This is a genomic window from Streptomyces sp. JLBG701, from assembly GCF_058544905.1.
The window spans coordinates 8,895,288-8,952,958 of the sequence record NZ_CM178588.1 but is presented as its reverse complement, the minus strand read 5'-3'; the positions used below and the strand labels follow the sequence as shown (position 1 = coordinate 8,952,958).

At 70.0% G+C, this 57,671-nt stretch carries 45 protein-coding genes and 1 pseudogene (2 of these 46 cut by a window edge); 26 read left to right on the top strand and 20 right to left on the bottom strand.

Going from position 1 to position 57,671, the window contains the following annotated elements:
- From AC5DRG_RS41110 to AC5DRG_RS41095, 4 genes are all read right to left on the bottom strand, one after another.
- Positions 1-955: the 5' portion of a radical SAM protein gene (locus tag AC5DRG_RS41110; RefSeq protein WP_491804945.1), read on the bottom strand. The gene continues 398 nt to the left of window position 1, outside the view; only the first 955 of its 1,353 coding nucleotides appear in the window; the start codon lies at positions 953-955; its stop codon lies off the left edge, out of view.
- A gap of 58 nt (positions 956-1,013) precedes the next feature.
- Entirely contained in the window at positions 1,014-1,688 is a 675-nt protein-coding gene (locus AC5DRG_RS41105) for a pyridoxamine 5'-phosphate oxidase family protein (protein WP_491804944.1), read from the bottom strand.
- Between the two features lie 105 nt (positions 1,689-1,793).
- Positions 1,794-2,840: a LacI family DNA-binding transcriptional regulator gene (locus tag AC5DRG_RS41100; protein WP_491804943.1), complete on the bottom strand. Its 1,047-nt coding sequence runs from the start codon at positions 2,838-2,840 to the stop codon at positions 1,794-1,796.
- Positions 2,841-2,926: 86 nt separating this feature from the next.
- Positions 2,927-3,943 (bottom strand): hydroxyacid dehydrogenase, encoded by a 1,017-nt coding sequence (locus AC5DRG_RS41095; protein ID WP_491804942.1) that lies wholly within the window; start codon positions 3,941-3,943, stop codon positions 2,927-2,929.
- A gap of 130 nt (positions 3,944-4,073) precedes the next feature.
- On the opposite strand from AC5DRG_RS41095, the gene AC5DRG_RS41090 reads away from it, so the two are divergent.
- Both AC5DRG_RS41090 and AC5DRG_RS41085 read left to right on the top strand, forming a co-directional pair.
- Complete coding sequence (locus AC5DRG_RS41090; RefSeq protein WP_491813291.1) at positions 4,074-5,318, top strand: D-arabinono-1,4-lactone oxidase; 1,245 nt, start codon at positions 4,074-4,076, stop codon at positions 5,316-5,318.
- Positions 5,319-5,459: 141 nt separating this feature from the next.
- Positions 5,460-6,722 (top strand): ROK family transcriptional regulator, encoded by a 1,263-nt coding sequence (locus AC5DRG_RS41085; protein WP_491804941.1) that lies wholly within the window; start codon positions 5,460-5,462, stop codon positions 6,720-6,722.
- 34 nt (positions 6,723-6,756) lie between these two features.
- On the opposite strand, the gene AC5DRG_RS41080 is transcribed toward AC5DRG_RS41085, so the two are convergent.
- Positions 6,757-8,373 (bottom strand): IS200/IS605 family accessory protein TnpB-related protein, encoded by a 1,617-nt coding sequence (locus AC5DRG_RS41080; RefSeq protein ID WP_491813290.1) that lies wholly within the window; start codon positions 8,371-8,373, stop codon positions 6,757-6,759.
- A 403-nt stretch (positions 8,374-8,776) separates the two neighbouring features.
- Here AC5DRG_RS41080 and AC5DRG_RS41075 point away from each other — a divergent pair, with 403 nt between their 5' ends.
- From AC5DRG_RS41075 to AC5DRG_RS41045, 7 genes are all read left to right on the top strand, one after another.
- Complete coding sequence (locus AC5DRG_RS41075; protein ID WP_491804940.1) at positions 8,777-10,039, top strand: ABC transporter substrate-binding protein; 1,263 nt, start codon at positions 8,777-8,779, stop codon at positions 10,037-10,039.
- Positions 10,040-10,059: 20 nt separating this feature from the next.
- On the top strand, positions 10,060-11,025 hold the full coding sequence (locus tag AC5DRG_RS41070; RefSeq protein WP_491804939.1) for a carbohydrate ABC transporter permease: 966 nt from the start codon (positions 10,060-10,062) through the stop codon (positions 11,023-11,025).
- On the top strand, positions 11,022-11,900 hold the full coding sequence (locus AC5DRG_RS41065; protein ID WP_491804938.1) for a carbohydrate ABC transporter permease: 879 nt from the start codon (positions 11,022-11,024) through the stop codon (positions 11,898-11,900). Before AC5DRG_RS41070 ends, AC5DRG_RS41065 begins: the two co-directional genes overlap by 4 nt.
- Before the next feature lie 27 nt (positions 11,901-11,927).
- Positions 11,928-14,789 carry a glycoside hydrolase family 2 TIM barrel-domain containing protein gene (locus tag AC5DRG_RS41060; RefSeq protein WP_491804937.1) on the top strand — a complete coding sequence of 954 codons (2,862 nt, stop codon included), beginning with the start codon at positions 11,928-11,930 and terminating at the stop codon, positions 14,787-14,789.
- A 140-nt stretch (positions 14,790-14,929) separates the two neighbouring features.
- Entirely contained in the window at positions 14,930-15,943 is a 1,014-nt protein-coding gene (locus AC5DRG_RS41055; RefSeq protein ID WP_491804936.1) for an ABC transporter ATP-binding protein, read from the top strand.
- Between the two features lies 1 nt (position 15,944).
- Positions 15,945-16,748, top strand: a complete 804-nt coding sequence (locus AC5DRG_RS41050) for an ABC-2 family transporter protein (RefSeq protein ID WP_491804935.1) — start codon at positions 15,945-15,947, stop codon at positions 16,746-16,748.
- Between the two features lies 1 nt (position 16,749).
- Positions 16,750-17,556, top strand: a complete 807-nt coding sequence (locus tag AC5DRG_RS41045) for an ABC transporter permease (RefSeq protein WP_491804934.1) — start codon at positions 16,750-16,752, stop codon at positions 17,554-17,556.
- Positions 17,557-17,570: 14 nt separating this feature from the next.
- Here the strand turns inward: AC5DRG_RS41045 and AC5DRG_RS41040 are convergent, their stop codons facing one another.
- Positions 17,571-18,872: an MFS transporter gene (locus tag AC5DRG_RS41040; RefSeq protein WP_491804933.1), complete on the bottom strand. Its 1,302-nt coding sequence runs from the start codon at positions 18,870-18,872 to the stop codon at positions 17,571-17,573.
- Positions 18,873-18,985: 113 nt separating this feature from the next.
- On the opposite strand from AC5DRG_RS41040, the gene AC5DRG_RS41035 reads away from it, so the two are divergent.
- A complete protein-coding gene (locus AC5DRG_RS41035) occupies positions 18,986-20,065 on the top strand; it encodes a glycoside hydrolase family 10 protein (protein WP_491804932.1) in 1,080 nt (359 codons plus the stop codon).
- Here the strand turns inward: AC5DRG_RS41035 and AC5DRG_RS41030 are convergent.
- From AC5DRG_RS41030 to AC5DRG_RS41010, 5 genes are all read right to left on the bottom strand, one after another.
- The gene (locus AC5DRG_RS41030; protein WP_491804931.1) at positions 20,026-20,997 is read right to left on the bottom strand and encodes an AraC-like ligand-binding domain-containing protein; all 972 of its coding nucleotides are present in this window, start codon (positions 20,995-20,997) and stop codon (positions 20,026-20,028) included. The genes AC5DRG_RS41035 and AC5DRG_RS41030 overlap by 40 nt on opposite strands.
- A gap of 211 nt (positions 20,998-21,208) precedes the next feature.
- Positions 21,209-22,516: an MFS transporter gene (locus AC5DRG_RS41025; RefSeq protein ID WP_491804930.1), complete on the bottom strand. Its 1,308-nt coding sequence runs from the start codon at positions 22,514-22,516 to the stop codon at positions 21,209-21,211.
- Complete coding sequence (locus tag AC5DRG_RS41020; RefSeq protein WP_491804929.1) at positions 22,513-23,106, bottom strand: ArsR/SmtB family transcription factor; 594 nt, start codon at positions 23,104-23,106, stop codon at positions 22,513-22,515. The genes AC5DRG_RS41025 and AC5DRG_RS41020 overlap by 4 nt, the downstream gene beginning before the upstream one ends.
- A 70-nt stretch (positions 23,107-23,176) precedes the next feature.
- Positions 23,177-23,689: a hypothetical protein gene (locus tag AC5DRG_RS41015; protein WP_491804928.1), complete on the bottom strand. Its 513-nt coding sequence runs from the start codon at positions 23,687-23,689 to the stop codon at positions 23,177-23,179.
- On the bottom strand, positions 23,689-25,401 hold the full coding sequence (locus AC5DRG_RS41010; protein ID WP_491804927.1) for a PHP domain-containing protein: 1,713 nt from the start codon (positions 25,399-25,401) through the stop codon (positions 23,689-23,691). The genes AC5DRG_RS41015 and AC5DRG_RS41010 overlap by 1 nt, the downstream gene beginning before the upstream one ends.
- 251 nt (positions 25,402-25,652) lie before the next feature.
- On the opposite strand from AC5DRG_RS41010, the gene AC5DRG_RS41005 reads away from it, so the two are divergent.
- The 3 genes from AC5DRG_RS41005 to AC5DRG_RS40995 all read left to right on the top strand — a co-directional run bounded on the left by AC5DRG_RS41005 (position 25,653) and on the right by AC5DRG_RS40995 (position 28,675).
- Entirely contained in the window at positions 25,653-26,249 is a 597-nt protein-coding gene (locus AC5DRG_RS41005; RefSeq protein ID WP_491804926.1) for a TetR/AcrR family transcriptional regulator, read from the top strand.
- A gap of 311 nt (positions 26,250-26,560) precedes the next feature.
- Complete coding sequence (locus tag AC5DRG_RS41000) at positions 26,561-27,886, top strand: prenyltransferase/squalene oxidase repeat-containing protein (protein WP_491804925.1); 1,326 nt, start codon at positions 26,561-26,563, stop codon at positions 27,884-27,886.
- A gap of 57 nt (positions 27,887-27,943) precedes the next feature.
- Complete coding sequence (locus AC5DRG_RS40995; protein ID WP_491804924.1) at positions 27,944-28,675, top strand: hypothetical protein; 732 nt, start codon at positions 27,944-27,946, stop codon at positions 28,673-28,675.
- On the opposite strand, the gene AC5DRG_RS40990 is transcribed toward AC5DRG_RS40995, so the two are convergent.
- Positions 28,662-29,087, bottom strand: coding sequence for an NUDIX hydrolase (locus AC5DRG_RS40990; RefSeq protein ID WP_491804923.1), 426 nt, complete (start codon positions 29,085-29,087; stop codon positions 28,662-28,664). The genes AC5DRG_RS40995 and AC5DRG_RS40990 overlap by 14 nt on opposite strands.
- Here AC5DRG_RS40990 and AC5DRG_RS40985 point away from each other — a divergent pair.
- Positions 29,002-30,389, top strand: a pseudogene (locus AC5DRG_RS40985) (VWA domain-containing protein). The gene AC5DRG_RS40990 and the pseudogene AC5DRG_RS40985 overlap by 86 nt on opposite strands.
- 19 nt (positions 30,390-30,408) lie before the next feature.
- Here AC5DRG_RS40985 and AC5DRG_RS40980 read toward each other — a convergent pair.
- Positions 30,409-30,531, bottom strand: a complete 123-nt coding sequence (locus tag AC5DRG_RS40980; protein WP_491804922.1) for a hypothetical protein — start codon at positions 30,529-30,531, stop codon at positions 30,409-30,411.
- A gap of 152 nt (positions 30,532-30,683) precedes the next feature.
- Here AC5DRG_RS40980 and AC5DRG_RS40975 point away from each other — a divergent pair, with 152 nt between their 5' ends.
- The 3 genes from AC5DRG_RS40975 to AC5DRG_RS40965 all read left to right on the top strand — a co-directional run bounded on the left by AC5DRG_RS40975 (position 30,684) and on the right by AC5DRG_RS40965 (position 35,408).
- Positions 30,684-30,881: a DUF6381 family protein gene (locus AC5DRG_RS40975; protein WP_491804921.1), complete on the top strand. Its 198-nt coding sequence runs from the start codon at positions 30,684-30,686 to the stop codon at positions 30,879-30,881.
- Positions 30,882-30,934: 53 nt separating this feature from the next.
- Positions 30,935-33,745: a response regulator gene (locus tag AC5DRG_RS40970; protein ID WP_491804920.1), complete on the top strand. Its 2,811-nt coding sequence runs from the start codon at positions 30,935-30,937 to the stop codon at positions 33,743-33,745.
- 97 nt (positions 33,746-33,842) lie between these two features.
- Positions 33,843-35,408: a diguanylate cyclase domain-containing protein gene (locus tag AC5DRG_RS40965; RefSeq protein ID WP_491804919.1), complete on the top strand. Its 1,566-nt coding sequence runs from the start codon at positions 33,843-33,845 to the stop codon at positions 35,406-35,408.
- Between the two features lie 279 nt (positions 35,409-35,687).
- Here the strand turns inward: AC5DRG_RS40965 and AC5DRG_RS40960 are convergent, their stop codons facing one another.
- Positions 35,688-36,056, bottom strand: a complete 369-nt coding sequence (locus AC5DRG_RS40960; protein WP_491804918.1) for a VOC family protein — start codon at positions 36,054-36,056, stop codon at positions 35,688-35,690.
- 79 nt (positions 36,057-36,135) lie between these two features.
- Between AC5DRG_RS40960 and AC5DRG_RS40955 the strand changes: the two genes are divergently transcribed.
- The 3 genes from AC5DRG_RS40955 to AC5DRG_RS40945 all read left to right on the top strand — a co-directional run bounded on the left by AC5DRG_RS40955 (position 36,136) and on the right by AC5DRG_RS40945 (position 39,116).
- Positions 36,136-37,527, top strand: coding sequence for a hypothetical protein (locus tag AC5DRG_RS40955; protein ID WP_491804917.1), 1,392 nt, complete (start codon positions 36,136-36,138; stop codon positions 37,525-37,527).
- 69 nt (positions 37,528-37,596) lie between these two features.
- Entirely contained in the window at positions 37,597-37,926 is a 330-nt protein-coding gene (locus tag AC5DRG_RS40950; RefSeq protein ID WP_491804916.1) for a PadR family transcriptional regulator, read from the top strand.
- Positions 37,926-39,116, top strand: a complete 1,191-nt coding sequence (locus AC5DRG_RS40945) for a hypothetical protein (RefSeq protein WP_491804915.1) — start codon at positions 37,926-37,928, stop codon at positions 39,114-39,116. Before AC5DRG_RS40950 ends, AC5DRG_RS40945 begins: the two co-directional genes overlap by 1 nt.
- On the opposite strand, the gene AC5DRG_RS40940 is transcribed toward AC5DRG_RS40945, so the two are convergent.
- Both AC5DRG_RS40940 and AC5DRG_RS40935 read right to left on the bottom strand, forming a co-directional pair.
- Positions 39,100-40,800 carry a DUF2264 domain-containing protein gene (locus tag AC5DRG_RS40940; protein WP_491804914.1) on the bottom strand — a complete coding sequence of 567 codons (1,701 nt, stop codon included), beginning with the start codon at positions 40,798-40,800 and terminating at the stop codon, positions 39,100-39,102. The genes AC5DRG_RS40945 and AC5DRG_RS40940 overlap by 17 nt on opposite strands.
- 75 nt (positions 40,801-40,875) lie before the next feature.
- Entirely contained in the window at positions 40,876-41,916 is a 1,041-nt protein-coding gene (locus AC5DRG_RS40935) for a rhamnogalacturonan acetylesterase (RefSeq protein ID WP_491804913.1), read from the bottom strand.
- 193 nt (positions 41,917-42,109) lie between these two features.
- Here AC5DRG_RS40935 and AC5DRG_RS40930 point away from each other — a divergent pair, with 193 nt between their 5' ends.
- Positions 42,110-43,807, top strand: coding sequence for a rhamnogalacturonan lyase B N-terminal domain-containing protein (locus AC5DRG_RS40930; protein WP_491804912.1), 1,698 nt, complete (start codon positions 42,110-42,112; stop codon positions 43,805-43,807).
- A gap of 12 nt (positions 43,808-43,819) precedes the next feature.
- Here AC5DRG_RS40930 and AC5DRG_RS40925 read toward each other — a convergent pair whose 3' ends face one another.
- Complete coding sequence (locus tag AC5DRG_RS40925; protein WP_491804911.1) at positions 43,820-45,232, bottom strand: family 43 glycosylhydrolase; 1,413 nt, start codon at positions 45,230-45,232, stop codon at positions 43,820-43,822.
- Between the two features lie 207 nt (positions 45,233-45,439).
- Between AC5DRG_RS40925 and AC5DRG_RS40920 the strand changes: the two genes are divergently transcribed.
- The 5 genes from AC5DRG_RS40920 to AC5DRG_RS40900 all read left to right on the top strand — a co-directional run bounded on the left by AC5DRG_RS40920 (position 45,440) and on the right by AC5DRG_RS40900 (position 51,883).
- The gene (locus AC5DRG_RS40920; protein ID WP_491804910.1) at positions 45,440-47,578 is read left to right on the top strand and encodes an autotransporter; all 2,139 of its coding nucleotides are present in this window, start codon (positions 45,440-45,442) and stop codon (positions 47,576-47,578) included.
- A 102-nt stretch (positions 47,579-47,680) separates the two neighbouring features.
- Positions 47,681-48,610, top strand: coding sequence for a homocysteine S-methyltransferase (gene mmuM, locus AC5DRG_RS40915; RefSeq protein ID WP_491804909.1), 930 nt, complete (start codon positions 47,681-47,683; stop codon positions 48,608-48,610).
- Between the two features lie 182 nt (positions 48,611-48,792).
- Positions 48,793-49,089, top strand: a complete 297-nt coding sequence (locus AC5DRG_RS40910) for a hypothetical protein (RefSeq protein WP_491804908.1) — start codon at positions 48,793-48,795, stop codon at positions 49,087-49,089.
- Positions 49,086-50,651 carry an amidase gene (locus AC5DRG_RS40905; protein ID WP_491804907.1) on the top strand — a complete coding sequence of 522 codons (1,566 nt, stop codon included), beginning with the start codon at positions 49,086-49,088 and terminating at the stop codon, positions 50,649-50,651. Before AC5DRG_RS40910 ends, AC5DRG_RS40905 begins: the two co-directional genes overlap by 4 nt.
- A 173-nt stretch (positions 50,652-50,824) precedes the next feature.
- Positions 50,825-51,883, top strand: a complete 1,059-nt coding sequence (locus tag AC5DRG_RS40900) for a LacI family DNA-binding transcriptional regulator (RefSeq protein ID WP_491804906.1) — start codon at positions 50,825-50,827, stop codon at positions 51,881-51,883.
- 13 nt (positions 51,884-51,896) lie between these two features.
- On the opposite strand, the gene AC5DRG_RS40895 is transcribed toward AC5DRG_RS40900, so the two are convergent.
- The 3 genes from AC5DRG_RS40895 to AC5DRG_RS40885 all read right to left on the bottom strand — a co-directional run.
- On the bottom strand, positions 51,897-53,480 hold the full coding sequence (locus AC5DRG_RS40895) for a carboxylesterase/lipase family protein (RefSeq protein ID WP_491804905.1): 1,584 nt from the start codon (positions 53,478-53,480) through the stop codon (positions 51,897-51,899).
- Positions 53,481-53,582: 102 nt separating this feature from the next.
- Entirely contained in the window at positions 53,583-54,851 is a 1,269-nt protein-coding gene (locus tag AC5DRG_RS40890; RefSeq protein ID WP_491804904.1) for an alginate lyase family protein, read from the bottom strand.
- A 44-nt stretch (positions 54,852-54,895) separates the two neighbouring features.
- On the bottom strand, positions 54,896-57,671 hold the 3' portion of the coding sequence (locus tag AC5DRG_RS40885; RefSeq protein ID WP_491804903.1) for an alginate lyase family protein. The gene runs 551 nt beyond the window's last position; only the last 2,776 of its 3,327 coding nucleotides appear in the window; its start codon lies off the right edge, out of view; it ends in the stop codon at positions 54,896-54,898.

The window sequence follows — 57,671 nt, the reverse complement described above, 5'->3', positions numbered from 1 at the left end:
AGACGTCCGCGGAGTCGAGGATGCGCTTGTGCCACTCGTCGCGGCCGACGTAGCGCTCCTTGCCCGGGCAGTACATCTTGAAGAGGTACTCGTCCCACACCTCGTAGTTGGGGTGGTAGATCTGCACCCCGTAGTCCTTGAACCGCTGCACGTCGTCGCGCGGCAGCGCCTGGGCGACGACCTTGCCGATCCACCGGCCCGGGAAGTGCTCCTCGACGGCCTTGGCGTAGAGACCGTAGAAGTCGGCCTCGTCACGGCCCTGCAGCTTCGAGGTGATCGCGCCGCCGGTGAGCGTGTAGGCGGTGGACGCCTTCGCGGTGTCGTACCGGTTGATGATGTCGAGCGCTTCGAGAACCTCGTCGACGTCCTTGACGCCCGTATACGGTCGGCCGGCCGCCTTGTGCTGGCGCCAGTTGTGGTTGATGTCGCAGTACTGGCACTCCTCCTTGGCGCCGAAGTACTGGCAGACCCGGAAGACGGTGAGATAGATCAGGTAGCCCCACTGGATGGTGGGCGCGACCTCCATCACGGACTTCCCGTTGGAGAGCTTGTGCCGGTAGTACTCCGGCATCGGCGGCACACCGACGTCGGAGATCCGCTTCCCGTCGAGGTACAGCCCGAGCATGCCGTCCTCGTCGGCGGCCACGCGGTACGGCGACGCCGGGTTCACGCGCACGGAGACCACGGTCCGCCGCAGGTCGTACGGCCCACCGGTGAGGATGATCTCCTCCGGCGGGCGCCTGAGCGCGGCCTCGCCCAGCTCGGGCAGGGTGCCGTGGTCGAAGGAGAAGATGAAGTACGACTTCGGCTTGACCTCGCCGCCCTCGTTGTCGCTCAGGGCCGAGGGGTCGAAGGCCATCCCGCCCCGGAGCAGGTCCTCCTTGAAGACGGCCTCCCGCGGCACATGCGGAAAGCGCTCCATCAGATCCTCGACCAGCGCGGTGCGGCTGCCCATCCGTAATCTCCTCCCGGCTCAGGCGTTCGACTCCTCACGGTATGCCCCCGCCCGCGCGCTAGGTGTGCCGGGTCCCCTCGCGCCGCGAAATATGCGCCGGTACGTTGATCTCCGGCGCCAGCGCCGGGTCGGCCACGGGCGCGCCCCAGACCGAGGTCAGCGGCAGGGTCCCGGCCCAGATACCCAGCTCGGCGTCCGGCCCGTCACCGTCGTCGGGAGCACCCGTGCGGATCTTGACGGACGCCTCTTCGAGGGAGAGGGCGAGCAGAGTCGTGGCGGCGAGTTCCTTGCGGTTCGGCTGTCGGGCGTACGACCACTGCCCCGGCGTCACTTGTTCGGTGAGCCGGCGCAGGCCCTCCAGCTTCTCCGCCGGGTCGGTGATCCTGCGGGCCTCGCCGTGGATCACCGCGCTGCGGTAGTTCACGCCGTGCTCGAAGACGGAGCGGGCGAGGACGAGACCGTCGACGTGGGTGACGGTGACGCAGACGGGGGTGCCGCCGGCCAGGCTGCGGCTGGCGACCGAGCCGTGCAGGTAGAGGTGGCGCTCGTCACGCCCGTAGACGGTGGGCACGACCAACGGCCGCCCCTCGACCACCACCCCCAGGTGACAGACGAAACCGGCGTCGAGAATCGCCTCCAGGTCGGCACGGTCCAGGCTGCCCTGGTCGCGCAGACGGCGGTGACGGGTGAGGTCGGTCGTGGGGAGGCGTGCGGGCAGCGGGTCAGGGGCCATGCGCGCACGCTATCGATATCGCGACATCATGGCTACAAAATCGACCATCAGCGCACTTTCCCACCCCTAGGTCAACGAAATCCGCAGCCGCCCGGCTGATCTCGCTCAGCCGCCGCCGGCCCGCCGCGTCGACTCCCGCAGCACCACATGCGTGCCCAGCACCAGGTGCTGGCTGTCGGGCAGCTCGTCGCGGTGCAGGGCGAGGCGGACCGCGGCGCGGCCCAGTTCCTCCTGGGGGACGTTGACCGTGGTGAGCGTCGGGTGGACGTCGAGGGCGACGGGGATGTCGTCGTAGCCGGCGACCGCGATGTCGTCGGGGATGCGGCGGCCGGCCTCGCGCAGGGCCTGGATCGCGCCCGCCGCGATCATGTCGGTGGCCGCGAAGATCGCCGTGAACTCCCTTCCCGAGTCGAGGAGGTCACGGGTCGCCCGGTAGCCGTAGGGGCGGGAGAAGGCGCCGTCGAGGACCAGCTGGGGGTCGGGGGCCAGGCCGAGCAGGTCGTGGGCCCGGGTGAAGCCGCTGATGCGCTGGCTGCTGGTGGACATGCCGGGGATGCGGCCGAGGTAGGCGATGCGGCGGTGCCCGCCGGAGAGCAGGTGCGTGGTCATGGCGAAGGCGCCGCCCTCGTTGTCGTAGTCGACGACCGTGGCGGGGACCCCGGGGCCGAGCGGCGGCCTGCCGACGAGGACGAGCCGGGAGCCGGCCCGGTCCAGGGCGTGGGCGAAGTGGGTCATGCGGTCCTGGTAGGCCTTGTCCTCCCAGGCCCCGCCGACCACGATCACGGCGTCGGCGCGCTGCTCGCGCATGGTCTCGACGACGGCGAGGATGCGCTGGGGGTCGCCGTGGGTGGTGCAGAGCATGCACAGCCGGCCCTCGACCGAGGCCTGCTCCTCCACGCCGCGCGCTATGTGGGCGTAGAAGGGGCCTGTGACGTCGTCGACGACGAAGGCGACGGTCTTGTTGGTGGCGCCGCCGAGTGCGCGGGCGTGGGCGTTGACGACGTAGTCCAGCTCGCGCATGGCCTTGAGGACGCGGGCGCGGGTGGTGGCGGCGACCGGGTAGGTGCCGCCCAGCACCCGGGAGACGGTCGAGGCGGAGACCCCGGCCCGCGCGGCCACGTCCCGCACGGTCGAGGTGTCCCCGCCAGGCATGGGCTGTGCCTTCTTCCCCACCGCTCGGCTCCCCTTCCAGGATTCGTGCAGGTCACCTTACGAGACGGGCCTGGGCACAGGCGTGGTCACGCCGCCCGCTCCAGTGCCGTGTGGTCGATCGCGTACGCCAACTTCCCGCCGGACAGCAGCCGTTCGGCCTCCTCTACGACCGTGCGGCCGAGCCGGGCCACCTCGTTGCCCTGCGAGCCCGCGAGGTGCGGGGTGATGAACGCGTTGGGCAGGTCGAACAGGGGTGAGTCGGCGGGCAGCGGCTCGGGTTCGGTGACGTCGAGGATCGCGTTCAGCCGCCCGGTGCGCAGTTCCTCGACGAGCGCGTCGTGGTCGAGCAGCGCACCGCGCGCGGTGTTGATCAGCACCGATCCGCTGCGCATCAGGGCGAGTTCGCGGCGGCCGATCAGATGCCGGGTCTCCGGGGTCTGCGGGGCGTGCACGGTGACGACGTCGGAGGTGCGCAGCAGGTCGTCCAACGGCAGGAGTTCTACGTCGAGTTCGGCGGCCTGTGCCTGGTCGACGTACGGGTCCGCGAGGCTCACGCGCAGGTCGTGCGGGCGCAGCAGTTCGATGAGGCGGCGGCCGATGCGGGAGGCGCCGACGACGCCGACGCGGCGGCCGTAGTTGCCGATGCCGGGGACGATGTCGCCGTAGGGGAAGGCGCGGCGGGCGCGGAAGAGGTCGCGGAAGGCGAAGAGGTCCTTTCCGGCGAGCAGGATCATCGCGAGGGTGTACTCGGCGACGGGCAGCGCGTTGGCGGCGGCCGCCGAGGAGACGACGATGCCGCGCTGCCAGACCTCGGGCGTGGTGAAGCCCTTGACCGAGCCGGCCGCGTGGAGGACCGCCCGGAGCTTGGGTGCCGCGTCGAGGACGGCCGCGTCCAGGCGGGGGCAGCCCCAGCCGGTGACGAGGATCTCGGTCCGGGCGAGGGTGTCCTTGATAAGCGGGTCCGTGAAGTCCCGCGCGTTCTGTATCACGAGAGTGGGATCGATTTCTAAGGACGCGCGCAGCCGCGACAGCACATCGGGCGGGAAGATGTGCGGCATGTTCTCGGCGGTCATGGCGAACAGCGCCTGGGGACGCTCGGGCAAGGAAGTGGCCTTCCGGCTCGGTGACGCTCTGATAGCAACCGGTCTCTACGGTAGGCGGCGGCGAATGAGAGGGTCAATGGAAACGCACTCTTCCCGGCCGGACGACCGGGACGACGGAGGGACGGCAGGGATGACGGACGCGGTCACCAACTGGGCCGGCAACATCACGTACACGGCCAAGGAGTTGCACCGGCCGCGGTCACTGGACGCGCTCGGGTCCCTCGTGGCCGACAGCACGAACGTACGTGTGCTGGGCAGCGGGCACTCCTTCAACGAGATCGCCGAGCCGGGCGCCGACGGCGTACTGCTGTCGATCGCCGCGCTGGAGCCGGTGATCGACGTGGACACCATCGCCCGGACGGTACGGGTGTCGGGCGGCGTCCGTTACGCGGAGCTGGCCCGCGTGGTCCACACGCACGGGCTGGCGCTGCCCAACATGGCCTCCCTGCCGCACATTTCGGTGGCCGGCTCGGTGGCGACCGGCACGCATGGCTCGGGGGTCGGCAACGGCTCGCTCGCCGCGCCGGTACGCGAGGTGGAGCTGGTCACGGCGGACGGCTCCTCGGTGTCGATCGGGCGGGGTGACGCGCGTTTCGACGGTGCCGTGACCTCACTCGGCGCGCTCGGTGTCGTCACCGCGCTCACCCTGGACCTGGAGCCGGACTTCGCGGTCGAGCAGCACGTCTTCACCGAACTCCCGCTCACGGGGCTTGACTTCGAGACGGTGGCGGCGTCGGCGTACAGCGTGAGTCTGTTCACCGACTGGCGGGAGCCGGGCTTTCGGCAGGTGTGGCTCAAGCGGCGCACCGATCAGCCGCTGCCCGACTTCCCGTGGGCGGCGCCCGCGACCGAGGCGATGCACCCGGTGCCGGGCATGCCGGCGGTCAACTGCACGGAGCAGTTCGGCGTTCCGGGGCCGTGGCACGAGCGACTGCCGCATTTCAAGGCGGAGTTCACGCCGAGCAGCGGGGCCGAACTCCAGTCGGAGTACCTGCTGCCAAGGCAGCATGCCCTGGACGCGCTGCACGCGCTGGACGCGATCCGTACGACGATCGCGCCCGTGCTCCAGACCTGCGAGGTGCGGACGGTGGCCGCCGACGCGCAGTGGCTGAGTCCGTCCTACGGGCGGGACACCGTGGCGCTGCATTTCACCTGGGTCGAGGACACGGAGCTGGTGGTGCCGGTGGTGCGGCGGGTCGAGGAGGCGCTGGACGCGTTCGATCCCCGGCCGCACTGGGGGAAGGTCTTCACGGCAGGGGCGGGGGTGCTGCGCGGCCGTTATCCGCGGCTGGGAGACTTCTCCGCACTGGCGCGGTCGCTCGACCCGGAGGGCAAATTCGCCAATGCCTTCGTGCGTGACATCCTGGTCGGCTGATCTCCGACTGATCTCCGCGGGACTTTATAAAGCCCCTTTCCTAACCCCTTGTCGAATGTCCCCCGCAGCCCATAGCCTTGCGCCGCGCCGGTGCCGTCGTGGAGACCCCGGCATGGCTTGAGGCGATGGGGGGTCGAACGGATGGTGGCATCTCCGGTGAAGCGCACATCGCGCGACATCCGCACCGCGAACCGCTACGAGGTGCTGCGCCAGATCATCGCCCAGTCGCCCACGTCCCGGCAGGAGTTGGCCGCCGCCACCGGGCTCAGCCTGGCCACGGTCGCCACGCTCGTCGGTGAACTGCTCGACCTCCGCATGATCACGGAGGTCGGCTTCGAGGACTCCGCGGGTGGCCGCCCGCGGGGTCTCGTCGCCGTCAACGTCTCGGGGGGCGCGCTGATCGGCGTCGACATCGCGGAGACGTACGTCCATGTCGAGCTGTTCGACCTCGCGCTGAACATGCTGGGCCGCGCCGAGGAGAACATGCGCCCAGGCGAGAGCCTCCCGGAGCAGGTGGTCGGCCATGTCGCCGCCGCCGTCGGCTCGGTGGTCGCGCAGGCCGGCATCGAGGGCGCCCGGGTGCTCGGCGTCGGCGTGAGCGTGCCGGGCCAGGTGGACCGGGCGACCGGCGTCTCGGAGTACGCGCCCAACTGGGACTGGCACGAGGTGCCGTTGCTCGACCTGCTCACCGAACACATCGCGTATCCCCTGTACTTGGACAACCCGCTGCGCGCGAGCGCGGTCGCCGAGCTGTGGTTCGGGGCCGCGCGCGGGCGCGGGGACGCTGTGGTGGTCAACCTCGGGACCGGGGTGGGCGCCGGGCTCGTCCTGGGCGGCGGGCTGCACCGGGGCGTCAGCAACAGCGCCGGCGAGTGGGGCCACACCACGATCGTCCTGGACGGAAGGCTGTGCCGCTGCGGCAAGCACGGCTGCGTGGAGGCGTACGTCGGCGCGTCCGGAATCATGCTGACCCTGCGGGAGTTGAGCGCCGACAGCGTGCTGCTCCACCCGGAGGACCAGACGGCCACGATCGCCGCGCTGGCCCGGGGACTGCGGGCACACGACCCGGTCGCCCTCAAGGTGCTCCGCGACACGGTCCGCTATCTCGGCGCCGGCATCGCCGACCTGGTCAACCTGTTCAACCCCGAAGTGGTCGTGCTCAGCAGCTGGGTCGCGGCCGCCCTCGGCGAACCCCTGGTCGCCGAAGTGCGCGAGGCCGTCGCCCGGCACGCGCTGCCGCGCCCGATGGCCGCCACCGAGATCGTCCTCTCCCCGATCCCCACCGACCCGGTGTGCCTGGGCGCGGCGACGTTCGCGCTCGAAGGGGCGCTCCAGTCAGTCGGCCAGAGGACTGCCGTAAAACGCACCACCCCCGCAAGGAGTCGTACCGCACCACCTTCATGACGACGGAAGGGATGCACGTGCCTCACCACCGTTCCTAAAGAGTGAGCATGAGTTGTTCATGCTCAGCCGCGTGCCCCGAACGGTCTTGGGCACACTGGTCCCCCGCGTTCGCTCCGCGTCCGGCGCCGACGGATCGTGTCCGTGGTCCGGGGATGCGGGGGCGGGTTCCCTCACGCCCAAGGACTTCCGGTCGGGCCTGGACGGTCCGATGCCCCTGCACATCACTCCGGTGTGCAGGGGGCGGTGCCGTCCGTCGCCGGATCGGGTGCCCCTGGGCGCGCCTGCCGATCGCCACGGCTGCCGCGTCGTGGCGAGTGGTTTTCCTGTTTGTGGAGTTGAGCGGTTTCTGCCAGTGCTGGGCGCCCCAGCGGCTGGTGTAGGCCGGGTCCACGGCGACGATCGCGATACCAGTCTGGTCAGCCATCGAGGTCAGCCGCGCGCGGAGCTTGCCGGTGGGCATGCCCGAGATCAGCTGCCGGAAGCGCTTTTTGCGGCCGTGCTTCTCCCGGGTCTTCTCCGCACCGAAGTCCAGGTCCTCGACGGCAATCGCCTTCACGCCGCAGGTCCTGGCCCAATGCAGCAGCCGGGACAGGGCGTGCCTCACCTGGGCGTCCCGGTGTTCGGCGGTGCCGGACAGGTCGTAGAAGAAGCGGCGCGGCTGACCGGTCGGGTTGCCGTGCACATCCAGACGCCAGGCGGCGAGGTGATCAGCGTTGGTGTCCACGCCGATCACACCCCCGGCCAGGGCCACATCCAGCAGGATCGTCGGCGTCGTCGGGTACTGCCAGGACGCGGTGAGATACCAGCGGCCACGCGCCACATCCAGGCGGATGCCGTACGCGACGGCCCGGTTGGCTTCCACCCGGTCGGCCCACTCCGGCCCCCGGTGCGGGAACGCGACGCGGCAGGCGAGCACATACCGGCCGTGCTTCGCGTTCGCCAAGTCGGCCAGCGGGGCGGGCAGCTTGATGCTCACCTCGCCCTCCGGGCTGACCCGGATCGTCTCGTTGCCGTACCGCTTCCCGGACTCGCCGTCCGCCCGGAGGAAGCGGCGTTCAGCCTCCCAACGTTGTCGCCACTCGGCCTCGGTGAGCTGCGCGGCATCCAGGTGGTGGCGGGTGCGGGCCAGGCGCTTGCCACCTCGCGTCACGCGTACGACCCCGGCGTCACGGTCCGCTTGTTCGGCGGCCAGCCGGTCTTCGAGGACGCGCAGGCGGCGGGCCTTGGCGTGCCATTCCCGACGGGAAGAGTAGCCGCCCGGCGCCTTCTTCGAGCCCTTCTCGCCCACGGGCAGAGACAGCCGGTGCGCGATGGTCTGGATGCCCGCTTCCAGGCTCTGGATGTGGGCGGACTGGCTGCGGCGGGCGAGCGCCCACTGATCGTGTGTGGCCTTGGTGATGCTGCCCGCCCACCGCGACGACGACACCGCCGTCAGCTCCCTCTTACGTGCCGCCCAGGTGTCCGCGGAGTGTTCCAGGCCGTCCCTGCAACGGGTCCTGAGGTCCTTCGAGGCGAGCGCGCCGAGATGCGCACCCACCAGCTCCAGGACCTTCTCATCCTCCGGCGTCAGGTGCTTGAGCCGGGTACGGACCGCCACACCACTCGGGCCGACCGCGACGAACGGCCTGGCCAGTGACCTCAGCCCGCCCACCCCGTCACCCCCTGCCTGCACCCACCCCGAAGATCCCGTCACCGCACCTAACGAAGCCCACCCTCAAAGGTCACGCGTTCGAGGAAAGAAAATCCATTCCCTTCTCGCGAAGGGCCGACCCCACGGTCGACGCGTGCGGCAGGACCAAGACCACCGGCGCTCGCCCCTGCCCACCAAAACACGTTTGAACACACTTCAACGGCAGCAGCTTCAACCACCCTGCACCACCCGGTCGTTCGTCATTCCGAACCGGACACAACGCTTCGAACAGACTTCGTCCAACCCCTTGCCGAAGCCTTAGCCGAAGGTTAACGTCCCGCACCGCAACACCATTTCGAGCCATCGGCCGTCGTGCCGTGGAGCCGCAAGTCGCAAGCCGCACTCGACAGACAAGGACGTCAACATGTCGGCAATGAGCAGCAGCAACTGGGACCGTCGATCCGTACTGCGAGCCGCCGCGGGCCTCGCCGCGCTGGGGCCGCTGGCCGCGTGCGGGGGTAACACGGGGCGTAGCGGCGGGGGTTCGGGCACCGCCCTGATGCAGTACTTCCACGCGTACGGCGAGGCCGGCACCGAGCAGGCCATCAAGAAGTACGCCGCCGCGTACGACAAGGCCAACGTGACCACTCAGTGGATCACCGGCTCCAACTTCGAGAGCAAGCTGTTCTCGGCGCTGCTCACCGACAACGCTCCGGACGTCTTCGAGTTCCACCCGCAGATCCAGCTCGTGGAGAGCGGCCAGGTGGCCGACCTGAGCGACCTCATCAACCCGGTCAAGGACGACTTCAACCAGGCCGACATCGCCTCGCACACCATCGACGGGAAGATATGGGGCGTCCGCATGATCGACGACCCGCAGTTCTTCTACTACCGCAAGTCGATGCTGGAGGACGCGGGCGTCGAGCCGCCCACCACGCTGGACGAGCTGGTCGAGGCCGCCGCGAAGCTCACCACGGACAAGGTCAAGGGCGTCTTCCTCGGCAACACCGTCACCCCGGTCATGAGCCCGCTGATCTGGTCGACCGGCGCCGACACCCTGACCGACAAGAACGCGATCGCCTACCACACGGACGCGGTCGCCGAGGGCCTGAGCAAGCTCCGCACGATGTTCAAGGACGGCCACCTGCTCCTCGACGCCCCCGCCGACTGGTGGGACCCGTCCGCCTTCACCCAGGGCCTGGTCGCCATCCAATGGTGCGGCATGTGGGCGATGCCGGTGATCGAGAAGGCGCTCGGCGACGATGTCGGCATCATCCCCTTCCCGAGCTCCGGGGACGGCGGCAAGGCCGCGGTGACCAACGGCGGCTGGTCGATGTTCGTGAACGCCAAGTCGAAGCACCTCGACGAGGCGAAGGAGTACGTGAAGTGGCTCTGGATCGACCAGAAGGAGTACCAGGAGGACTGGGCGCTCAGCTACGGCTTCCACATCCCGCCGCGCACCTCGCTCGCCGAGTCCGCCACCAAGCTCAAGTCGGGTCTGGCCGCCGAGGGCGTCAAGCTCTTCAACGAGTTCGGTCACTTCGACAACCCGGCCTGGACGCAGGCCATGATCGTCGCCCTTGAGGGCGTCATCGCCGACTCCGTCCGCAAGGGCGGAGACCCGGAGGCCGCGCTCGACAAGGCCGACAAGACCGTCAACCGCGAGCTCAAGAAGCTGTTCGGATAGGCCGGCGGAAAGAACACGACATGTCGACCACCACCACGAGCGGTGTCGCCAAGACCCCCGCCGCCGCCGAGACCCCCAAGGTCAAGCGGCGGCGCGGGGTGCGTGGCCGCACCCTCAACTTCTGGCTCTTCACCGGCCCGTTCCTGATCGGGCTCGCCGTCTTCGTCTACATCCCGATCGGCTGGAGCGCTTACCTCTCGTTCTTCGAGGCCCGCTACACGGTCACCCCGGACAAGTTCATCGGCTTCGACAACTACTCGTACATGCTGACGAACGAGAAGTTCACCGACTCGCTCGTCACCTTCACCGTCTTCGCCGCGTTCATCGTGCCGGTCACCTGGGCGTTCTCGCTGGGCCTGGCGCTGCTGGTGAACCGGCTGCGGTTCATGCGGGCGTTCTTCCGGTCGGTGTTCTTCCTGCCGACCGCGGTCAGCTTCGTCGCCGCCTCGCTGATCTGGAAGATGTCCATCTTCAGCGGTGTCCGCTTCGGTCTGGCGAACACCGTGATCGGCTGGTTCGGCGTCGAGAACATCGCCTGGCTCGCCAACCCAGACCCGCCCTGGTACTGGCTGGTCATCGTCACCGTACGCCTGTGGCTGCAGGCCGGTTTCTACATGATCCTGTTCCTGGCGGCGCTGCAGAACATCCCGCCGGAGCTGTACGAGGCCGCCGCGATCGACGGCGCGAAGCCGGGCTGGCAGACCTTCCGGTTCATCACGCTCCCGCAGCTGCGTGCCACGTCGACCGCGGTGATCCTGCTGCTCCTCGTTGCCGCCTACCAGGCCTTCGACGAGTTCTTCAACCTGCTGGCCAAGACGACGTGGGGCCGTCCCCCGCTGGTCGAGCTGTACTACACGGCGCTCGGCGAGAGCCAGGACTACGGCGCGGGCAGCGCCGGAGCCATGATCCTGACCCTGCTGATCTGTGTCGTGACGCTCGTCCAGGGCAGGTTCATGGGCTTCGGAAGGGGGGAGGAGTCCAAGTGACCACCACCGCACCAGAAACGCACCGCACCCGCATCGTGAAGAAGCGGCGCGGCGGCGTCATGAGCAGCGCCGGCCTCTATATCGCCACCAGCGTCTGCGCCCTGCTGTTCCTGATCCCCTTCTATCTGATCGTCCGCAACGCCCTGTCCACGGACGCCGAGATCACCGGCGAGAACTGGAAGTGGTTCCCCACCGACATCCAGTGGGGCAACTTCACCGAGCTGTTCGACGACCCGACCGTGCCGTTCGCGCAGTCCCTGTGGAACTCGGCGGTCGTCGGCGTCCTGCACACCCTCGGCACCCTGCTGGTCTGCTCGCTGGCCGGGTACGGCCTGGCCCGCATCCCGTACCGGCACGCCAACAAGATCTTCTACTTCGTCCTGGTCACCCTGATGGTCCCGACCGCCGTGACGTTCGTACCGAGCTTCGTGCTCGTCTCGTCCCTCGGCTGGGTGTCCAGTCTTCAGGGACTCGTGGTTCCGGGGCTCTTCAGTGGTTTCACCTGCTTCCTGTTCCGGCAGTACTTCTTGGGGTTCCCGAAGGAGCTGGAGGAGGCGGCGCGTGTGGACGGGCTCAGCTACTGGGGCGCGTACTGGCGCATCGTCGTACCCAACTCGGCGAACTTCTTCGCCGCGATCGCCACGATCACCTTCATCAGCGGCTGGAACGCCTTCCTGTGGCCCCTGGTCATCGGCCAGGACCAGGAGGCGTGGACAGTCCAGGTCGCGCTCTCCTCGTACATGACCAACCAGACCGTGAACTTCCATCTGATCTTCATGGCCACCGCCATTTCCATCCTGCCCCTGGTGTTCGTGTTCCTGTTCCTCCAGCGCTGGCTGGTGCAGGGCGTCGCGCAGACCGGCATCAAGGGCTGAAGCCTTCTTCCCACGACCTGGAGACCGATGTCTTTCCGCACCACCTCCCCCACCGACTACGTCGAGGACGTCTCCCCCGGGAGCGGGGCCCTGCCACCCCGCTCCTGGTACGCGTCCTCGGACGCCAAGTCCACGTCTCTCAACGGCAGTTGGCGCTTCCGGCTGTCGGCGACAGCCGATGCCGAGGACGACTCCTTCGCCGAGGAGGGCTATGACGCCGGGGACTGGGCCGAGGTCGCGGTCCCCGGGCACTGGGTCCTCCAAGGACACGGTTCACCCATCTACACCAACCACCTCTACCCCTTCCCAGTGGACCCGCCGCGTGTCCCGACGGAGAACCCGACCGGCGACCACCTGCGCGTCTTCGACCTGCCGTCCGACTGGCCGTCGGACGGCGGGGTGGTCCTACGTTTCGACGGCGTCGAGTCCTGCGCCCGCGTCTGGCTGAACGGCACGGACATCGGCGAGTTCAAGGGCTCGCGCCTGCCGCACGAGTTCGCGGTCGGCCATCTCCTCAAGCCGAGCGGCAACGTCCTGGCCGTCCGTGTCCACCAGTGGTCGGCGGGCTCGTATCTGGAGGACCAGGACCAGTGGTGGCTGCCCGGCATCTTCCGTGACGTGACACTGCTGCACCGCCCGGCGGGCAGCGCCCTCGACTTCTTCGTGCATGCCTCCTACGACCATGTCGAGGGCGTCGGCACCCTGCGCGTCGACTCCGATGTCGACGGGCGGGTGTCCGTGCCCGCGCTGGACATCGATGTCGCCACCGGGGACACGGTGACGGTCCCAGTGCGGCCGTGGACCGCCGAGACCCCGCATCTGTACGACGGTGTGCTGGTCACCGAGGGCGAGCGCGTCCCCCTGCGCATCGGCTTCCGTACGGTCGTCCTCGAAGACGGTCTCATCAAGGTCAACGGGAAGCCGATCCTCTTCAAGGGCGTCAACCGGCACGAGTGGCACCCGGAGAAGGGCCGCGCCCTCGACCTGGAGACCATGCGGCAGGACGTGCTGCTGATGAAGCGGCACAACCTCAACGCCGTCCGCACCTCCCACTACCCGCCGCACCCGGCCTTCCTGGACCTGTGCGACGAGTACGGCCTGTGGGTGATCGACGAGTGCGACCTGGAGACGCACGGTTTCACCGAGCAGGCCTGGCGCGACAACCCCGTCGACGACGACCGCTGGACCCCGGCCCTCCTGGACCGCGCTGCCCGTATGGTCGAGCGCGACAAGAACCACCCGTCGGTCGTCATCTGGTCGCTGGGCAACGAGGCCGGCACCGGACGCGGTCTGACCGCCATGGCCGAGTGGATCCACGGCCGGGACGGATCCCGGCTCGTGCACTACGAGGGCGACATCGACTGCCGCGACACGGACATGTACTCGCGGATGTACGCCTTCCACGGCGAGGTCGAGCAGATCGGCCAGGGCCTGGACGGCGGCACCCACAAACGACGCCAACTCCCCTTCATCCTCTGCGAGTACGGGCACGCCATGGGCAACGGCCCCGGCGGGCTCGCCGACTACCAGCGGATCTTCGAGTCGTACGAGCGGCTCCAGGGCGGCTTCATCTGGGAGTGGATCGACCACGGCATCAAGGACGAGCGGTTCGGCTTCGCGTACGGCGGCGACTTCGGCGAGGAACTGCACGACGGGAACTTCGTCTGCGACGGCCTGATCTTCCCGGACCGGACACCCTCCCCCGGGCTCGTCGAGTACAAGAAGGTCATCGAGCCGGTCCGGATCGAGGGCGACGGTTCGGAGGGGACCGTACGGGTGACCAACGCGTACGACTTCGCCGACCTGTCCGCGCTCGCCTTCGAATGGTCGTACCAGGTGGACGGCGAGACGGTCGAGGCCGGCGCGCTGTCCGTGCCCGCCCTCGCCCCCGGCGAATCGGCCGAGGTCAAGCTGCCGCAGCCGCCCGCGGACGGCCGGGGCGGTGAGACGCAGTGGACGGTGCGTGCGCAGCTGGCCGAGGAGACCGCGTGGGGGGCGAAGGACCACGAGGTGGCCTGGGCCCAACTCCCGGTCAGCGAACGGGTGGTGTCCTCGGTCGCGGCGAGCGACGCCCCGTCCGCGAGCGAGAAGCTCATCCATCTCGGGCCTGCCTCCTTCGACGCCCGCACGGGCGCACTGAAGACCATCGGCGGCCTGGACGTGACCGGCCTCCGCCTGGACGTGTGGCGGGCGGTCACCGACAACGACGACGGCGCGGAGTGGCAGACGGACACCCGCTACGGCCAGCTGTGGCGCAAGCTCGGCCTGCACCGCATGCAACACCGCCTGGATGCCGTCGAGTTGGGTGACGATTCGCTGACGGTACGGACCCGGGTGGCGCCCGCCGCCTGGGAGGTGGGCCTCACCACGGTGTACCGGTGGACCTCCGACGGCACACGGTTGAAGCTGACCGTGTCGGTGGGGCCTGAGGGCGACTGGACCTTGCCGCTGCCGAGGCTCGGCGTGCGGCTCGGGCTGGCTCGGGCGGACGCGGTGAAGTGGTTCGGCGGCGGACCCGGCGAGGGATACCCGGACACCAAGTCGGCTTCCAAGCTGGGCCTTTGGCACTCCACCGTGGACGAGCTGCAGACGCCGTACGTCCGCCCGCAGGAGAACGGCGCCCGCCCCGACGTCCGCTGGGCGGAGCTCGGCGGACTGCGGATCGAGGGCGACCCGGAGTTCTCGTTCAGCGCGCGCCGCTGGACGAACGAGCAGCTGGACGCGGCCGAGCACCGCACCGACCTCACGCCCGGTGACACGGTCTGGGTCAACCTCGACCACGGCCAGCACGGCATCGGCTCGCAGTCCTGCGGCCCGGGCCCGCTGCCGCAGTACTTCCTGCGGGCCGAGGCGACGGAGTTCTCGTTCGTGTTCTCGGTGATCGATTAGTCCAATTCGCTGGTCAATTAATCCATGGACCGATTGATCGACATTCTGCGAGAGTGGTGAGGTGCCCGCGGCCGGTCGGCCTTCCAGTCGACCGGCCGCAACTCGTTTTGAGAGCATTTGAGAGCAAGGGAGTTCACACCTTGAGCGGAAGCATCGAGGTCCGCGGGCTCTCCCGCACCTTCCACACGACCGTCCGCCGACCGGGCTTCACCGGGGCTGTCCGCTCCCTGGTCAATCCCGAGCGGGTCGCCAAGCACGCCGTCTCCGACATCACCTTCGACGTGGCCGCGGGTGAACTCCTCGCTCTGCTCGGCCCGAACGGCGCCGGCAAGTCCACCACCATCAAGGTCCTCACCGGCATCCTCACGCCCACCTCGGGCGAGGCCCGGGTCGCGGGCGTGGTTCCGTACGAGGAGCGCGAACGCAACGCCCGTAACATCGGGGCGGTGTTCGGGCAGCGCACCCAGCTGTGGTGGGACCTGCCGGTGCGCGAGTCGTTCGCGATCCTGCGGGACATCTACGAGGTACCCAAGGCCGAACACGCGGCCCGCCTCAAGGAGTTCGACGACCTCCTCGACCTGTCGTCCTTCTGGGACACCCGGGTCCGCCATCTCTCTCTCGGCCAGCGGGTGCGCTCCGACCTCGCGGCGGCCCTGCTGCACGATCCGCAGGTGGTGTTCCTCGACGAGCCGACCATCGGTATGGACGTGGTGGTCAAGGAGCAGGTGCGGGAGTTCCTCCGGTACCAGGTCGAGGAGCGCGGCCGTACGGTCCTGCTCACCACGCACGACATGACCGAGGTCGAGCGGCTCGCCGAGCGCGTGGTCCTCATCAACCACGGCCGACTCGTCCTCGACGGCTCCCTCGACGAGATCCGCCGCAAGTTCGGCTCGACCTGGCAGGTCCGTGCGACCCTCGCCGACGCGCACACGGACGTCGTGGCGCTGCCGGGCATCGCGGTGCTGCTGCACGACGGACCGCAGGTCGTCTTCGGCCCCGACGGAGCCGACGCGCCCAGCGTGCACCAGGCGTTGAAGGCAGTCATCGAGCGCTACGAGGTGACGGGCATCGCCATCGACGAGGCCGACCTAGAGGACGTGATGCGGGCCGCGTACGTCCACGCCGCGGAGCCCGCGGCGGAAGGGGCGGCCTGACATGGCCGTCCTGAACGCCTGGCGCACGGCCCGCGTCACCCCGCTCGGTGAGCTGCACGCCCCGCCCCGGATGACGGCCGTCTTCGTCCGACTGGCCGTGCAGGTCGTGCTGGTGGCCTCGCTGTGGCACGGCCTGTACTCGCACACCGGCACCACCGCCGGAATCGACGAGAACCAGGCCGTCTCGTACGCCGTGCTGGCCGTACTGGCGTCCCGGCTACGGGAGTTGGACCAGTACACGGGCCGGGACACCGTGATCCAGCACATGCACTTCGGCACGATCGTGTACTGGTACCTGCGTCCGCTGCCGCCCCAGCGGTACTACGCCCTGCGCGCCCTCGGCGAGCAACTGTACGGCTTCGCCTGGGCGCTGGGCGGATTCGTGGTCTGTCTCGCGGCCGGAGTGGTGGAGCCGCCCAAGTCGGCTGCCGTGGCAGGGGTGTTCGTGGTCAGTCTGGTGCTCGGCCAGTGGGTTCTGTACTACGTGATGCTCATGCTGGACCAGCTGTGCTTCTTCATCCTCCGCAACAACTCCGCGATGCTGATCCTGATCTTCGCGCAGAACCTGCTGTCCGGGGTGTACGCGCCTCTGTGGTTCTTCCCGGACTGGTTCATCACGCTCAGCGGCTTCCTGCCGTTCCAGGCAACCCTGAGCGTGCCGCTGTCGATCTACGTCGGACGGATCCAACTGTCCGACGCAGGAGCCCAGTTGGCTGTCCAGGCCGCCTGGGTCGTCGCGCTGGGGCTGTTCACCCGATGGGTGTGGCGGCGGGCCGCGCGGCGCGTGATCTCGCAGGGAGGCTGAGATGTCGCTGAAGGCCGTGCGCATCATGTGGCGCATCACGCTGCTCAACATCCGCGCCGCGATGGAGTACCGCACCGAGTTTCTGCTGAACATCGCGATCGGTGCGATCTGGCAGGTGTCGGTGATCGTGTTCGCGACCGTGCTGCTGGCCCGGTTCGCCGGGATGGGCGGCTGGGACAGCTCCGACGTACTGCTGATCCCGGCGATACGGATGCTCGCCCACGGATTGTTCGTCCTGGTCCTTGGTCGACTGCACTTCATCGGCCGGCAGATCCAGGAAGGCCGCATCGACATCTACCTGATGCGCCCCATGCCGGTGCAACGCCAGGTCCAGCTCGCCTACTTCCCCACCAACGCGATCGGCGACCTGACCGTCGCCACGGGCCTGATGGTCGGCGCGCTCAGCCGCAGCGAGCTGGACTGGACGTCGGGACGGATCTCGTACCTGATCGCAGCGGTCGTGGGCGGCATGCTCCTGGAGGCGGCCCTGTTCGCGGTGGTCGCCAGCGCCGCCCTGCGCTTCCCGGCCGCCGACTACTGGGGCCGTTGGCTGGAGGAACTGCTCGGCACGTTCGGCAGTTACCCGCTCAACGTGCTCCCCAAGGCGGTGGGCGGCTTCCTGACCTACGGCCTTCCGCTCGCGTTCGTCGCATACTTCCCGGCAGCCGTACTGACTGGCCACGGACACGAGACCGGCGTCCCGTACTGGCTGGCGGCCGCCTCACCGCTGCTGGGGCTGGCCGCGTATGTGGGATCGCAGCTGCTGTGGCGGTGGAGCTTGCGGCACTACACGGGGGTGAATGGCTGACGGAGGCCCGGTCCTCAGGTCGCCTCGGGTGACCGTACAGGTATCCGCTCGGGATGCCGTCCCCGTGCCGGTGTGAGCAGGGCCAGTCCGGCGATGGCGACGCAGCACGCGCCCGCGGCCAAGCCGACGGGGCGGGTCCCCCAATGCTGGGCCGCCCAGGTGACGACGGCCGCGCCGATGGGGGCGGCGGCGTAGTGCAGGGTCCAGAAGGCGGAGGTGACCCGGCCCAGCAGGTGCTGCGGGGTCACCTGCTGGCGTAGGGACATGGAGCAGGTGCCGGCGATGCCGACGCAGCCCAGGAAGGCGACGGTCAGCGCCGCGACGGCCGGTACGTCGACGGCCCAGCCGATCCCGGCGAGCGCGACGCCGCAGACAGCCACGGCACCGGTCCAGGTGGGCCCGAAGCCGAGCTTGCGGCGGATGCGGGCCACGAGCAGGGCCCCGGTGATCGAGCCGAGGGCGCCGATGGAGAAGACGGTGCCGACGGTGCCGTCGCTGTGGCCGAGGTCGTGCTTGAGGTGGTAGATGAGCAGGTCGTTCACGCCGAGCTCCAGGAAGCTGAAGCCGGACAGGAGCAGGGTCATGGCGCGCAGCACCGGGTGACGCCAGAGGAAGGACGCTCCGGTCGCCAGGTCCTTCCACACGCCCTGCCCGACGGCCGTAGCGGATTTCTCTTCCGACCCGGACGGGGCGCCGACCGCGAATCGTACGAAGCTCAGGCAGAGCGCCGACACTCCGAAGCTGGCCGCGTCCACTCCGATGGCCGCCGTCGGGCCGAACCAGCCGGCCACGACGCCCGCGCACAGCGGACCGACCACTCCGGCCGCCGCCGCGGTGGCGTTCAGCCGTCCGTTGGCCTCGGTGATGCGGCTCCCCTTGACCAGCGCGCGCACGACGGTGACGTAGCCGACGTTGAACATCATGCCGACGCCCGAGCACAGCGGGAGGACGAGGTAGAGCAGCCAGATCCGGGGCCCGGCGACGGCCCAGACCACGGGGATCAGCGCGTACAGCGCCATCCGGACGAGGTCGCAGCCGATGAGCAGCTTGCGCCGGTCCACCCGGTCGACGACGACCCCCGCGAACACCCCGGCCGCTACGGAGGCCACCCCGCCGACAGCCGTCAGCAGCCCCATCTGCGCGACCGACCCGGTCGCCCGCAGCATCAGCAGCGGCAGGGCGATCAGCGCGAAGGAGTCCCCGAGGACGGAGAAAGTGTGCGCTCCCCAGAAGATCCCGAAGTTGCGGTCGCGCCACAACGGCCGTTTGTCCAGAGCAAGTTGGTCGTCATCGGTGCGTTCGCCGTCGAGTGTCATCATCGGCACCCTAGGTGGGCGATGGCATCCGACGGCAACCTTTTTTACGGCGGCGGCGACCGCAGGGTGAGGTATCCGCACCCGCAGCTCTCCCCCACCCGCGAGGAGTCCCCGTGTCCCGCACACCGCGAAGCCACCGTCGTCGTACGCTCCGCTCCCTCCCCTTCGTCGCCGCCGGGGCGCTGCTCGTCGCCGGTGCCGTCACGCTTCCGCAGTTCACGTCCGGTGCCGAGGCGGCCACCACCCTGCGTGGGTACGCCGACGGGCGGGGCGTGAAGATCGGGGCGGCCGTCGGGGACAGCCCACTGCAGAGCGACTCGGCGTACACGACCGTCCTCGACCGGGAGTTCAACTCCGTGACCGCCGAGAACGCGATGAAGTGGGACGCCCTGGAGGCGACCCGGGGCAGCTACAACTGGGCCGCGGCCGACCGGCTCGTCGCGCACGCGGCCGCGCACAGCCAGGGGGTGCGCGGGCACACGCTCGCCTGGTACGCGCAGTTGCCCTCCTGGCTGAAGAACGGGAGCTTCACCGCGACCCAGCTGAACACGATCCTCAAGAACCACATCGACACGGTCATGGGCCGCTACAAGGGCAAGATCTACGCCTGGGATGTCGTCAACGAGACGTTCAACGACGACGGTTCGATGCGCAGCTCGCTGTGGCAGAACACCCTCGGCACCGGCTACATCGCGAGCGCCCTGCGCTGGGCGCACGCCGCCGACCCCGCCGCCAAGCTGTACATCAACGACTACAACATCGAGGCGGACAACGCGAAGAGCGACGCCCTGTACGCCCTCGCCAAGCAACTCCTCGCCGACGGCGTCCCTTTGAACGGCATCGGCTTCCAGTCGCACTTCGTGGTGGGGCAGGTGCCGTCGACGATGAAGGCCAACCTGAAGCGGTTCTCGGACCTCGGCCTGGAGGTCTCCGTCACCGAGCTCGACATCCGTATCCCGCTGCCCGCCTCCACCGCGGAACTCGCCCAGCAGTCCACCGACTACAAGACGGCGAGCGAGAACTGCCTGGGCGTGGCGCGGTGCGCGGGCGTCACGCTGTGGGGCGTGACGGACAAGTACTCGTGGATCCCGGGCACCTTCAGCGGCTACGGGGCGGCCCTGCCGTACAACGAGAGTTACGCCGCCAAGCCCGCCTACACCGGCCTGTCGAACGGACTCAACCCGGCTGCCTGAGTGCGTAGTTCGCGTGCCGTCAGGCCGTAGCGCTCCTTAAGGCCCCTGGCCAGATGGCGTGGGTCGTGGATGCCCCAGCGGGCGGCCAGGGCGGCCGTCGTACGGCCGGCGAGGGCGGGGTCAAGGAGGTCGCGGCGGATGCGTTCGAGGCGTTCGTGGCGCAGCCAGGCCGCGAAGGGCGGGGCGCCTGAACGTTGGAAGAGGCGGTGCAGCTGCCGGGCGGAGATGCCGTGCGCGGCGGCGACGGACTCGACGCACAGGGCGGGGTCGGCGATGTTGGCGAGGGCGTGGACGCGGACGCGGTCGACGAGGTCCGTGGCGGTGTCCGTCCGGGCGGGCGCGAGTTCCGTGAAGGCGGCGATGAGGAGGGAGAGCAGGGCGTCACCCACATGGCTCGCGGCCGGTCCGGCCAGTTCGTCGAGGTGGCTGCCGAGACCGAGCAGGAAGGCGGACAGCACCGCCTGTGCCCCGGTCTCGCTGGGTAATCGGTGTGCCGCGAGCCGGGCCACCGTGTCGGCGTGGCGGCCGAGTTCGCCGCGCGGGATCCCCACGGCCATGACGTCGCAGTCGTCGGGGACCGACAGCCGGTACGGCCGGGTCATGTCGAAGACGACGAGGTCACCGGTGTGCGCCCGCACCTGCCGACTGCCCTGTTCGGCCAGTCCCGGCTGCCGCGACCGGTGCAGGGTGATCTTCAGCAACTCCGGGTCCGTGGAGGTGATGGCGCGGGCCGAGCGGGTGACGAGATGCGCCGAGCCCCGGACCCGGGCCACCGCCATCCGTCCCATCGCGGCGGCGTCGATGTCCGCGCGGAACGGGAACGCCTCCACCGCGCCGGGCGCCGTCACGGCGAGCGGGGCGAGGACGGTGGACGCGGCCGTCTGCAACTCCCCTACTCCGGCCCGGTGTACGTGCAGAGCACCCGTGTTCATACAGCTGTCCCCCACCTGCTGGACTGCGGCGCCTGAACCCCTACGACGTAGCGACCGGGCCGACCGGTTCCGGGCGCGAACCGGAGACAGTCCGGGCGGGGATCGGAGACTCGGCGTTACGACTCCGCCTTACCGTATTCCCGGGGGAGCAATGGCGGCTGGAGCCGGCAGCGCAGTGCGGCTCCAGCCCGCCTCCGCCGACTCCCTACGGTCATCCGGACTCGGTGCGTTCGACGGCACGCGTGTCGCGGTCGGCGTCGGCCGGGACGTCCCGTTCCAGGGAACGGATGCCCGGTATGGGCGAGGTGAGCAGCCACAGCAGTGACAGCGAACCGCCGACGGCGGCCGTGATGAGGACCGCCCTGAGTCCGATGGCCGTGGCGAGCACTCCGCCTACGACGGCGCCGAGGGGGCGTATCCCGTAGTTGACGGTGCTGAACGCCCCGGCCACGCGGCTGCGCAGACCGTCCGGGATCACCGCGGCCTGCAGGGAGTTGAGGTTGATGTCCAGCAGCATGACACCGACGCTGGACAGGAACTCCGCCGCCGACAGGACGCCGATCCGGGCCCAAGTGGGGCCGCCCGCCGCCGCGATGAGGGCGATGGGCGCCGGGAAGAGCACCGAGCCGACGGCGATGCTGCGTCCGACGCCGATCCGCCGTGCGACCGCCGGTGCCGCCACCGCGCCGACGAGACCGCCACTCGCGCCGACGGCGAACGCCAACCCCATGACTCCCGGGGAGAGTTGGAGCACCCGGTCGGCGAACAGCACCAGCAGACCGGTGCCGGACACGAACGTGAAGAAGTTGACGGTCGTCGCGCAGCCCAGGCTCGCCCGCAGTATCGGGTGCCGGACGACGAAGCCGAGGCCGGCCCCGGCCCGCCGTAGCAGTGACGGTCCCTCGGTCTCAGTGGGCGTCCGCTCGTCGACCCGGATCGGACCGAGCAGCAGCGCCGACGCCAAGAACGACAGGGCGTCGGCGACCACGGCCACGGGCGCGGTCAGCAGCTGGACCAGCCCACCGCCGACGGCCGGACCGACGACGAAGGAGGCGGACCTGCTGCCGCTGAGCTTGCTGTTCGCGTCGACGTACGAGGCGGCGGGGACGAGGTGGGCGAAGACGGGCGGATAGGCGGTGTTGAACACGACGGACGCCGCACCGGTCAGGAACGACACCGCGTACAGCTGACCGAGCGTCAGGGCGTCGAGCAGGTAGGCGAGGGGCAGGGTCAGCAGTACGACGGCACGGATCAGGTCGGTGAGCACCATGAGCCTGCGTTTGCTGGGGCGGTGCTCGACCCAGGCCCCGAGGATCAGGGCGAGGAGGTTCGGGGTCCAGACGAGCGCGGTCAGCCAGGCCACCTGGTTCGCGGAGGCGTGCAGCAGGCCTACGGCGATGAGCGGCAGGGCGAGTTCGGAGACGCGGTCGCCGAACTGCGAGACGGTCTGCCCGGCCCAGAAGCGCAGGAACCGGCGGTCCCGCCACAGCGAACCGGGGGCGAGCGCGTATCCCTTCACTCCGGCGCGCCAGTGTCCTCGGCGCCGCTCTCGGGCAGGGCGTAGCCCAGCAGTCGTACGCCCCGGCTGTCGGGGGGCGGCTGCTCCCGGTTCACGTAGGGCGCGACGAGTTCCTCCAACGCGTCCTTGAGGGCGGCCAGTTCGGCGGCGGTGACCACGATCCGGGTGTTGTTCGCGCCGGCAAGCCTGCTCCATTCCGGGTCGAGTTCCGGCTGTGTCTCGGTCAGCCACCGCATCGGCAGTTCGGCGGACCTGGCGAACATCTCGCCCGCCAGCATCCGTGCGGCCGACCGCCCTTCCTCGTCCGCCGGCGTCTCGAACCGGAAGCCGCGCGCCACCGCCTCCCACCGCCGCTCCCGCCGGTCCCCTCCGCCCTCGGCGTCACGGACCAGCCCGAAGCCGGCGAGATGGCGCAGATGCCAGCTGGTCACGGACGGGGTGGCGCCGACATGCGGGGAGAGCTGGGTGGCGGTGGCGGGCCCGTACCGCTGAAGCCGTTCGAGGACGGCGAGCCGCACGGGATGCGCCAGCGCCCGCATGGCTTTGGGGTCGGTGATCTCTAGGTCGCCCAGGCGATTGCCGGAATCCATGACATGAGAGTGTCGTCTCAGACCTGGTGATCACAAGGTCTGAGACGACACTCTCACATAGTTGTTCGTGTCAGTGGTCCGCGCAGCACGGTGTCGGATCCGGCACCTCGAACGGGACCAGCGTGCCGCCCACGGCGGGCATCGCGGCGAGGACGAGTTCGCCGTTCTGCCACTGCGGCCGTACGTGATCCCGTGTCACCAGCCGGGCATCGGGGGCGAGTTGACCCGCCGGCGCGCCCAGAACCGTCACGCGGTCGATCGCGGAACGGGACACCAGCTCCGCGATCGTCAATGTGCCGGTGAGCTCCGAGACACCCGGGTAGAGGACAGCTCGGCCCACGGCGTCGGGGGCGCCGTCCATAACCTCGTACCCGTGCCCGGTGAGCCGCTCCCGGGCGGTGCGTGGGAGCGGCTCCGAGGGCAAGGCCAGGGACAGCGCGACATGCGGACGGTCACCGCGGACCAGGTGCGTGCAGCCGAACGTGCCCTCGGGGAGGGCGAGTTCGGCCGCCAGCGTCTGGAGCAGGTGATCGGCGTCGCGCAGGTTCGGGGTCCCGGCATCCACTGTGACGACGTACGGCATCACGCGGGCAGGACCCACACCGGGTTGGAGTAGAACCACAGGTCGCGCCACGGGTCGGCGTCGCCGACGACGTCGATGGCCGGACCCACCGGGTCCACGGCCGCGCCCATCGCGCCGACCGCGCTGCGGTTGCCGTCGGTGCCGCGCAGCCGGACGTAGAGCGGGCGGTCGACTCGGCCGAGGTCGTAGGTGAGCCGGACCGTGCCGGTGGACTGGTTGACCTCGTAGGACTTGACGACCTTCGCGGTCGGCGCGGTGAACGTGTCCTGGTCGGCCACGGGGCCGGTCACATCGCCCTGGATGACGTCCACACGGGCCAACTTCGGGAGGAAACCAGCCCAGTTGGGGCCGCCGGCGAGGGCGACATCCACGGTCAGGGTGACGTTCGTGCCCTTCCTCACGTGCAGGGCGCCGCCGAGCGTGGCCCAGCGGCTGCCGCCCGAGAGGCGGACGTCGAGGCCGCTGATGAGCTGGCCGTGGTCGACCCAGACGCGGCCGGCCCGGATGCCGTCCATGACGGCGGTGTAGGAGAAGCCGTCGGCGCCGACGTGGGTACGGCTGTACTGGCCGGGCCAGTAGTCGCCCTGGGTGGTGTCGATCTTGCCGGCGTAGACCGGGTCGTCGTAGCGGCCGTTGGCGTTGAAGTCGCCGCCGCCGCGCGCGGCGGTGTCCGCGTAGACCTGGTGGGAGTCGGAGTTGGCGCTGATCCACCAGGCCTTGCCCTCGGCGAGCAGGCTGTCCCACAGGCCGCCGACGGTGGCGGTCATCCAGTCGAAGCCGCCCCAGGTGCGGTAGCTCTCCAGCGGGTAGCCGGCGAAGGAGTTGGCGCTGGGGTTGTTGTCGTAGATGCCGCGAGCGCGGGCGGCGCCGAGGGGTGCGGGGAGACCGGCGGCCTGGTGGCCGGGCGCGCCCTCGAAGCCGACGGCGATCTGGTGGCTCGCGTCGGTCGCGTCGCGCCAGGCGCGGATCTCGTGCGGGGAGTCGACACCGCGCCGCGCCGGGTGGTTGGCGAGCATCAGCGCGTCCTTGACCTTGCGGCGCTGGACCTGCTCGCCGAGGAAGGCGAGGCCCGCGACGGCAAGGGCTTCGTTGGCGGGCGTGGAGTCGGAGGCGTTGTTGACGCTGCCGTCGTAGTCGGTCTCGAACTGCTTGAGGACGGAGACCTCGTTCCTGCCGGGGTGCACGAAGACGGTGCCGTGCTCGGCGCCCGGGATGTTCCACTCCAGGCCCTGGAAGACGAGGGTGTCCTCGTACGCGTCGCGGGCCGCCCTGATGTCCGGGTTGACCTTGTCCACGCCGATCTTGGCGTGCGCGGTGCTGCCGTGGTCGGTGATGACCAGCCAGTCCATGCCGTGCTTGGCGCCCTGGCGGACCTGGTCGACGACGCGGTACTTGCCGTCGCTGCTGTACTGGGTGTGGATGTGGTGGTCGCCGGCCAGCCACAGGAAGCCGTTCGTGCGGCGGCTGTCGGCGGAGGCGTACGCGGGGGTGGCGGCCGGGGTGAGGACGCTCGCGGCGGCGAGGCCGGCGCCGAGCAGCCCGGCCCGGCGCAGCAGCGAGCGGCGCGACTGCTGTTCGGGGCTGAGGGCCTCGTCGGGGACGGTCGTGTCGAAGGCGGCGGGCAGCGGCGCGGCGACCTCGTGGTCGTGGTGGTGGTGCCCCTCGTGGTGGTGCTCGCCGTGCTCGTGTCTGTGCGGGTGCCCGTGCCCCATGTCTGCCTCCCGAAATCGCGCGCGCCGCCGGTGCGGTCCTCGCGTGGCCGAGATTCGACGTGAGACCTGAACGGTAAACGAATGGCAAACGGGCACGGGGCGACCGTGGCACGGCGACTGGCCGCAACCTTCACACTTCCCCCAACAGCCCTTGCACGGCACGCCGGTTGAACCCAACACAATCACGGGTGTGCGCCCCGACACATTAGGCTGGAACCTAGGCACCCTAGGTTCCAGAGAGGTGGTCGTCCATGGCCCGAGCCGGGCTCACGACGGACCGGGTCGTTGCGGCAGCGGCCGAACTCGCGGACGAGGTCGGCTTCGAGAACGTCACCGCATCGGCGCTGGCGCGGCACTTCGGCGTCAAGGACGCGAGCCTGTACTCGCACGTCAAGAACATGCGGGACCTCCGGCCACGCGTCGCCCTGCTGACGGGCGCGGAGATGATCGACCAGATCGCCACCGCGGTCGCAGGCCGCGCCGGCCAGGACGCCCTCACCGCCTTCGCCAACGCCTACCGCACCTACGCCCTCCGCCACCCCGGCCGCTACGCCGCCACCCAGATCCGCATCGACCAGTCCCTCATCGCCGGCACCCCCGCCCTGCACCGCACCGCCGAAATCACCTACGGCATGCTCCGCGCCTACGGCCTGGAAGAACCCGACCTGACCGACGCCGTACGCCTGCTCCGCAGCACCTTCCACGGCTACTGCGTCTTGGAGGCCGCGGGCAGCTTCGGCGCCCCGCGTGACGTGGAGAAGTCCTGGGAGAAGGCCGTAGCGGCCCTGCACATGGCGCTGACGCACTGGCCCCGCACGGAGGCCATCCCATGCGCCTCGGCCGGATGACGGAACAACTCGCCTCGCCGAGCGCACACACAGCGACTTCGGTGAGTTCCCCGGCGGTCATCTCGGCGCCGTGCGGCATCCCTCCGAGTTCGCCACACTGCTCACGGAAACACTGCTTCCGGTCCCCACCCCAGGTGCATCGCTGACCACTTAGACTGGAAGCTTCGCGGAGGTCACGTGCCGCCCACGTGCCGCCCTGGGGGAGGGAGCGCGTCTTGTCTCAACAGCAGCTGGGGCGCGGGCCCTTGAGATCGACTCGATCGGGGGCCTCGGGGTCACCGGACCCCGCGCCCGACGGGCCCGGTGACGATGTGTCACGCCCGGCGGGGTTCGTGAGCTGGCTGGGCAGGCTCGGGTGTGCGGCCGCCGGGTACGCGGTGTTCCAGTTCCTCTTCGAGGTGCTGCCCGACTCGATCGACGGGAGTCTGGCCAAGTACCTGATCGCCGGGATCAGTGGAATCGGCACGGCCGCGGCCGCCTGGCTGGCGGCGGCGCTCCTGCGCGCCCGGGCCAACGGCGCGGCCGCCCCCGGGACGGCAACTCCCCTGACGGGTACGCCCCTTGCGCCCATGCCCGGCCCACTCCCCCAGGTGTTCACCTCCGCCTACGACACGCTCGTCGAGCATGCCTTCGTGGTCGACGACCCGAGGCGCGGCAAGCTCACCGGCTGGCCGCACAACCTCGATGAGAACGACCCGGCACGCCCCACCTCCGTCGGCACCTCGTACGGCCTGCACATCATGCTCGACCTGGGTGTGCCCGACGGGCGCCTGCGCACAGGCGACTTGGTGGACACGCTGTGGCGGATGAGGCTGCCGAGCGGTGGCTGGTCCGCGCGTTCGCAGGGCGACGAGGCCCGGCCGGAGGTCACCGCGCTGGTACTCGGCGCACTGGCCCGCGCGGGCGCCGACACGGACCGGATCGCGGAGGAGGTCGAGCGCTGCCAGATCGCGTTCACCCACCAACTCGACCGCGCCGGACGGGAGTCGACCCACGTCGTGACGACCGTGCTGCGCGGTCTTCTGCGCGCCGCGCCCCGCTCGGAAGCACTTCCCCGACTTCGTGAGGCCCTCGTCGACGGCGCGATCGGCGACCCGCGCCGCGAGCATCTGCGCTGCTGGAGCTACCGTCTCGGCCCACTCTTCGGCCCTCCGTCCTCGCTGCACACCGCGCTGGCGGTGGTCGCCCTCGACCGCACCGCCCGCGTCCTGGGCGAGACCTCCGCCGCACGGTCGGCCCGCGAGGAGGGCGTGCGCTGGCTGCTGGCCTGCCCGGACGCGCGTCACGACGTGTGCCTGGACCTGGAGAACCTGAGGGAGGAGGTACGCCGCCCCCGTACGGACGACCCCTCTCGCCTCGAAGTGCTGAACGTACGGCACTTCACCGCGTCCTGGGTGGCCCGCGCCCTCCTCTCCCCCGGCACCCGGGAGATCGCGCGCGACCACGGACTGGAAGCCGAATGGCGGGAGCGGCTGGACGGCGCGGTCGCCGCGGTGTGGGCGGGGCAGACGGACGGCATCTGGACCTGGGGCCGGGCCGCCGGCGTCGAGCAGCGGCGCCCGATGTGGATGACCTACCAAGGTCTTTCGGCGCTGCGGGCACATGCCGTATGGATGTATCAACCGGATACCGGATGACGGATGACTGATCTCGGAACACGGGTTGGACGACCCGGAGTTGGAGGATGAGTGTGCATGGGCGGTCAGCAGGTCCTGGCGGCGCGGCAGTTGCTGACCGAGGCGCTGGACGGTGAACTGCCCGAGCACAGGACGGTGGACGCGGCCCGTGCCGTCATCGCCGAACTCGGCTCTCCCGGACGCCTGTTGGAGCTGATCGCCGAGCTGGCCTCCGGCGAGGGGGACCCGGAGCACTGTGCCGCTCTGTCGTACCGGCACGTCCTCGGGTTCGACAAGCTGCTGCTCATCGACGGCGGACCGCGGCACATGCTGCGGGCCCACGTGTGGCATCCCGGCGCGGGGGCGATCGGCGAGGAGGACATCCACAATCACCGTTCCCCGCTGGCCTCTTACGTCGTACGGGGCCGGCTCGCCATGGAGTTGTTCGAGGCGCAGGACAATGACAATGGCGGGATCGAGACCGCGCGTTACGAGGAGTCCTTGTCGGAGCTCACCGCGAACTGGCTGCTGGAGCCGGCGGGGCCGGCCCGGCTGCGGCTGACGCATGTGGGCCAGTATGCGGCGGGCAGCGCATACGCCCTGCCGGCACATACCCTGCACCGCGCCTGGTGCGACACGAGCGAGCCGACGGTGACGCTGTTCCTGGAGACGGGCAGTGAACGGCGTCGCCACACCGACGTGTTCACGGCGGCGGGGCCGCATGCAGGAGCGGTGGCGAAGGTGCCGATGGACCTGACCGACTACCTGGCCGCGCTGAGCGGTCTCGCGGAACTGCTCAGGAGTTCGTGAGGGCCTGGCGTACGACGTCAAGGTTGTACTCGTCGATGTCGACCGTCGTCAGCTCCGTCGGCCGGAGCCAGACGTACTCCTGGTCGGGCTTCGGCAGAGTGATCCCCGACGACAGTGGCCTGACCAGGAAGTTGTCCTGCCAGTTCTTGATCTCGTTGCCCCGGTAGTCGCTCACGAAAGAGGAGTCGCCGACCTTGCGCACGACCTCGCCGAGCAGCCCCGTCTCTTCCTTCAGCTCACGCACGGCGCCGTCCTCGGGACTCTCGTCCGGTTCGAGCTTGCCGCACGGAACGCCCCACACCCGGGGCAGGAACCGCTCCGTCTCACTGCGGCGCACCAGGAGCACGCGCCCCTCGTCGTCCATCACGACGGCAGCAGCCAGTCGCTTGTCGCCGGGGATGTCCATGTCCATGGTTCCTCGGTCCCTCGCCGGAGATGAGCCCAAAGAGTTTGATACCCACGAAAGCATCCACCGTACCAGGATGGCCTTGTCCGGTCTGTGCCGTCCGTCTCACCCGAGCCGAGCGGCCAGCCAGGAACAGGCCGAGCAGGCGAAGAAGGCCCAGCAGGATGCCGTAGGCGCGGCGACCGCCGTGGCCGAGGCGCTTCAGCAGGCCGGCGACAGGGCCGAGGAGGACGGCACCGTGCCGGCCCCGGCCGCCGGGGCCGTACAACAGGCGATCGAAGCAGCTGAGGCCGCCGAGGCTACCGCGCGGCAGGCCGCCCAGGCCGCCGCGCAGTCCCTCGCGGCGGCCGCCCCCGGCATCCGTGCCGCCGCGCGGAACGCGGTGGCGAAGGCCGCCGAGGCCGCGCGGGAGGAGGCGGCACTGATGCGGGCATGGGGCGTTGGTCCCGGCGAACTGGAGCGGATGCCGTTCGACCAGCGCGCCCGGCTCGCCGAGCGGCTGCGCACCAGCCGTCTCGCACAGCGGGCCGAACTGATCGGCCGTTTCCGGCAGATGGCGAGCGGTGAGCGGGCCCGCAAGGTGGAGAACGCCGCCGGGGAGCTGGTCGGCGTCACGCTCGGCAATGACTTCTCCCGCGTGCTCCCCTCCGAGCTGGCCAACCTCGGACTGCGCGAGCTGCGTGCGGTGTTCGCCGCGCGCTACGCCGCCGGGAGCTGATGCTCTACGACAGCCAGGGTGAGCAGAGTACCGGCCAGGGCGCCGTCGTCGCGTGCGTGGACACCTCGCACTCCATGTACGAGGCGGGGCCCGGCGGAGTCACCCGGGAGGCGTGGGCCAAGGCGTGCGCCCTGGCGCTGCTGGACCAGGCCCGGCACGCGGGGCGTGACTTCGTCGGCATCCTGTTCTCCGCCGCCGACACGCTCCAGGTCTTCCGCTTCCCGGCCGGCCAGCCCGCCGGCATCGCCCAAGTGCTCGACTTCGCGGAGACGTTCCTCGGCGGCGGCACCAACTACCAGAGGCCGTTGACGGCAGCCGGCGAACTGCTGGAGGCGGAGTTCAACGACGCCGCCCGCATGCGCGGCGACATCGTGATGCTCACCGACGACGACTGCGGCGTCACCGAGGAATGGATGCGCGGCTGGAACGACGCCAAGCACCGGATGGGCTTCCGCGTCTTCGGCGTGGCCATCGGCGCCCCGCGGGCCGCCGAAGCCGACTCGGTCCTGGACGCCCTGTGCGACAACCTCCGCTCCCTCGAGGACCTCACCGACGTCCACGCCGCCGCCGACCTCTTCCGCGTGATCTGACCCCCTGGCTGCCGCCGCCCTATCCGCTGAGCGCCTGGACGTCGTCGTACGTCGGGACGTGGTACGACGACGTCTCCGTGCCGCTGATGCCGAGGCGCCTCACCCGCCGCAAGGCCCAGCTCTCCACCCGCCGCGACGTCACGCCGTACTACCTGCCACAGCCGCCTGACCTGCGCAGGTCGCCATTGGCCCTCTCTCGTACTGGGCCGATAACGGTGGGTGGCCGTTCGAGATGCGCGGATGAGGGGGTGCTGTTTCGCTGGTGGGGCCCGCTGACCCCAACCACGTCGAGGAGTGATCACGAGTGTTGCCGGCGAGTCCGGCGGTCGTGCCCAGCAGCTGCGCCGGAGGGCGCAGGAGATGGAACTGGCCGCGGAGCGTGTCACTGATCCCGGGGAGCGGCAGCGGCTGAAGGAGAAGGCCCGCCGACTTACGGAGCAGAGCGAGCAGGCAAGCGGCATGGGTGGCCGGGACATCGACCCCGTGCTGTAGCGGTCCTGATCCTGCGCCACGTAGTGGGCGCGTGAGGTGTGTGGAGGCGGTAAATGGAACCGGACCGGCCGGCAGCGAAGCAGTACGCGGCTGATGACGAGGAGCGGTTCCGGCTGCTCGTGAAGAACTCCGCAGACATGGTCTACCGCCGCACGGTCGAGGGCGTCTACCGGGAGGTGTCCCCCGCGGGGGCGGCATTGCTCGGCCGCCCGGTCGAAGAGATCGTGGGGACCGCGGTCGCGTCCTGGGTGCACCCGGGCGATGTGGAGGACTTCGAGTCGGCGGAGCGGGATCTGCTTCGTTCGGGCCGGGTGGTGGTGTGCCTGCGGCTGCGGCGAGCCGACGGACACTGGCTGTGGACGGAGTCAACGAACTGGGTGGTGCGGGACTCCGCGGGCGAACCCCTCGAAGTGCGCGGGTTCATCCGCGAGGCGGAGGGCCAGCGACGCCGCGAGGAGGCGCTGCGGCTGCTGCAGGAACAGGCCCGTTCGGTCATCGAGACCGCCCGGGACGCCTTCGTGTCCATGGATGAGGACGCTCTGGTCATCGACTGGAACCAGGCTGCTCAGGAGTTGTTCGGTTGGAGCCGCCGGGAGGTGATGGGCCGGCGGCTGGCCGATATGATCATTCCTGAGCGCTACCGCCCTGCGCACGCGGCCGGTCTGCAGCGGGTGCTGGCCGGCGGGGAGCCGCACGTACTGGGCCGTCAGATCGAGATCAATGCACTGCATCGCGACGGGCACGAGATGCCGGTCGAACTGGCGGTGTGGCGGCTGCAGTCGGGCGCGGTGCGCTGCTTCAACGCCTTCGTCCGGGACATCACCGAACGCAAGCAGGCCGAGGAAGCCGCGGCGGCAGCCCGCGACCGGGCGCTGGACGCATCGAGGGCGAAGTCGCAGTTCGTCGCCTCCATGAGCCACGAGATCCGCACCCCGATGAACGGCGTCATCGGGCTGAGCAACCTGCTGCTGGGCACCGAGCTGGATACCGAACAGCGCCGCTACGCACAGGGCATCCAGGCCGCCGGTACGGCCCTGCTGTCGCTGATCAACGACATCCTGGACTTCTCCAAACTGGAGGCGGGCAGGCTCGAACTGGACAACGTCGCCTTCAGCCCCCAGCAGCTGGTGGAGGAGGTCGTCTCGCTGGTGGCGCAGATCCCCCAGGCCGGCGGCCTGGAACTGCTCAGCGGCTGCCATCCCGACCTGCCCGCGATGGTGCACGGGGACGCCGGCCGACTGCGGCAGATCCTGCTCAACCTGGCGTCCAACGCCGTGAAGTTCACCGAATCCGGCGAGGTCGTGCTGCGCGCCTACCCTGCCCCGCCCCAGCTCTCTGCGGAGCAGTCGCCGTGGCTGCGCTTCGAGGTGGTCGACACCGGCATCGGCATCGCGGAGGCCGACCAGGAGCGGATGTTCGACGCCTTCTCCCAGGCGGATGCCTCCACCACCCGCCGCTACGGAGGCACCGGCCTCGGCCTGGCCATCTGCCGCAGGCTCACCGAGGCCATGGGCGGCTCCATCGGCGTCACCAGCCGGCTCGGCCAGGGCAGCACGTTCTGGTTCACCGTGCCCGTGCGGGCTCCCGACACCACAGAGCAACCGCCTGTCCAGGTCTCTCCCGCAACCCTTCGCGGGCTACGGGTCCTGGTCGTCGACGACAACGAGACCAACCGGCTGATCCTCGATACCCAGTTGCGCAGGTGGCACATGCAGCCGACCACGGTCGAGGGCGGGCCCCAGGCGTTGGTGGCCCTGCACGAGGCAGCGGCCGCGGGCCGCCCCTTCGACCTGGCCCTCCTGGACATGCAGATGCCCGACATGGACGGCCTGGAACTAGCCCGCCGGATCACCACCGACCCGGCCATCGGCCGGGTACCGCTGCTGATGCTCAGCTCCAGCGTGCCGCTGGCCGCCGCTGAACTCCACGCGGCCGGCATCGCACGCAGCATGCCCAAACCCGTCCAGCAGTCCCAGCTCATGGAGGCCGTGGTCGAGCTCACAGCCCAGTCACCGTCAGTCGAAGCCGCAGCAGAGACACCTCCTGCCTCCGCCGCCTCCCCGCCTGCCCACCGCGGCCATCTCCTGCTGGTGGAGGACAACGAGATCAACCAGATGGCGGCGCAGGGCCTTCTCACCCGACTCGGCTACAGCGCCGACATCGCCGCCGACGGCATCCAGGCCCTGCAGATGACCGAGGAACACACCTATCAAGCCGTGCTCATGGACTGCCAGATGCCCCGGATGGACGGCTTCACCGCCACCCGAGAGCTGCGCCGCCGGGAAGAAGGCGGCGGCGGGCGCCTTCCTGTGATCGCCATGACCGCCGGCGCCCTCGCCGAGGACCGGGAACGCTGTCTGGCCGCGGGCATGGACGACTACGTCTCCAAACCCGTCGCCGGCGCCGACCTGGAACAGGCCCTGGCCCGCTGGATCGACCCTGCTCCACCCGGTGAAGAGCCCAACCATCCGGCCCAAGAGGGCGAGGACCCCTTGCGTGCCCCCATCGAGCGGCGGCTGAACGAACTGCGCGGCAACGGCACCCCGGCCGAGAACGAACTGGTCGACCGGCTGGTGGACCACTTTCTTGTCCGGGCCCCCGACATGACCAGCGCACTCTTCCACGCGCTGGTCCACCAGGACGCCCACGAGATCACCGAGATGGCGCACAGCCTCAAAGGCGCTGCCGGCAACATGGGAGCCGACAGCCTCGCGGCCTGCTGCGCAGAGCTCGAACAACGAGCGAAGGCCGGAAACCTGGCCCCGCTGGCCGAGACCGCTCCCCGTCTCCAGGACGAACTCGACCGGACCTGCCGCACCCTGGAGAACATCCGATCCCGCCCTCCCGGCCAAGAGTGTGGATAAGCGCCCACGGATGAGGTTCAAGCTCTCGCCGTCTTACAACCAGCGGTTCACCTCCTGCCGCCCGGGCGCGTGCGGCTGGAGCGGGGAAGGAGGGCCTGTGGGCAAGGTTGACGCCTGGTTGCCCTCCCGCCGTGCTGCGGCGGCCTGGGTGTATGGGGCAGCGGGGACAGCGGTGATCGTCACCTATCTGGTCACCTCCTCCGCGGCGCGCTACATGCTGGGCGCGATGGTGTCCGGCTCGGTGGTCTTCGCGATCGTGGTGGGAGTGATCAGGAACAAGCCGCCGTCGGTCCTTCCGTGGTACCTGCTCGCGGCGGCCATGGCACCGTTCGCGGCGGCGGACACGATCTGGGGTCTCTATCAGGCCCGCGGGGTCGAGGTTCCGTTCCCAGGCGTGGCCGACTGGCTCTACCTGGGTGCTTATCTGTTGCTTGCGGCGGGTCTGGTGGCGCTGGCCAGGCAGCAGACAGGGCGCCTGCACTGGGCGGGGCTGCTGGACGCGGGAATCGTCACGTTGGGGGCCGGCACTCTGTCATGGGCGTTCATCATCGCCCCCTACGTGCGCAGCGAGCTGTCCGCGTGGCCGCTCGCAGTGTCCATCGCCTATCCCGTCACCGACCTGGTGCTGTTGTCGATGGCCGCGCGGCTGATGCTCACCACGGGCACGCGGACACCGTCGTTTCTTCTGGTGATCGGATGGCTGCTGGTTCTGCTCGCCACTGACGGCTTCTACTACGGAACGCTGGCCACGGGGACCGTGATCCCGGAGGACGTGGCCGAGGTGGGATGGATGGTCTCATCCCTCCTGCTGGGGGCGGCGGCGCTGCACTCGTCCGTTGCCCAGCCGACACAGGTGGCGCAGGACCAGGAGAGGTTGTCCCGGCGGCGAATGTCGATCCTGATCGCGCTCATCCTGATGGGGCCATTGATCGTGCTGGCCAATGTCGGTGGCGCCCAGGTCCAGCCCGTGAACGTCAAGGTGATCGTCGGCATGATGGCGAGCCTGTCGCTGCTGTTGTTGCTGCGCATCGCGTTCCTGGCCAGCTACGCCCAGGGCAGGGCCAACGAAGCACGCACGAAGGCCCACGCCCTTGCAGAGTCACTGCGAGAGCAGGCAGAACTCCAGGAGCAGCTGAGCTATCAGGCGACCCATGACCCGTTGACGGGTCTGGCCAATCGGGCGCTGCTGAACGAGCGCATGGAGTCCGTTCTCGGCCGGTGCTCCGCCCTTTCCTCCGCCGGACTGCTGATGCTCGATCTCGACGGCTTCAAGGACGTCAACGACACGTTGGGGCACCCGGCCGGTGACGAACTGCTGGTCGACGTGGCACGGCGGCTGACGGGCAGGGTCCGCAAGCAGGACATGGTGGCCAGGCTCGGCGGAGACGAATTCGCACTCCTCGTGGAAGGCGTCGACGCGAGCGGACTCCACGACTACGCCACGCGGATCCTCGACTCCTTCAAAGACCCATTCATCCTCGCGCAAGGTCATACATTCCACGTGACAACAAGCATCGGAGCACGGAGCATCACCGGGCAGACCACGCCTTCAGAAGCGCTGCGGGACGCAGATACCGCCCTGTACAGAGCCAAAACCGCCGGCAAGAACCAGGCCGCGTTCTTCGAACCCCCACAACGGTCCTCTTGGGCCAGAGACTCCTGAACTCAAGCCGGAGCGAGACAGTTCTTGTCCCATGCGTTCGGCAGGAGCAAGGGCTCGTCGTCGGCGTGGTGGAGGGCGGCGAAAGGCGTCATGACGGTCATGAGAGGCCGCCGAGGGCATCGGCGTAGTACGTCGATCCCTTGAGATGCAGGGCGAGTTCACGGAAGCTCCAGCCGTCACCGGGCGAGGCGTCGAGCCGGCGGTCATACCAGCACGCTACGGGCGCGTCACTTCGGTGCCGGCCGAAGTGTTCCGGCGGGGCGCCCCAGCACCGTCGCCTCAGCCCGCCCGCTCCCCCGAACTCCGCTCCACGCAGAACTCGTTGCCCTCCGGATCGGACAGCGTCGCCCACCCCGTACCGTCCGGGTTGCGGCGGTCGTCGAACATCGTCGCGCCGAGGCCGAGCAGCCGCGCGACCTCCTCGTCGCGGGTGCGGTCCTGTGGCTGGAGGTCCAGATGCACGCGGTTCTTGACGGTCTTGACGTCCGGCACGGTCACGAACAACAGGTTCGCGCCCTCGATCAGCGCCTCGGGGTCGCCCGGCTTGTCGTCCTCGTGCAGGGGCAGGTCCAGCACCTGGGCCCAGAAGCTGCCGAGCGCGTAGGCGTCGGCGCAGTCGATGGTCGTGTGGCGAATCGCAGAGGTCATGCGGGGGATTGTGGTGTACGTCTCTCCAGCTGGGCAATGTAATAGGCAACCTTCCGGCTCCGGGCGGCCACTGGAGGGCATGACCTCAGCAGCAACACGCATCACACGTCACCGCCGTATCCGGGGTGCCCGCAGACCCCTGATCGCGGGGCTCGTCGCGACCTCCGCTCTCGTCGGGGCGTGGTACGCGACGGCAGGCGCGGCGACGACCACCGCCGAAGGCCTCACCGTCACCAGCTCCGCAGTGAGTCTGTCGGCCAAGTTCCCTTATCTGTCCGCGGGTTACAACAACACCCGCGAGTGGACCCGGACGGCGACGGCCGCAGCCCCCAACGGCACCCTCCGCGTGGCCTGGCCCGCCTCGGACGGCATCCACGTCACCCCGTTGACGGCGGCCGGCAAGCGCTCGGGGGCGGACACCGTCGTCAAGGGTGCCAAGGAGGTCGGCGGGCTGGTCGCGCACAACGACGGCTTCGCACTGCTCACCCGGGTCGCCGACACGAACAAGTGGAAGGAGACGGCGGCCGCGATCGTCCGCTACACGGGCGCAAAGAAGACCTGGAGCACCAAGCTCACCAGCACCGCCTCGCACGACACCTCCCCGCTCCTCGACGGCCAACTCACCTGGAACGGCAAGAAGTACGGCGCGTACTTCGTCGTGCACGGCGCGGGCGGCTTCGCCGACGGCCACTACGGCGACAAGTTGTCGTACATCGGCCCCAAGGGCGCGAAGCTCAGCGGGGGTTGGAGCTGGGGCTGCAGCCACAACGAGGGCATCGCGCTGCACGCGGAGACGACCGGCGCCTTCACCTCCCTCTGCTTCGACGACTGGCGTTCGGGCCTGTTCGTGTCGACGGGGATCGGCGCCCCGGACACCGCGCCGGTCGTGCAGCGCGAGCAGTGCTGGGCGGGCTACTGCGGCGGCACGTTCGCCGGCCGCACCGGTGACCTCGTCAAGTCCTCCACCGGCCGCTACGCCACCGCCTTCGCATCCCGTGGCTCGGCGTCCGCCAAGAAGAACCCGGACGACTCGTCCGGCCGCGGCTGGACGGTCACGCCTAAGACCAGCACGCACCAGGTGGCGGTGGCCTTCCTCAAGAACCGCAACACCAAGTCGGGCAAGACGATCTACCTGACGAACGCGAAGGGCACGGAACACGTCAACGTGCGCCTGGCCCCGTACGGCAAGAACCGCCTCCTCCTGTCCTGGGAGTCCCTGAAGAACGCCAAGTGCGCGAGCGGTACCTGCACCGGCACCTTCACGGGCACGCACCTGCGTCTCATCGACTGGAACGGCAAGTTCCAGACCGCGGACAAGGTCGTCGGCACCCGCATCGCGGGCGACATAGCAGTACAGAAGGACGGGACACTGACCTGGGCATACGCCCCGGTGAAGCCGTCGTACAGCACGGCACTCACGGGCGCGTCACCGACGTCGAAGACACTGAGGATCGCCAGGATCAGCCCCTGAGGAACGAAGGCACGGGACCTGAAGTACGGGGCATGGCCAACTTAACTCTACCCATATAGAGTTAGTGGCATGCCCCGATCCCGACGCCCCTCGGCACAGACCACCGCAGTGGTGCTGGCGCTGGCCGGCGAACCCACTGTTTGGCGGTACGGCTATGAGCTGTGCCGACTGCTGGACCTTCAGGCCGGATCGGTGTATCCGATCCTGATGCGGCTGGCCGATCGCGGGCTGCTGGAGACCTCCTGGGAGACGGATGCGCCCACCGGCCGTCCGCCCCGGCACCTGTACCGGCTGACCGGCGCCGGCCGGACCCTGGCGGACGAGCTGGTTCAGCCGGCCGAGCCGACCGCGGCAAGGCCCGTGACGGCAGTTCCGCGGCCGCGATGGGAGTCGGCCTGATGCGTACTCAGAGTCGTTGTGAGCTGGGCGTGTTGGGGGCCGTGGCGGGGGCCTTCGCCGGGTTCCTGGCCCTCGCCTTCGCCACCGCGGGCTCGCCGGACACCGCAGAGGAGGGCTATCTGCCGCTCGTGATCATCTGGTCGGTGTTCGCCACACCCTCGCTGATCGCGGCGCATCTCGTGTTCCGCACCTGGTGGACCCGCCGTGCGGGAGCGGCCCGGCCCTCCTCGGACACTCCGGCCCGCCTGTTGACCCTCGCGGTCGCCGCACTGCCCGTACACCGACGGGCCTGGGGCGAGGCGATGAACGCAGAGCTGGCCCAGGTGGCGGGCCCGACGGCCCGTATGCGGTTCGCGGCCGGCTGCGCCCGGGCCGCCCTGTTTCCGCCGCCCGCGCACCAGAATCCGGTACTCGCCGCCGGGGTGGCGACGGTGTGGACCGTGTTCGCGGTAGGGCTGTCCGTCGGGCAGGCGCTGCCCGCGATGCGGCTCTTCGCGATGACCTTCGCCGCGCTCGTCGGCGCCTTCGGCACCCTCGCCCTGGCCCGCTCGCACCGAGTGCGCAGGCCCGCGTCGGGACCAACCGTCGCCGCCGTCGGCCTGGCCGGGGTGGCCGCGGCCGTCGCGCTCACCGCCCACGTACTGACACAGGCCCCGGCCCAATCGCAGGCGCTGGGCTCCGCGCAGGCGGTGCTGCTTGCCGGATACCTGGCAGGCTGCCTCGGCCTGGTCCTGGCGCCACCGCGGGCACTCACCACCAGCCGAGCCGCCCGCCGCGTCGGCCTGGCCACCGCCCTGACGCTCGTCGGCTGCTTCCTGCTGGCCTCGCGGCAGCAGAACGTATGGTTTCCCTTCCTCTTCCTCGCCCCGATCGGCATCCCCTTCCTGGCCTCGGCGGTGACCGCCGCGGTACGCCGTTCCTTCCGCGCGGGTGTCCAGACCACGGTCTGGACCGCCGTGCTCGGCACTCTCCTTCTCTTCGTCTTCTGGCTCGTCGAGTCCCTGCACTGGTACGGCGTCGACGGACGGCTCCTTCTGGACGGCGAGGGCGGCTACCCGGTCAGCACGAACCTCAAGGACGCCGTCTTCTGGGTCCTCGTGTTCACCCCGGCGTGGGGACTGCTGCCCTTCGGGATCTTCGGCGCGGCTCTCGGCTCCCGCCTCCCCCGGCTGCTCACTCTCGTACGCTGACGGCGACAGCCCCGTCGTCCAACCGGGCCCGCACCACGGGACCTTCGGACCAACGGATCTCCAACTCCCCTGCCGCGTCGACGTTTACGGCAGCGGTCGACGCGAGCGGTACCGGGGCGGCATCGGCTGTGAGCCGGGCAAGGGCGACGAAGAAGGGGGACCCGTCGGCGGTCGTCGTACCCGCGAGCTCGTCGTCCAGGCCGGACGCGGGAAGCAGTTCGGCCCGGCGGCCCTTCCCCGCCGACCACCCCGTGACGCGCACCGGCGAGCCCTGGGGGGCGCCGTACACCCTGAACGCCCTCACCTCCACCGCCCCTTGAGCCAGCACCAGGCTCGTCACCCGCACCCCGGAGTCCCCCACCCGATGCCGCGACGCCACCCACCCCTCCCCCGCCCCCAACGGCTCGATCTCCGTACGGCTCGGATCGCCCTCGACGATCACACTGTTGTCGTACGACGATGAGGGCGCCGTCACCGTCGAGTACGCGAGCCGCGTGTAGTACGGGTCGTAGCGGACGTCCTCGCTGCCGTGGTTGTGGAGGCGGACCAGGCCATCGGAACTGGTGGACTGGAGCAGCCAGTTGGGGGCGGGGAGCGGCGTGATCGCGTCGGAGCGTTCGGTCGGGCCCGGTTCCTCGGGTACCGTCCACACCTCGTGGTCCGGGGGCAGAAGCAGGCCGAGGAAGCCCTTGCTTGCCCAGTACGGGGAGGCCGGGCCCGAATAGCCTTGCAGGACAGCCGAGTCGGGGCCGTGCCAGCCCAGTGTCAGCAGACCGTTCTCGTCGACCGCGCCCCGCTCAAGGAAGTACTTCAGCGCCCCGGACGCCAGCCGCCGCGTCTCCCCGGGCGACAGTGGCGTTCGCCCGGTCAGCGCACCCAGCCACAGCGGGGCCGTCGTCGCGAAGCGGTACGTCAGTGACCGGCCCTGGTGCATCGGGGCGCCGTCTCCGCCGAACAGGCGGGCGTAGTCCTCGAGATGGCGTGACAGGCGGCCCCCGTACAGGTCCAGCAGCCCGTCGTCGTCCGCCAACCACGCGTGCAGCACCGGATAGAGGTGCATCGCCCAGCCGTTGTAGTAGTCGAACTTGCGGCCCTCGCCGTCCGTGTACCAGCCGTCCCCGACGTACCACTCCTCGATGCGCTCCAGACCGCGCTCGATCGCCTTGCGGGACGCGTCCGTCTCGTAACCGATTTCCTGGAGGAAGCCGCCCACGGTGACCGGGAACAACTCCCAGTTGCAGGGCCAGGCTTCGGCGGTCAGGGCGTCGCCCAGCCAGGCCGCCGCCCGTTGCCGTACGGAATCGTCGAGGCGGTCCCACAGCAGGGGGCGGGTCAGCCGCAGGGCGAGGGCGATCGACGCGGCCTCGACCAGTGGCTGGCTGCGGTGCTCGATCCGGGGCCAGGCCCCCGAGACGCCAGCGTCGAGTCCGTCCGCGTACCGTTCCAGCGCGGTTTCGTCCCTGCGGAAGGCGGCCAGCAGCAGCGTACGGGCGTACCCCTCCAGGCCGTCCGACAGCCTGCCGGACCAGCTGGTGTGGTCGCCAGGCAGGTGGTAGAGGGAGCGGTCCTCGGTGGCGTACGGCTCGACCGCGGCGAGCAGCCCGTCGGCGGCCGCCTCCCAGTGGGCGCGCGTGTAGCCGGTGCGCGGGCTCAAGGAGCGGTCGTCGGCGGGAAGTTGGAACATCTGGCTGGTCTCTCCTTCTCGTACGTGGCGTTCGGACCTGGGGCGCCCCGGTTCCGGACGGAACGCCCCAGGTGCTCATCCCACCCGCACTTTGCCCTCCGGCACCAGTCCCTGGACGACGAGTTCGTCGCGAACCAGGCCCGCGTACACGGTGGCGCCGTGTGCGGAGGTGTGGGTGTTGTCCCGTTTCTCGTTGTAGAGGTAGAGCGCCTTGGAGCCTTCGGTGCCCAGGGACTCCACCAGCGCCTTCGTCTTCGCCGTGAGGTCGATCAGCGGGACGCCCTCGGCCGCGGCGACCGAGCGGATCACCGCCGGGTGGTTGACGCCCAGGCCGTTGACCAGCAGCGCGATGTCGTTGTTCAGGGTGCCGTCGGAGTTGAACCAGCGCCGCACGATGGGCGTCACGAGAACCGGACGGCCGCCCTTCTCGCGCACGCCCGCCACCAGTGTCTCCAGGTTCGCCCGGTAGGTCGCCTCGTCGGTTGTCTTGTCGTTGTGGGCGAGCTGGACGAGGACGAGGTCACCGGGGCGGATCAACGGCTGGACTGTGGCCCAGAGTTGCGGGTTCCCGAGATACGTGACCGTACTCTCCCCGGAATCCGCGTAGTTGGCGACGGAGACGCCCTTGCGGAGGTACCGCGGGAGCTGCTGGCCCCAGCCGGAGTAGGGGTCGCCGGGCTGATCGCAGACCGTGGAGTCGCCGACGAGGAAGATCTGCCGGGCGCGGTGGGCGGGCGTGACACGGATGTCGGCGAGTGCGGGGGCCGAGCCGCCGATCACCAGGTCGAGGCCCGGGGTGCCCTCGGCGCCGGTGGGTTCGCCCTCGGGGGTGCGGACGTCGACCGTGAAGCTGCGGGCGACCGGCTGACCAGCCGCGGAAACGGTTTCGGGAAGCAGAGAGCGCCGGGTCTCGCCACTGACGGCCGTGCTGGCGGCGGCCTCTCCACCGAGCAGCAGCTTCACGTCGTACGTGCCGGCCGGGACATCGAAGTGACAGGCGGTGGCGGTGCAGTTCTCGATGCCGAGCGCGTGTCCGGCGGATGCCTGCGCCGGTACCGCCGTCAGGCCCGCGGCCAGCGTGACGGCCGCCAGCACGGCGAGGTTGAAACGTCTCATGCTCGGTTCCTCCGTCAGGGAGACAACACCTGGCGCCGGACCGTACCGCCATCCGCAAGCGCTTTCTAGACCTTGGACTCATTTCACGGGATTGCCAACCTCCCGCAAGTGAAAGCCCTTTCGCGAAATCGATTCAACTGTCACTCTCCAAAGCACCCGCACCACCCCCACGCGTCTCGAAGGAGGCACCCCCATGTCCGAATCCGCCGTGAACAGAGCCGTGAACAGACCGGTAGGACGCCGCACCTTCGTCCTCGGCACCGCGGCCGCCGCCGGATCGGCGGCACTCGCCGTCGGCCCACTCGCCGAAACGGCGTCCGCCGCGGCCTTCGGCTACACCGACGACGGTTCGAACTACGTCGTCGACACCGGCGCCAACCTCGTCTTCAAGGTCAGCAAGACCAACGGCGACCTGACCTCGCTGGTCTACCGCGGCACGGAGTACCAGGGCTACGGCGGCAAGAACTCGCACATCGAGTCCGGCCTCGGCACCTCCACCGTGACCATCAGCCAGTCGGGTTCGACGATCCTGATCTCGGTCACCTACGGCACGCTCAAGCACTACTACGCGGCCCGCAGCGGCGAGAACAACGTCTACCTGTGGACCAACAAGGCGGACACGTCGGTTTCCGCAACCCGTTACATCCTGCGCGTCAACGCGGGCAAGTTCCTCAACGACGAGCCCGACTCCTACACCTACGCGCCCACCACCATCGAGGCCTCGGACGTGTTCGCGAAGTCCGACGGCCAGACCCGCTCGAAGCACTACTCGAAGGTCCGGGTCATCGACTACAACTACGTCGGCTGGACCACCGGCAGCGTCGGCCTGTACGTCGTCCGCTCCAACCACGAGAAGGCCTCCGGCGGCCCGTTCTACCGCTCCCTCCTGCGCCACCAGAGCGCGGACGGCGGCGGCCTGTACGAGATCCTGTACTACGGCGAGAACCAGACGGAGGCCCAGCGCTTCGGCCTCCAGGGCCCGTACGTAATCGCTTTCACGGACGGCGGCGCCCCCTCCTCCTCGCTGTACCCGGGCACCCTCGCCACCTCGTGGGCGGACTCGCTCGGCATCTCCGGGTACGTCGCCTCGGGCGGCCGGGGCCGGGTCGCCGGCGTCGGCATCACCGGGCGCAACACGTCGTACGCGTACACGGTCGGGCTGGCCAACTCCGCCGCCCAGTACTGGGGTTCGGCCCGGTCCTCGGACGGCTACTTCTCCATCGGCGGCGTCCTTCCGGGGACGTACACGCTGACGGTCTTCAAGGGTGAACTCGCCGTCTACACCACCTCGGTGACCGCGACCGCGGGTGGGACGACCACCCTCAACACCATCGCGATCCCGTCCTCGAACGATCCGAGCAACGCGAGCGCGATCTGGCGCATCAACGACTGGAACGGCACGCCCAGCGGTTTCAAGAACGCCGACCTGATGCTGTACGCCCATCCGTCCGACGTCCGCGCCTCGTCCTGGACCGGCAACGTCGTCATCGGCAGCGGGTCCGAGACCTCGGCCTTCCCCTGCTACCTCTGGAAGGACGTCAACAGCGGCCTCATCGTCTACTTCAGGCTGACGGCCGCCCAGGCCGCCGCCGCGCACACCCTGCGCATCGGCGTGACGACGGCCTACGCCAACGGCCGCCCGCAGGTCGTCATCAACGACGCCTGGACCTCGGCCGTCCCCTCGCCGCCCACCCAGCCGAGCACACGGTCGCTGACCGTGGGCTCGTACCGGGGCAACAACAACACGTTCACGTACAGCGTGCCGGCGTCCGCCTGGCTGACGGACACCAGCGCGTACAACACGCTGAAGATCTACGTGGCGAGCGGTTCGGGGACGACGTCCTATCTCAGTGCGGGCACGTCGATCGACGCGATCGATCTGCTGGCCTGATCTGACGAGAGGTCATGTCCCGCGCGTCCACTGCTGGTTGGTCCCTTCGTTGCAGGTGTACGTGATGATCGCGGCGGAGTCGGCGGTGGACGCGCCGCTCACGTCCAGGCACTCGCTACTCGCGCGGGAGACGACGTTCACGTAGCTGCCCGACGTGGTGAGCGACCACTGCTGGCTGGTCGCCGAACTGCTGCAGTTCTCCTGGGTGACGGTCGAGGCGTTCTCCTGCACGCACAGGGAACTGTTGCGGACGACCAACTGGTAGTAACCGCTTCCGACCGACTTGAACCAGTACTTCTGGTTGTTGCCGCTGTTGCAGGTGTACTGCTTGACCTGGGCGCCCGCCCAAAGCGACTGGCTGGTCACATCGGCGCACTTGGCGGAGTGGCGGGCGATCAGCGTGTTGTACGTGGCGCTCGTCCCGCTGATCGTGCCGGTGGCCGTGTCGACGGTGGCCTCGGGGTACCAGGACATGGACATCGTCGTCGTGGTCGGGAAGGTCAGCGGCAGCCAGACGTAGCGCGAGTCGTTGACGGTGCCGCCGAAGGAGTTGCCCCAGCGGTCACCCATGTAGAGGTACGAGGTCGCCGAAGTGCCCTGCACCGGAAGGACGTACGCGGTCTGCGAGCCGTACGCCGTCGAGTCGCCGACGTTCGTCATGGCCGTCCACGGGCCGGTGATACTCGTCGCGGTGGCGTACTGCTGCTGGTTGGGGCTCCAGCCGGTGGCGCCCGACGTCAGCATGAAGTAGACGCCGTTGCGCTTGAAGAGGGCCGGGGCCTCGCGGTGGCCGCCGTGCCAGGGGTCGGCGACCAGGCTGTCGATACCGGTGTAGTCGGCGGTGAGTTTGTAGATCTGCAGGTCGTAGTTCTCGCGGGCGGCGGAGATCATGTAACCGGTTCCGTCGGTGTCGACGAACACCGTGATGTCACGGGACATGTAGGTGTCGAGCGGCTGGAAGCTGCCCTGCCAGGTGTAGTTGCCGTCGACGGTGTCGGAGACGGCGACGGCGGCTCGCGCCTCGCTGTAGTCGGTGCCGTTCTCCTTGTGCATCCACATCACGAACTTGCCGGTGGACGCGTTGTACATGACCTTCGGCCGCTCGATGTTGGCGGTCGCGAGCTCCGAGTCGCTGGACTGGGTCAGGACATGGTTGCGGAACTCCCAGTTCTTCAGGTCGGTGGAGCGGTAGGCGTCCACGTACTGGAAGGTGTTGTCGGCGTTGCGGTGCTCGCCGAACCAGTAGTAGTAGGAGCCGACCTTGATGACTCCACCGCCGTGGGCGTGCACGGCGGCGCCCGAAGTGTCCGTGAACTGCGTGCCGTTGGCGATCGTCTGGGCTGCCGCCTGGGCGGGACCGGCGGTGGCGAGCGCGCCGGCCAGGGCCAGACAGAGGGCGAGGAGGGTGGCGTACAGACGTCTCATGCGGGCTGCCTCTCGGGGAGTGGGGTGCGAGAAAGGAGGGGGATGCGAGACGTTGTTCGGTATTTCGTTCGCTATTTGACATAACGAACGCCGAAAAGGTACGGGCGTGTTACGAGGAGGTCAACGGGTCGCGTGCGACAAAGACTTGCGACAAAGACGATCGCCGAGTTTCTGTTATCGGCCGCCGTCCGGCCCGTCTCCGATCACGTGCACAGCCATCCCCACAAGACAGCAGCGGCCGCGGGCGCCCTCGCGGCGATCGCCGCCCTCATCGCCACCGCTCCGCCAGTGGCAGCCGCCGGCTCCCGGGACGTCACCGCCGACGTGCTCGCGGACCGGGACGTGACGCTCACCGGCGACACCGTGGTCACCGTGCCGTCCGGGACGACGACGTACGACGGCGTTTTCCGTGGCGAGGGAACGCTCACCGTGCGCGGGAGCGGGACGCTGGTCCTGACGAAGGACAGCGACTTCACGCTGCCGAAGTCCCGGCAGGGGCAGAAGGTGTCGATACCGGGCGGGAATCACCCGTACGTCACCACGGCCAACCCCGACCCGCCCGCGATCACGGTCGAGCGCGGGGCGACCCTGCAGTACGGCAACGGTGGGACGGCCGGCCTGATCGGTCACTTCCCTTACAACACACCGGCGTTCGCGCTCAACCAGGACAACATCCGGGTCGACGGCACCCTGCGGCTCTCCCTGAAGAGCGCTTACAACCTGGGCACGATCAGCGGCTCCGGCCTGATCACCCAGCCTCGCTTCCTCTGGGGTACCTGGGACCTGTCCGGCACCCACGCCTTCTCCGGGGTGATCGACAACGGTACGCAGGTGAACGCCGGTCGGCCGGAGTTCGCGACCTCGCTGCCGAATGTGCGCAAGGTCCTCAATCAGGGCACCTGGACCGTGGACACCCCGCTGGGCCAGACCGTCACCCAGCGCATGGACTTCTACCAGCGCGAGTACGGCAGCGACATCAACGTCCAGTCGCGGCCGGGCAGCAAGGTCATCCTGACGGGGCAGTACAGCTGGTCGAACCAGGGCGGCGACACCAACCCGTCGCTCAGCGACCCCGCCCTGAACTGGACGCCCGCGACCAAGAACGTCAACAAGCGCGGCACCAACATCAAGGGCGCCAACGTCCAGTGGGGCGACGGCACCACCAGCAAGATCTTCATGCCGGGGACCGCCGAAACCGTTTACATCAACCTGCTGGCCGCCCGCTCCCGTTCCCTCCTCACCTTCGACTACAACGGTCCGGTGACCCTGGGCGCGCCGATCGGCGGCGGCAGGTTCCACGACACCCTGGCCGCGCCCGGCGCCGGGGACATCGTCATCAAGGGGACGCCCGGCAACGACGTCACCTTCGCGGCCGTCCAGTACTACAACGGTTCGACGACCGTCGAGAAGGGCGCGGTACTGCGCCTGGGCAGCGGCAAGTCCGGCGGGGACGGCGGGCTGTACACGAAGGGCGACCTCTACAAGGTCGTCGACAACGGTTCCCTGGTGGTGCGCAACACGAGCAAGGCGCTCACCCTGTCCCGGATCAGCGGCAGCGGGTCGCTCACCCAGGCGGGCGCCGCGACGACGACACTGACGGGCAGCGGGGTGACGTACACGGGCACGACGACGGTCGCGAAGGGCACGCTGGCCCTACGGTCTGGGGCAACTCTCGCCCGTAGCAAGGCGATTCGGCTCACGTCGACGGGGGCTCGGCTGGACGTTGGCACCGCCGGGCTGCGCGTGACGACCGCCCTCTCCGGCAAGGGAACGGTGAAGGGCTCGGTGACCAACGACGGCGTCGTCGCGGGCGGCGTCACGGTGACCGGCGGCTACACGCAGAGCAAGAAGGGCGAACTGGTGCTGCGTAGCAAGCCGTTGAAGGCCGCGGGCACGGTTCGGCTGGCCGGCGGCCTCGATCTGTCCGCCGCCGGGAAGCCGGTGACCGATCCGGCGAGCAAGATCACCGTCCTCGACCACACAGGTCCCGGCCGTACGACCGGCACCTTCACGGGTCTGAAGGAGGGCACCGAGGTCAAGCTTTCCGACACCGTTTACCGGATCAGCTACAAGGGCGGCGACGGCAACGACGTCGTCCTCACCGCCGCGACCGTGAGCCCATCGGCCACGGCAGCCGCCAAGGCGTCGACCGGGACCGCGGCGGCGGACACCGCGCCGAGCGCGAGCGCCACCGCGAGTGACAGTTTCGGCTGGTGGCCGTACGCGCTGGGGCTCGGGCTGCTGGGCGGACTGATGGTTCCGGCGACACGGCGCACGCGCAGGGGCGGCGGGGGCAAGGGCCGGGGCGGGCGGCGTGGGGGTGGGCGGCATGCCGCGCAGGGATGAGCAGGGGGGGTGCGATCCCGCCCCATATCCCACATGCCGGGCAATCCGTTCATCCACTGGACACATAGAGCCGTCACCCGCCCCTTCGACTAGCGTCATGACATGACCAGCGACACCTTCCCCTCCCTCGCGCAGGCCCTCGCCGCCGGCACCGTCGTGCTCGACGGCGGTATGTCCAACCAGCTGGAGTCGGCCGGGCACGACCTGAGTGACGAGCTGTGGTCGGCGCGGCTGCTTGCCGAGCGGCCCGAGGCCATCACCGAGGCGCACCTCGCCTACTTCGAGGCGGGCGCGAACGTGGCGATCACCTCCAGCTACCAGGCCACCTTCGACGGCTTCGCCGAGCGCGGGATCAGCCACGACCGCGCCGCCGAGCTGCTCACGCTCAGCGTGGAGCTGGCCCGCGAGGCGGCGCGGCAGGCCCAGGCCCAGGGCGTCACGGCCCCGCTGTGGGTGGCAGCGTCCGTCGGCCCCTACGGGGCGATGCTCGCGGACGGCTCCGAGTACCGGGGACGGTACGGGCTGAGCGTGGCCGAGCTGGAGCGTTTCCACCGGCCCCGCCTTGAGGTACTGGCCGCCGCCGGGCCCGATGCGCTGGCCCTGGAAACGGTTCCGGACGCCGACGAGGCGACGGCGCTGCTGCGGGCGGTGCGCGGGCTCGGGGTCCCGGCCTGGCTGTCGTACACCGTCGACGGGGATCGCACCCGCGCCGGGCAGCCGTTGGAGGAGGCGTTCGCCCTGGCCGCCGACGCGGACGAGGTGATCGCGGTCGGCGTGAACTGCTGCGCCCCCGAGGATGTGGACGGTGCCGTCGCGACGGCGGCGCGCGTGACCGGCAAGCCCGTCGTCGTCTACCCGAACAGCGGCGAAGCCTGGGACGCCGAGGCCCGTGCCTGGAACGGCAGTTCCAGCTTCGCGGCCGAGCAGGTGCGGGGCTGGGAGGAGGCCGGGGCGCAGCTCATCGGCGGGTGCTGCCGGGTGGGGCCGGAGGCGATCGCGTCGATCGCGCGGACGCTGAGCGCGGCACGGTAACTCCCTGGTGCGGTAACTCCTGTTCGGCAGATCCCGTCTGGCAGTTCCCCTTCGGCAACTCCCGTTCTGCAACTCCGGTGCAGTAACCGAGTGCAGTAACTCCCGTGAAGCACGGGCTCAATGAGGGCTTCATCGACCGGTGATGAAGTCCTTGTACCCGTCCGCCGATCATGGAGGCTGTCGTGTCCGAGCCGCTCACGCAGGACCAGTTGGACGCATATGTGAGGACCCGGCTGGCGCTGGCCGGCTTCGATCTCTCCCTGCTGCCGGAAGCGGCGGACCCCGACACCGGGGTGCCCACGCAGGCCCAAGTCCTTGCGTCGCTGCGATCGTTCGTGGCGGCCACGCCCGGGGCGATATCCGGCTGGGCCGCGCCCGCCACCGGCCCGGAGTACGCCCAGCAGGCCTCGCCGCCGCTGCTGTATCCGTCGATCACCGAGGCGTGGACCGGGAAGACGGAGAAGGCGGCCGAACGATGAGCAGAGCCCTCAACCGGCGTGTGTTTCTGGCGAGTTCGGTGGCCGTTGCGAGCGGAGTGGCGCTCCAGGCGGCGAGTCCCGCTCGGGCGAGTGACACAGGGGCGGGCACGGCCGTAGGCGTCCCCGACGTCGACGTACGACAGGCCGCCCGGCTGGACCCCACCGAGGCCACTCTCGCCGAGGCCGCCACGCTCATGCGGCGCGGGAAGCTCAAGGCGACGGAGCTGACCGAGGCGTACCTGGAGCGCATCGAGCGTTACGACTCCACCTACCAGGCCTATGCGGAGGTCGTCGGGGAAACAGCCCTGATAGCGGCGCGCAGCGCTGACCGTGGCTCGGGAGGTCCCCTACGGGGCATCCCCCTCTGCATCAAGGACAACTACTTCACACGCGGGGTGCCGACCCGCTGCAACTCGTACATCTTCGAGGACTTCGTGCCGGACGAGGACGCCACGGCCGTGGCGCGGCTGACGGCGGCGGGCGGGATCGTCATCGGCAAGGGCCAGATGGGGCCGCTGGCCACCACCAGGGCCACGAAGCCGAACGGCACGGTGACCACGGTCAACGCCTGGACGCCCGGCGACCCGTCCGTCGACCCCGGCGGTTCCTCGACGGGCCCCGCCTGCGCGGTGGCGGGCCGTATGGCCTCCTCGTCGATCGGGACGCAGACCGGCGGCTCCATCGTGCTGCCGTCCAACCAGCAGAACCTCACCGGTCTGAAGCCGACGATGGGCCGGGTGTCGATCCACGGCGTCATCCCGCTCTCCTTCACCCGCGACCACTCGGGCCCCCTAGCCCGGGACGCCATGGACGCGGCGATCATGATGCAGGTCATGGCCGGACCCGACCCCAAGGACCCGCGCACGCTCGGGCTGCCGGCCGTGCCGGATCTCGTCCGGGCCGCCACGCCCGTCGTATCCCGCACGGGCGCCGTCCGGATGCGGCGGGCGACGAGGATCGGGGTGCCGGCCGATTTCCTGTCCGCGCAGAAGGAGTTGCGTAACGCCTTTCTTGCCCGGCTGGACGCGATCCCGGGCGCGACGCTCGTCGAAATCGTTTACCCGGACGACTGGACGCTGCTCACCGGCACGTTCAACGCGGCCCGGCTCGCCGAGCGCACCGAGCCGTTCCGGTACTGGCTGCGCAGCGATCCGACCAAGTTCGGGGTGTCGCTGCTGAGCTGGCTGCAGGGTCTGATGCTCTCGGGCGACGAGTGGATCACGGCGCAGCGCGCCAAGAACCATCTGCTGCGGGAGGTCCTCGACGGCGTGATGAGCGGCTGCGACGTTCTGCTCCAGACCGGGCCCGTGCCCTTCGACATCCTCGGCCTGCCCGAGATCGGCTTCCCGATCGGTTTCGGCGCCGACGGTGTGCCGGTCGGTGCGATCCTCGGCGGTCACCCGTACGAGGAGGACCGGCTGCTGGAGGTCGCGGCGGCCTACCAGGCCGTCACCGACTGGCACACGCGGCGGCCTGCCGACCCGGCTACGGCCGCGAGCCTGCGGGCGGCCGTCGCGCGTCCCCGGCTCTCGGCGGAGGAGGCGGCCGAGGCGTCGGCGTAACGCCACGCGCGCGTGCCCGGACGTCGGCGTGTCCGGACGCCCGCGCCCCCGGAGCCAACAGGCTCGAAGTCGACGTATCCCAGCCCCTCGTCCCCGCACCTCCCCGCTGCTAGCCTCCGCTGCGGGAACCGGTTGCCGCCGTGTTCCCGCAGTTGGCGAGGGCGGGGCAGACGATGACCAGGAAGAACCATGACGCGGGCGGCACCACCATCCGGGACGTGGCCGCCCGCGCGGGCGTCTCCGCGTCGACCGTGTCACGGGTGCTCGGCGGGGTGTACCCGGTGAGCTCGGCGACCCGCGCGCGCGTGTTGCGGGCCGTCCGTGAGCTGGACTACGTCGCCGACGCGCGCGCCAAGGCGATCGCGGGCACCGGGACGCCCGCGCTGGCGTTCGTCCTGGAGGACATCACCGGGCCGTCCTTCGCGCACATGGCGCACGGCGTGGAACGCGAGGCGGCCCGGCTCGGCCATCTCTGCCTGGTGTGCAGCACCGACGGCGATGTCCGGCACGAGCTGGACTTCATCGAGATGATGCGCGCCCAGCGCGCCGCCGCCGTGATCCTGGTCGGCGGCGCCGCCGACACCCCCGAGTACCGTGAACGCACCCGCCGTATCGCCGACTCGCTCGCCTCGGCCGGCTCCCGGCTCGTCCTGTGCGGCCGCCCGCCGCTCGGCCCGGGCGCGCCGGTCACGGTCATCGAGTACGACAACGAGGGCGGCGCCTACGCCCTGGTCGCCCACGTCCTGTCCAAGGGCCACCGCCGCGTCCTGTTCCTCGGCGGCAAACCGGACCACACCACCGCGCAGGGCCGTGAACGCGGTTACCTGGCCGCCCACCGCGCCCGCGCCCTGGACCCCGACCCGGCGCTCCTCCTCCACGGCGACTTCACCCGCGACTCGGGCCACCGCCTGATGCACCTCGCGCTGAAGGCGGGCCTGGATTTCACGGCCGTGGTCGCCGCCACCGACATGGTCGCGGCGGGCGCCCTCACAGCCCTCCACGAGGCGGGCCTGAAGGTCCCGGACGACATCTCGCTGGCCGGTTACGACGACATTCCCTTCGCCCGCGACCTCCACCCCGCCCTGACGACGGTCCACGTCCCCTACGAGGAGCTGGGCCGCCTGGCCGTCCGTACGGCCCTGGGCCGCACCTCCGGCACCCCCGACGAGCACCTGCTGCTGGGGACGCATGTGGTGGTGCGGGACTCGGTGAGGGCGGTGGCGGATGCGTGACGCGCGAGCCGGGTCAGTGCCGGCGGACGTCGCCTGAGCGGCGCAGCCTCCGTACGACGGCCCGGAGTTCCGTACTGCGCGTGGGACGGTCGGGAACGGGGACCGATTCCGGCAGGGACTCCCGGGCGGTGCCATCCGCGTCCCACAGGGCCAGCTCACGGTCGCGTGGCCCGTACACCGTGTGCGGGGCGCCGTCGCCGAAAACGTTTACCGGGTGCGAGGCGTCCCAGCGCTGCCAGCCGGGGTCGCCGTCGACGGCGAAGCGTACCCAGGCCCCGTGCATGGCGTCGGCCAGGTCTTTCGGGGCGTCCGGGCCGGCCAGCTTGGCAGCCCCGGGGGTGTCGCCGGTGTCGAAGACGAAGCCGAGTTCGAGGGCGTGGCAGGAGCCGAGGTCGGGGATGTTCGAGGGCCAGGCGAACTCGTAGACGTATGTCGCTCCGGGGTGGGCGTCGGCCAGGCGGTGCAGTGGGACGCGGAGCAGGTGGTCGGTGACGAGCTGGCCGACGATTTCGGCGGTGCCGGCCTCGGGGTGGAGGAGGCGGTAGCCGCGCGGGACCTCGACGCCGCAGCGGCAGCGGGCCATGGCGCCGGCCAGTGCGACCGGCCCGAGCCGGTCCACCCGCTCCAGGAGCCCGCCGGGCACCAGCCACAGCCTGTACTCGTCCCGGGTCCAGCCGGTGAGGAGGTCGACGCCCGGGGGCATCCCGCCTTCGACCAGCGCCTCAAGCGGGTCGCGCGGGACGAGGTCGCCGTCGATGACGATGCCGAAGGACGGCCCGCCGAGGACCGGGCTGCTCAGCCGTCCGACCTCCGCCTGGGCACGCAGCAGCCGCTCGCGGTCGACGGCGGCGAAGGCCTCGGCGGTGGCCGGGACCTTCAGCCGGGCCGCCATCCGGCGCACCATCCGCCGTACCTTGTCCCGGTCGAACGCCTCCGGAGGTCCGCTCTGCAGCACCGCCCTCCGGAACAGGCCCCGAGCCCGAGGGGCGGCGAGGAGAGCGCCGATACTGATCGCCCCGGCCGACTGTCCGAAAACGGTTACCCGGTCGGGGTCGCCGCCGAAGGCCCCGATCGACTCGTGCACCCACTCCAGTGCGGCGAGCTGGTCGCGCAGCCCGGGATTGGCGGGCGCGTCCGGAAAGAGGCCGTAACCCTCAACTCCCAGGCGGTAGTTGACCGAGACGAGGACGACACCGTCGCGGGCGAAGGCCTGTCCTTCGTACACGGGCACCGCCGACGAACCACGGGTCAGGGCGCCGCCGTGCAACCACACCATGACCGGGAGCCGGGCCCCTGGGCCCGGCTCCGGTGTCCACACATTGAGATTGAGGCAGTCGTCTCCCGAGATGGCGGGGTCGGACAGCAGTCGGGCGAAGGATTCCGAGTACGACGGTTTCGGCGGCGTCGGCCCGAAGGCGCCCGCGTCCCGCACCCCGTCCCAGGGCTCGGGGGGCTCGGGCGGCCTGAACCGTCGGGGGCCGAAGGGCGGGGCCGCGTACGGGACACCGCGGAAGACGGCGATCCCCTGCTCGTACCTGCCCCGGACGGCCCCGTACGGCGTGCCGACAACGGGGTCCGGGTCCTGGTCTGCCGTCATGCGCACCAGCTCCTCGCCGCACTCGTGCACCCTGCATGAACCAGAGCACCACATCACCTCCCGGTATTCCTGCGCACGGCGCGGCTGGGGGGAACTTCGCCGCTATTTGGCGTACATCAGGGTGCCGAAACCGGTCTGGTCGTAGCCGCCGCTGGTGGAGCCGTAGTCACCGCCGCCGCCCTCGGGGCGGACGGACTCGGCCATGGCCTGGATGTACGGCACATCCAGGCCGCGGCGGCGGCCGTAGTGGTACCAGAGGATGTCCCACACGGGGCGGAGCTGGCCGCGGCTGGCGGAGGAGATCGCCGTGTGGGACTGCTGGGCGCAGCTCTGGCCGGTCCCCCAGGTGTAGGTCGTGAAGGGGACGTCGTAGCCGAGGTTGTACTTGGCGACGTACTGGGCGGCCTTCATGAACCGGCTGTCGTCGTAGCCGTACAGGTCGTCGCCCTGGGACCAGGCCATCTCGCAGAAGGCGCCCAGCTGGCCCATGCCCATGACGGTGTGGCCCTGGTCGCGGCCGGACTCCTGCCACTGGCCGAGGGCGTAGCCGTCGTCGTCGGTGTAGAGGTACGGGACGGCGTGGGTGATGGAACCGTTTCCCGCGCCGGTCTTGAAGTAGTTCACGGCCTGGTCGTACTTGGCGCCGTCGTCGCACAGGATCCCGATCGCGAGGATCGAGTTCATGTTGCACAGGTCCCAGTTGGCCCAGTAGTTGGTGATGCAGGCGTCGTTGTGGCCGGTCAGGAACTGGTTGTTGAGCGGGTAGAAGACGTTGAGCATCATCTCCTGGAACGCTGCGAGGTCGAAACCGCTGTAGCCGCGCATGAGTTCGGCGGCGTTGGCGAACTGGTAGCCGTAGATACCGGCGGCCAGGAAACGGTCGGCGTTGCCGGTCAGGGTGGTGAGGGTGGACGACCAGGCGTTGAGGATGGCGACGGCCTTGTCCCCGTTGGCGCTTGTGCCCGCGACCTTCCAGCGCAGGGCGTTCTGGTAGGCGGCGTGGATGTCGTTGTAGAGGATGCCGTAGTTCTCGCCCGTGCCGCCGCGGATGATCGTGGCCTGCGGGTTGGGCGTCCAGGTCGATGCCGAGTGGGAGTTGGCGGTCAGCCGGTTCCAGCCGGACAGCCAGGGGTCGGTGCCGGCCGCGACCCGCACCTTGGCGCGGTTGAGTTCACCGTAGGCGTGCAGCATGCCCGGGTGGGTGAAGGTCGCGGGGGCGGCGTCGGCCGTGGTCGCGGAGGCGACCGAGGCACCGACGGCGAGGGCGGCGGTGAGACCGCCTGCGGCCTTCAGCAGACCGCGGCGGCTCATCTCGCCTTGTGGGAGGGGGGTGTGGGGGTGCTCGGTGCGGGGGTGTTCGCGGCGGCTCATCGCGTGAACTCTCCAATCCGGTGGGGGGATTGCGTTGGAGGGTGCTAGGTGAGCGTGATGCTCACCTCTTCGAACTGCGTGGTGCAGCGGGTCAGGGGGCTGCGGGAGCAGACCACGAGGCCCACGTAGTAGGGGGCGTCACCGAACAGGGGGACCGATCCCTCGGCGAGGGCGGTCCAGGTGACGCCGTCATCGGTGGAGACGGCGGCGGCGAAGGCGGTCCCGGCGCGCTTCAGCCGCAGCAGCAAGGGGAGTTGGACGGTCGCGGTGCCGGAGAAGGCGGAGGCTCCGGCGACGGTGGTGCGCAGCATGAGCTGTGCGCTGGTGCCGCCTGTGACGATCACCCCGGCCGCCTGGTCGAACGGCGACAGGGACTTGGCCATCAGCAGTCCGACCCGGTCGGCGGTGGCGCCGGTACGGGAGACCAGCCGGGCGGTGACCTCGCAGTCGCCGGTGACGGGCTGCCGTACGAACTGCCCGGTCATTCCCTGGCCGTTGACGTTGAGATCGGTGCCGGCGCCCCGGACGGTGAAGGTCCCTCCGTCGTACGAGGTGCTGCCGGGGGCGCGGATCGCCGCGACGCCCAGGGTCCCGAAGGGGCGCTCGTCGAGGACCACGTCTCCGAGGTCGCCGTACGTCCAGGGGTCGGGCGGGGGTGTGCCCACGGTCAGTGTGAGGGTTCCCGTCGCGTCGCCGGCGGCGTTGCCCGCGGTGGTGGTGACGGTGAACTCGCCCGTCCCGGTGGGGGTTCCGGAGACGAGGCCGGTGCGTTTGTCGACGCGGAGGCCGTCGGGCAGACCGTCGGCGGTGAACCGTACGGGTTGGTGCGAGGCGCGCAGCGGATACCGGAAGGGGACGCCTTGGTTGGCGAACTCCGCTGTGGAGGAGGTGAGTTCAGGCACGGAAGGGGTCGACATCTGTGCGGCCGTCGACTCCGACAGCGGGCCTCGGCCGCCACAGCCCGTCTTCGCGACGACGTAGTGGTACGTCGTGCCGGGCGCGCCGGTGGCATCGGCGTACCGGACGCGGGTGCCGAAGCCGACCGGGCCGATTCCGGTCGCGATCGTCTCGTACGGGCCGTCGGCCCCCGTGGAGCGCAGCACCTTGTAGCGGGCCGAGAGGTCGGGGTCGGTCCAGGCCAGTTCGACGGCGTCGGCGCCGGTCCGCGCGCGCAGGCCAGTGGCGGTGCGCGTGGGGCGGGGTGTCTCCCAGACGGTGCCGGCGGACGAGACCACGCTGACGTTGTCGAAGGCGCCGGTGCCGGTCTCGGCGTACTCCTCGTCGACGCCGAGGCAGGAGGTGAGGAGGAGACCCGCGTAGGCGGTCCGCCCCAACTCGACCTCGGTGGAGCCGACTTCGGTCCAGCGGATGCCGTCCGGGGAGATCGCCCCGGTGCAGCGCCTGCCCTTGCGGGTCACCCGGACCCAGTAGGGCGCGCGCAGCCGGTAGCCGTCGCCCGCACCCTCGACGTACGGCGCCTCCAGCGGGGTCGCCGACTCCGGGAGGGTGCCGAGGTCGGAGATCGGGAAGGAGGCGGACGTGGTGATGGCCTGCTGCTGGGAGGGCGGCACGGGTGTGCTGCCGGTGGCGGAGACGGCCGCCCCGGTCGTCGGCCGTACGGTCCACACCCCGCTCCAGGTGTGCAGCGGCAGCCCCTGGATCAGCATCGAGGCGTGCGCGGCGTCCGCGTCGAGGGAGGCGCCGACGGTGACGCCGATCTTGGAGTACTGCGAGCTGAGCGGCCACACGATCCGTGCCGTGACCGTGCCGTCGCCGCGCAGGGGGAGGTGGGCGAGGCGGTGGGTGTCGGCGGTGCCGCTCGCCTCCAGGACGAAGCGTTCGCCGTCGAAGGCGGCCGAGCCGGGGATCCTCACGTCCCCGATGTCCTGCGTCCGCCAGGGACCGGGGAGCCCGGCGGTGGCCACTGCCGGGCTTGAACCACCGCTCTCTCCTTGGGTGTTGGAGGCGGTGACCGTGTAGTGGTACGTGCGGCCCGGGCTGACGTCACGGTCGGTGTACGTGGGTGAGTCGACGCCGGTCGCGAGCGTCTCGTACGGACCATCGGGGCTGGTGGCCCGTTGCAGCGTGTAGGCGGTGGCCCAGGTGGAGGGCAGCCAGGTCACGGTGACGGCGTCGTCGTAACCGGTTGCGGTGACGCCGGTGGGAGGCGTGGGAACTGTCGGCGCGGGGGCCGTCGTACCGGCGTAGGTGAAGGTGCCCCAGCTGGGCAGGTCGTCGTTGCTGCCCTCGACGAGGCGGGTGCCGCCCGTACCGCGGAAGACGGCCGCCTTGGTGTAGGGGGCATCGAGGCCCCGGACGCCCGCGTAGTGCGCGTACGCCATCTCGTAGATCGGGGGCAGGGTGCCACGGACCTTCTCGGAGACGGTCGTCTTGATGTACTTGCCGGTGCGGTCGAGGTCGGCGGTGAAGGGGACGTCGCCGCCGAGGTTGTAGCGGGCCGAGTACTCGAAGTTGGCGAGGATGCGGTGGTCGTCGTAACCCCAGAGGTCGACGCCCTGGTTCCAGGCGACCTGCGCGGCGTCGGCGAGCAGGCCGGCCGCGAGCTGTTCGTGGGCCTGGTCGCGGCCGCTCTCCTGGCCCTGGCCCGCGTCGGTGACGATGCGGTGGCGGAGCCTGCCGTTGCCGGCGCCGGCCGCGGCGAAGCGGAGCGCGTCCTCGAAGAGGGTGCGGTTCTCGCAGAACACGCCGATGGCCAGGATGGTTTGAAGGGCCGTCAGGTCCCAGTTGCCGTTGGCGTAGAGCATGTAGCCGGAGACGGCCGGATACCAGACGCCGAGGAAGGACTCCTCGCAGCGCGCG

What these genes read in the sequence shown, in the direction of transcription:
- AC5DRG_RS41105 (WP_491804944.1), bottom strand. Translation starts at nt 1,688, where the DNA reads ATGGCCCCTGACCCGCTGCCCGCACGCCTCCCCACGACCGACCTCACC.
- AC5DRG_RS41100 (WP_491804943.1), bottom strand. Translation starts at nt 2,840, where the DNA reads ATGCCTGGCGGGGACACCTCGACCGTGCGGGACGTGGCCGCGCGGGCC.
- AC5DRG_RS41090 (WP_491813291.1), top strand. Translation starts at nt 4,074, where the DNA reads ATGACGGACGCGGTCACCAACTGGGCCGGCAACATCACGTACACGGCC.
- AC5DRG_RS41085 (WP_491804941.1), top strand. Translation starts at nt 5,460, where the DNA reads ATGGTGGCATCTCCGGTGAAGCGCACATCGCGCGACATCCGCACCGCG.
- AC5DRG_RS41075 (WP_491804940.1), top strand. Translation starts at nt 8,777, where the DNA reads ATGTCGGCAATGAGCAGCAGCAACTGGGACCGTCGATCCGTACTGCGA.
- AC5DRG_RS41070 (WP_491804939.1), top strand. Translation starts at nt 10,060, where the DNA reads ATGTCGACCACCACCACGAGCGGTGTCGCCAAGACCCCCGCCGCCGCC.
- AC5DRG_RS41060 (WP_491804937.1), top strand. Translation starts at nt 11,928, where the DNA reads ATGTCTTTCCGCACCACCTCCCCCACCGACTACGTCGAGGACGTCTCC.
- AC5DRG_RS41050 (WP_491804935.1), top strand. Translation starts at nt 15,945, where the DNA reads ATGGCCGTCCTGAACGCCTGGCGCACGGCCCGCGTCACCCCGCTCGGT.
- AC5DRG_RS41045 (WP_491804934.1), top strand. Translation starts at nt 16,750, where the DNA reads ATGTCGCTGAAGGCCGTGCGCATCATGTGGCGCATCACGCTGCTCAAC.
- AC5DRG_RS41040 (WP_491804933.1), bottom strand. Translation starts at nt 18,872, where the DNA reads ATGACACTCGACGGCGAACGCACCGATGACGACCAACTTGCTCTGGAC.
- AC5DRG_RS41030 (WP_491804931.1), bottom strand. Translation starts at nt 20,997, where the DNA reads ATGAACACGGGTGCTCTGCACGTACACCGGGCCGGAGTAGGGGAGTTG.
- AC5DRG_RS41020 (WP_491804929.1), bottom strand. Translation starts at nt 23,106, where the DNA reads ATGGATTCCGGCAATCGCCTGGGCGACCTAGAGATCACCGACCCCAAA.
- AC5DRG_RS41015 (WP_491804928.1), bottom strand. Translation starts at nt 23,689, where the DNA reads ATGCCGTACGTCGTCACAGTGGATGCCGGGACCCCGAACCTGCGCGAC.
- AC5DRG_RS41010 (WP_491804927.1), bottom strand. Translation starts at nt 25,401, where the DNA reads ATGGGGCACGGGCACCCGCACAGACACGAGCACGGCGAGCACCACCAC.
- AC5DRG_RS41005 (WP_491804926.1), top strand. Translation starts at nt 25,653, where the DNA reads ATGGCCCGAGCCGGGCTCACGACGGACCGGGTCGTTGCGGCAGCGGCC.
- AC5DRG_RS40995 (WP_491804924.1), top strand. Translation starts at nt 27,944, where the DNA reads ATGGGCGGTCAGCAGGTCCTGGCGGCGCGGCAGTTGCTGACCGAGGCG.
- AC5DRG_RS40990 (WP_491804923.1), bottom strand. Translation starts at nt 29,087, where the DNA reads ATGGACATGGACATCCCCGGCGACAAGCGACTGGCTGCTGCCGTCGTG.
- AC5DRG_RS40970 (WP_491804920.1), top strand. Translation starts at nt 30,935, where the DNA reads ATGGAACCGGACCGGCCGGCAGCGAAGCAGTACGCGGCTGATGACGAG.
- AC5DRG_RS40960 (WP_491804918.1), bottom strand. Translation starts at nt 36,056, where the DNA reads ATGACCTCTGCGATTCGCCACACGACCATCGACTGCGCCGACGCCTAC.
- AC5DRG_RS40955 (WP_491804917.1), top strand. Translation starts at nt 36,136, where the DNA reads ATGACCTCAGCAGCAACACGCATCACACGTCACCGCCGTATCCGGGGT.
- AC5DRG_RS40950 (WP_491804916.1), top strand. Translation starts at nt 37,597, where the DNA reads ATGCCCCGATCCCGACGCCCCTCGGCACAGACCACCGCAGTGGTGCTG.
- AC5DRG_RS40945 (WP_491804915.1), top strand. Translation starts at nt 37,926, where the DNA reads ATGCGTACTCAGAGTCGTTGTGAGCTGGGCGTGTTGGGGGCCGTGGCG.
- AC5DRG_RS40940 (WP_491804914.1), bottom strand. Translation starts at nt 40,800, where the DNA reads ATGTTCCAACTTCCCGCCGACGACCGCTCCTTGAGCCCGCGCACCGGC.
- AC5DRG_RS40935 (WP_491804913.1), bottom strand. Translation starts at nt 41,916, where the DNA reads ATGAGACGTTTCAACCTCGCCGTGCTGGCGGCCGTCACGCTGGCCGCG.
- AC5DRG_RS40930 (WP_491804912.1), top strand. Translation starts at nt 42,110, where the DNA reads ATGTCCGAATCCGCCGTGAACAGAGCCGTGAACAGACCGGTAGGACGC.
- AC5DRG_RS40925 (WP_491804911.1), bottom strand. Translation starts at nt 45,232, where the DNA reads ATGAGACGTCTGTACGCCACCCTCCTCGCCCTCTGTCTGGCCCTGGCC.
- mmuM (WP_491804909.1), top strand. Translation starts at nt 47,681, where the DNA reads ATGACCAGCGACACCTTCCCCTCCCTCGCGCAGGCCCTCGCCGCCGGC.
- AC5DRG_RS40905 (WP_491804907.1), top strand. Translation starts at nt 49,086, where the DNA reads ATGAGCAGAGCCCTCAACCGGCGTGTGTTTCTGGCGAGTTCGGTGGCC.
- AC5DRG_RS40900 (WP_491804906.1), top strand. Translation starts at nt 50,825, where the DNA reads ATGACCAGGAAGAACCATGACGCGGGCGGCACCACCATCCGGGACGTG.
- AC5DRG_RS40895 (WP_491804905.1), bottom strand. Translation starts at nt 53,480, where the DNA reads ATGACGGCAGACCAGGACCCGGACCCCGTTGTCGGCACGCCGTACGGG.
- AC5DRG_RS40890 (WP_491804904.1), bottom strand. Translation starts at nt 54,851, where the DNA reads ATGAGCCGCCGCGAACACCCCCGCACCGAGCACCCCCACACCCCCCTC.